At 35.3% G+C, this 57671-nt stretch carries 69 protein-coding genes and 1 pseudogene (2 of these 70 cut by a window edge); 49 read left to right on the top strand and 21 right to left on the bottom strand.

Features of this window, described 5'->3' with window-relative positions; all coding sequences use genetic code 11:
- The 5 genes from OCL94_RS08030 to OCL94_RS08050 all read left to right on the top strand — a co-directional run.
- A protein-coding gene (locus OCL94_RS08030) for a helix-turn-helix domain-containing protein (RefSeq protein ID WP_262996330.1) crosses the window boundary here: on the top strand, positions 1 to 652 show its 3' portion. Its footprint begins 446 nt before the window's first position; 652 of the gene's 1098 nt are visible here — the last part of the coding sequence; the start codon falls outside the window, past its left edge; it ends in the stop codon at positions 650 to 652.
- Positions 649 to 861 carry a PLDc N-terminal domain-containing protein gene (locus OCL94_RS08035; protein ID WP_262996332.1) on the top strand — a complete coding sequence of 71 codons (213 nt, stop codon included), beginning with the start codon at positions 649 to 651 and terminating at the stop codon, positions 859 to 861. The genes OCL94_RS08030 and OCL94_RS08035 overlap by 4 nt, the downstream gene beginning before the upstream one ends.
- Positions 858 to 1742: an ABC transporter ATP-binding protein gene (locus OCL94_RS08040; protein ID WP_262996335.1), complete on the top strand. Its 885-nt coding sequence runs from the start codon at positions 858 to 860 to the stop codon at positions 1740 to 1742. The genes OCL94_RS08035 and OCL94_RS08040 overlap by 4 nt, the downstream gene beginning before the upstream one ends.
- Positions 1739 to 2509, top strand: a complete 771-nt coding sequence (locus OCL94_RS08045) for an ABC transporter permease (protein ID WP_262996337.1) — start codon at positions 1739 to 1741, stop codon at positions 2507 to 2509. Before OCL94_RS08040 ends, OCL94_RS08045 begins: the two co-directional genes overlap by 4 nt.
- 106 nt (positions 2510 to 2615) lie before the next feature.
- The gene (locus OCL94_RS08050) at positions 2616 to 2978 is read left to right on the top strand and encodes a YbaN family protein (protein WP_262996339.1); all 363 of its coding nucleotides are present in this window, start codon (positions 2616 to 2618) and stop codon (positions 2976 to 2978) included.
- A gap of 26 nt (positions 2979 to 3004) precedes the next feature.
- Here the strand turns inward: OCL94_RS08050 and OCL94_RS08055 are convergent, their stop codons facing one another.
- The gene (locus OCL94_RS08055) at positions 3005 to 4018 is read right to left on the bottom strand and encodes a LacI family DNA-binding transcriptional regulator (RefSeq protein ID WP_262996341.1); all 1014 of its coding nucleotides are present in this window, start codon (positions 4016 to 4018) and stop codon (positions 3005 to 3007) included.
- Between the two features lie 198 nt (positions 4019 to 4216).
- Between OCL94_RS08055 and OCL94_RS08060 the strand changes: the two are divergent.
- From OCL94_RS08060 to OCL94_RS08075, 4 genes and pseudogenes are all read left to right on the top strand, one after another.
- Positions 4217 to 5845, top strand: a pseudogene (locus tag OCL94_RS08060) (PTS transporter subunit IIBC); the annotation flags it as partial.
- A gap of 15 nt (positions 5846 to 5860) precedes the next feature.
- Positions 5861 to 6388 carry a PTS sugar transporter subunit IIA gene (locus OCL94_RS08065; protein ID WP_262996469.1) on the top strand — a complete coding sequence of 176 codons (528 nt, stop codon included), beginning with the start codon at positions 5861 to 5863 and terminating at the stop codon, positions 6386 to 6388.
- A 51-nt stretch (positions 6389 to 6439) separates the two neighbouring features.
- Positions 6440 to 7258, top strand: coding sequence for an endonuclease/exonuclease/phosphatase family protein (locus OCL94_RS08070; RefSeq protein ID WP_262996343.1), 819 nt, complete (start codon positions 6440 to 6442; stop codon positions 7256 to 7258).
- A 64-nt stretch (positions 7259 to 7322) separates the two neighbouring features.
- Positions 7323 to 7682, top strand: a complete 360-nt coding sequence (locus OCL94_RS08075) for a cytochrome b5 domain-containing protein (protein ID WP_262996345.1) — start codon at positions 7323 to 7325, stop codon at positions 7680 to 7682.
- A gap of 267 nt (positions 7683 to 7949) precedes the next feature.
- Here OCL94_RS08075 and OCL94_RS08080 read toward each other — a convergent pair whose 3' ends face one another.
- A complete protein-coding gene (locus tag OCL94_RS08080; RefSeq protein ID WP_262996347.1) occupies positions 7950 to 8522 on the bottom strand; it encodes a TetR/AcrR family transcriptional regulator in 573 nt (190 codons plus the stop codon).
- Between the two features lie 130 nt (positions 8523 to 8652).
- Here OCL94_RS08080 and OCL94_RS08085 point away from each other — a divergent pair, with 130 nt between their 5' ends.
- The 7 genes from OCL94_RS08085 to OCL94_RS08115 all read left to right on the top strand — a co-directional run bounded on the left by OCL94_RS08085 (position 8653) and on the right by OCL94_RS08115 (position 16695).
- Positions 8653 to 10425, top strand: a complete 1773-nt coding sequence (locus OCL94_RS08085; protein ID WP_262996349.1) for an oleate hydratase — start codon at positions 8653 to 8655, stop codon at positions 10423 to 10425.
- Positions 10426 to 10545: 120 nt separating this feature from the next.
- Positions 10546 to 11073: a sigma-70 family RNA polymerase sigma factor gene (locus tag OCL94_RS08090; protein ID WP_262996351.1), complete on the top strand. Its 528-nt coding sequence runs from the start codon at positions 10546 to 10548 to the stop codon at positions 11071 to 11073.
- The gene (locus OCL94_RS08095) at positions 11070 to 12089 is read left to right on the top strand and encodes a hypothetical protein (protein ID WP_262996353.1); all 1020 of its coding nucleotides are present in this window, start codon (positions 11070 to 11072) and stop codon (positions 12087 to 12089) included. Before OCL94_RS08090 ends, OCL94_RS08095 begins: the two co-directional genes overlap by 4 nt.
- Positions 12090 to 12308: 219 nt before the next feature.
- Positions 12309 to 12983 carry a response regulator transcription factor gene (locus tag OCL94_RS08100; RefSeq protein ID WP_262996355.1) on the top strand — a complete coding sequence of 225 codons (675 nt, stop codon included), beginning with the start codon at positions 12309 to 12311 and terminating at the stop codon, positions 12981 to 12983.
- The gene (locus OCL94_RS08105; protein ID WP_262996357.1) at positions 12980 to 13861 is read left to right on the top strand and encodes a sensor histidine kinase; all 882 of its coding nucleotides are present in this window, start codon (positions 12980 to 12982) and stop codon (positions 13859 to 13861) included. Before OCL94_RS08100 ends, OCL94_RS08105 begins: the two co-directional genes overlap by 4 nt.
- A 112-nt stretch (positions 13862 to 13973) precedes the next feature.
- On the top strand, positions 13974 to 14723 hold the full coding sequence (locus OCL94_RS08110) for an ABC transporter ATP-binding protein (protein WP_262996359.1): 750 nt from the start codon (positions 13974 to 13976) through the stop codon (positions 14721 to 14723).
- Position 14724: 1 nt separating this feature from the next.
- Positions 14725 to 16695 (top strand): ABC transporter permease, encoded by a 1971-nt coding sequence (locus tag OCL94_RS08115; RefSeq protein ID WP_262996361.1) that lies wholly within the window; start codon positions 14725 to 14727, stop codon positions 16693 to 16695.
- A gap of 58 nt (positions 16696 to 16753) precedes the next feature.
- Here the strand turns inward: OCL94_RS08115 and OCL94_RS08120 are convergent, their stop codons facing one another.
- On the bottom strand, positions 16754 to 17293 hold the full coding sequence (locus tag OCL94_RS08120; RefSeq protein ID WP_262996363.1) for a hypothetical protein: 540 nt from the start codon (positions 17291 to 17293) through the stop codon (positions 16754 to 16756).
- Between the two features lie 270 nt (positions 17294 to 17563).
- On the opposite strand from OCL94_RS08120, the gene ppdK reads away from it, so the two are divergent.
- The 3 genes from ppdK to OCL94_RS08135 all read left to right on the top strand — a co-directional run bounded on the left by ppdK (position 17564) and on the right by OCL94_RS08135 (position 22448).
- Positions 17564 to 20182, top strand: coding sequence for a pyruvate, phosphate dikinase (ppdK, locus tag OCL94_RS08125; RefSeq protein WP_262996470.1), 2619 nt, complete (start codon positions 17564 to 17566; stop codon positions 20180 to 20182).
- Positions 20183 to 20195: 13 nt separating this feature from the next.
- Complete coding sequence (locus tag OCL94_RS08130; RefSeq protein ID WP_262996365.1) at positions 20196 to 21020, top strand: pyruvate, water dikinase regulatory protein; 825 nt, start codon at positions 20196 to 20198, stop codon at positions 21018 to 21020.
- Between the two features lie 111 nt (positions 21021 to 21131).
- Positions 21132 to 22448: an APC family permease gene (locus OCL94_RS08135; RefSeq protein WP_262996367.1), complete on the top strand. Its 1317-nt coding sequence runs from the start codon at positions 21132 to 21134 to the stop codon at positions 22446 to 22448.
- Positions 22449 to 22496: 48 nt separating this feature from the next.
- On the opposite strand, the gene OCL94_RS08140 is transcribed toward OCL94_RS08135, so the two are convergent.
- Positions 22497 to 23603 carry an NAD(P)H-dependent flavin oxidoreductase gene (locus OCL94_RS08140; protein ID WP_262996471.1) on the bottom strand — a complete coding sequence of 369 codons (1107 nt, stop codon included), beginning with the start codon at positions 23601 to 23603 and terminating at the stop codon, positions 22497 to 22499.
- Positions 23604 to 23714: 111 nt separating this feature from the next.
- Here OCL94_RS08140 and OCL94_RS08145 point away from each other — a divergent pair, with 111 nt between their 5' ends.
- From OCL94_RS08145 to OCL94_RS08155, 3 genes are all read left to right on the top strand, one after another.
- Positions 23715 to 24143, top strand: coding sequence for a VOC family protein (locus OCL94_RS08145; protein ID WP_262996369.1), 429 nt, complete (start codon positions 23715 to 23717; stop codon positions 24141 to 24143).
- Positions 24144 to 24238: 95 nt separating this feature from the next.
- Complete coding sequence (gene corA / locus OCL94_RS08150; protein WP_262996371.1) at positions 24239 to 25192, top strand: magnesium/cobalt transporter CorA; 954 nt, start codon at positions 24239 to 24241, stop codon at positions 25190 to 25192.
- Position 25193: 1 nt separating this feature from the next.
- Entirely contained in the window at positions 25194 to 26018 is an 825-nt protein-coding gene (locus OCL94_RS08155) for a hypothetical protein (protein WP_262996373.1), read from the top strand.
- Positions 26019 to 26125: 107 nt separating this feature from the next.
- On the opposite strand, the gene OCL94_RS08160 is transcribed toward OCL94_RS08155, so the two are convergent.
- The 7 genes from OCL94_RS08160 to OCL94_RS08190 form a co-directional block, all read right to left on the bottom strand.
- Complete coding sequence (locus tag OCL94_RS08160) at positions 26126 to 26326, bottom strand: cold-shock protein (protein ID WP_086041794.1); 201 nt, start codon at positions 26324 to 26326, stop codon at positions 26126 to 26128.
- Between the two features lie 385 nt (positions 26327 to 26711).
- Positions 26712 to 26912, bottom strand: coding sequence for a cold-shock protein (locus OCL94_RS08165; RefSeq protein ID WP_101141384.1), 201 nt, complete (start codon positions 26910 to 26912; stop codon positions 26712 to 26714).
- 310 nt (positions 26913 to 27222) lie between these two features.
- Positions 27223 to 27423, bottom strand: coding sequence for a cold-shock protein (locus OCL94_RS08170; protein ID WP_096077387.1), 201 nt, complete (start codon positions 27421 to 27423; stop codon positions 27223 to 27225).
- Positions 27424 to 27699: 276 nt separating this feature from the next.
- Positions 27700 to 27966: a zinc ribbon domain-containing protein gene (locus OCL94_RS08175; RefSeq protein WP_262996384.1), complete on the bottom strand. Its 267-nt coding sequence runs from the start codon at positions 27964 to 27966 to the stop codon at positions 27700 to 27702.
- Positions 27967 to 27977: 11 nt separating this feature from the next.
- Complete coding sequence (locus OCL94_RS08180) at positions 27978 to 28349, bottom strand: VOC family protein (protein ID WP_262996386.1); 372 nt, start codon at positions 28347 to 28349, stop codon at positions 27978 to 27980.
- A gap of 12 nt (positions 28350 to 28361) precedes the next feature.
- Positions 28362 to 28742, bottom strand: coding sequence for a DUF1761 domain-containing protein (locus OCL94_RS08185; RefSeq protein ID WP_262996388.1), 381 nt, complete (start codon positions 28740 to 28742; stop codon positions 28362 to 28364).
- On the bottom strand, positions 28742 to 29200 hold the full coding sequence (locus tag OCL94_RS08190; RefSeq protein ID WP_262996390.1) for an SRPBCC family protein: 459 nt from the start codon (positions 29198 to 29200) through the stop codon (positions 28742 to 28744). Before OCL94_RS08190 ends, OCL94_RS08185 begins: the two co-directional genes overlap by 1 nt.
- Before the next feature lie 185 nt (positions 29201 to 29385).
- Here OCL94_RS08190 and OCL94_RS08195 point away from each other — a divergent pair, with 185 nt between their 5' ends.
- The 9 genes from OCL94_RS08195 to OCL94_RS08235 all read left to right on the top strand — a co-directional run bounded on the left by OCL94_RS08195 (position 29386) and on the right by OCL94_RS08235 (position 35850).
- On the top strand, positions 29386 to 29823 hold the full coding sequence (locus OCL94_RS08195; RefSeq protein WP_262996392.1) for a VOC family protein: 438 nt from the start codon (positions 29386 to 29388) through the stop codon (positions 29821 to 29823).
- 411 nt (positions 29824 to 30234) lie between these two features.
- Entirely contained in the window at positions 30235 to 31110 is an 876-nt protein-coding gene (locus OCL94_RS08200) for an ABC transporter ATP-binding protein (protein ID WP_262996394.1), read from the top strand.
- Entirely contained in the window at positions 31097 to 31834 is a 738-nt protein-coding gene (locus tag OCL94_RS08205) for an ABC transporter permease (protein ID WP_262996396.1), read from the top strand. The genes OCL94_RS08200 and OCL94_RS08205 overlap by 14 nt, the downstream gene beginning before the upstream one ends.
- Complete coding sequence (locus OCL94_RS08210; protein WP_262996398.1) at positions 31835 to 32905, top strand: sensor histidine kinase; 1071 nt, start codon at positions 31835 to 31837, stop codon at positions 32903 to 32905. It abuts the gene before it with no gap.
- Positions 32899 to 33498, top strand: coding sequence for a response regulator transcription factor (locus OCL94_RS08215; RefSeq protein ID WP_262996472.1), 600 nt, complete (start codon positions 32899 to 32901; stop codon positions 33496 to 33498). The genes OCL94_RS08210 and OCL94_RS08215 overlap by 7 nt, the downstream gene beginning before the upstream one ends.
- A 138-nt stretch (positions 33499 to 33636) precedes the next feature.
- A complete protein-coding gene (locus OCL94_RS08220) occupies positions 33637 to 33942 on the top strand; it encodes an ArsR/SmtB family transcription factor (protein WP_262996400.1) in 306 nt (101 codons plus the stop codon).
- Between the two features lie 10 nt (positions 33943 to 33952).
- Positions 33953 to 35245, top strand: a complete 1293-nt coding sequence (locus tag OCL94_RS08225) for an arsenic transporter (protein ID WP_317618552.1) — start codon at positions 33953 to 33955, stop codon at positions 35243 to 35245.
- 13 nt (positions 35246 to 35258) lie between these two features.
- Positions 35259 to 35660 (top strand): arsenate reductase (thioredoxin), encoded by a 402-nt coding sequence (gene arsC, locus OCL94_RS08230; protein ID WP_262996402.1) that lies wholly within the window; start codon positions 35259 to 35261, stop codon positions 35658 to 35660.
- Between the two features lies 1 nt (position 35661).
- Complete coding sequence (locus OCL94_RS08235; protein ID WP_262996404.1) at positions 35662 to 35850, top strand: helix-hairpin-helix domain-containing protein; 189 nt, start codon at positions 35662 to 35664, stop codon at positions 35848 to 35850.
- A gap of 85 nt (positions 35851 to 35935) precedes the next feature.
- Here the strand turns inward: OCL94_RS08235 and OCL94_RS08240 are convergent, their stop codons facing one another.
- Positions 35936 to 37060, bottom strand: a complete 1125-nt coding sequence (locus tag OCL94_RS08240; protein ID WP_262996406.1) for a low temperature requirement protein A — start codon at positions 37058 to 37060, stop codon at positions 35936 to 35938.
- A gap of 162 nt (positions 37061 to 37222) precedes the next feature.
- Here OCL94_RS08240 and OCL94_RS08245 point away from each other — a divergent pair, with 162 nt between their 5' ends.
- Both OCL94_RS08245 and OCL94_RS08250 read left to right on the top strand, forming a co-directional pair.
- Entirely contained in the window at positions 37223 to 37633 is a 411-nt protein-coding gene (locus tag OCL94_RS08245) for a hypothetical protein (protein WP_262996408.1), read from the top strand.
- Positions 37634 to 37725: 92 nt separating this feature from the next.
- The gene (locus tag OCL94_RS08250; RefSeq protein ID WP_262996410.1) at positions 37726 to 38445 is read left to right on the top strand and encodes an AAA family ATPase; all 720 of its coding nucleotides are present in this window, start codon (positions 37726 to 37728) and stop codon (positions 38443 to 38445) included.
- A 47-nt stretch (positions 38446 to 38492) separates the two neighbouring features.
- Here OCL94_RS08250 and OCL94_RS08255 read toward each other — a convergent pair whose 3' ends face one another.
- A complete protein-coding gene (locus OCL94_RS08255) occupies positions 38493 to 39005 on the bottom strand; it encodes a DUF402 domain-containing protein (RefSeq protein WP_262996412.1) in 513 nt (170 codons plus the stop codon).
- 205 nt (positions 39006 to 39210) lie between these two features.
- Between OCL94_RS08255 and chrA the strand changes: the two genes are divergently transcribed.
- From chrA to OCL94_RS08275, 4 genes are all read left to right on the top strand, one after another.
- Positions 39211 to 40365: a chromate efflux transporter gene (gene chrA, locus OCL94_RS08260; RefSeq protein ID WP_262996414.1), complete on the top strand. Its 1155-nt coding sequence runs from the start codon at positions 39211 to 39213 to the stop codon at positions 40363 to 40365.
- Positions 40366 to 40461: 96 nt separating this feature from the next.
- Positions 40462 to 40992 carry a DNA-3-methyladenine glycosylase I gene (locus OCL94_RS08265; RefSeq protein WP_262996416.1) on the top strand — a complete coding sequence of 177 codons (531 nt, stop codon included), beginning with the start codon at positions 40462 to 40464 and terminating at the stop codon, positions 40990 to 40992.
- Between the two features lie 11 nt (positions 40993 to 41003).
- Positions 41004 to 41762, top strand: a complete 759-nt coding sequence (locus OCL94_RS08270; RefSeq protein WP_262996418.1) for a class I SAM-dependent methyltransferase — start codon at positions 41004 to 41006, stop codon at positions 41760 to 41762.
- Positions 41763 to 41897: 135 nt separating this feature from the next.
- Positions 41898 to 42452, top strand: a complete 555-nt coding sequence (locus tag OCL94_RS08275) for a hypothetical protein (protein WP_262996420.1) — start codon at positions 41898 to 41900, stop codon at positions 42450 to 42452.
- 144 nt (positions 42453 to 42596) lie between these two features.
- Here OCL94_RS08275 and OCL94_RS08280 read toward each other — a convergent pair whose 3' ends face one another.
- Positions 42597 to 43730, bottom strand: coding sequence for an MFS transporter (locus OCL94_RS08280; RefSeq protein WP_262996422.1), 1134 nt, complete (start codon positions 43728 to 43730; stop codon positions 42597 to 42599).
- Between the two features lie 158 nt (positions 43731 to 43888).
- Here OCL94_RS08280 and OCL94_RS08285 point away from each other — a divergent pair, with 158 nt between their 5' ends.
- Positions 43889 to 44518 carry a tetratricopeptide repeat protein gene (locus OCL94_RS08285; protein WP_262996424.1) on the top strand — a complete coding sequence of 210 codons (630 nt, stop codon included), beginning with the start codon at positions 43889 to 43891 and terminating at the stop codon, positions 44516 to 44518.
- Between the two features lie 80 nt (positions 44519 to 44598).
- Complete coding sequence (locus OCL94_RS08290) at positions 44599 to 45099, top strand: hypothetical protein (protein WP_262996426.1); 501 nt, start codon at positions 44599 to 44601, stop codon at positions 45097 to 45099.
- A 167-nt stretch (positions 45100 to 45266) separates the two neighbouring features.
- Here OCL94_RS08290 and OCL94_RS08295 read toward each other — a convergent pair whose 3' ends face one another.
- The 3 genes from OCL94_RS08295 to OCL94_RS08305 form a co-directional block, all read right to left on the bottom strand.
- Entirely contained in the window at positions 45267 to 45566 is a 300-nt protein-coding gene (locus OCL94_RS08295) for a hypothetical protein (protein WP_262996428.1), read from the bottom strand.
- Positions 45563 to 45889 (bottom strand): heme oxygenase, encoded by a 327-nt coding sequence (locus tag OCL94_RS08300; protein WP_262996430.1) that lies wholly within the window; start codon positions 45887 to 45889, stop codon positions 45563 to 45565. The genes OCL94_RS08295 and OCL94_RS08300 overlap by 4 nt, the downstream gene beginning before the upstream one ends.
- A gap of 205 nt (positions 45890 to 46094) precedes the next feature.
- Complete coding sequence (locus tag OCL94_RS08305; protein WP_262996432.1) at positions 46095 to 46358, bottom strand: SunI/YnzG family protein; 264 nt, start codon at positions 46356 to 46358, stop codon at positions 46095 to 46097.
- Between the two features lie 162 nt (positions 46359 to 46520).
- Between OCL94_RS08305 and OCL94_RS08310 the strand changes: the two genes are divergently transcribed.
- Positions 46521 to 47684, top strand: a complete 1164-nt coding sequence (locus OCL94_RS08310; RefSeq protein ID WP_262996434.1) for a CynX/NimT family MFS transporter — start codon at positions 46521 to 46523, stop codon at positions 47682 to 47684.
- Between the two features lie 20 nt (positions 47685 to 47704).
- Here OCL94_RS08310 and rarD read toward each other — a convergent pair whose 3' ends face one another.
- A complete protein-coding gene (gene rarD, locus OCL94_RS08315) occupies positions 47705 to 48613 on the bottom strand; it encodes an EamA family transporter RarD (RefSeq protein WP_262996436.1) in 909 nt (302 codons plus the stop codon).
- A gap of 166 nt (positions 48614 to 48779) precedes the next feature.
- On the opposite strand from rarD, the gene OCL94_RS08320 reads away from it, so the two are divergent.
- Both OCL94_RS08320 and OCL94_RS08325 read left to right on the top strand, forming a co-directional pair.
- Positions 48780 to 49430, top strand: coding sequence for a hypothetical protein (locus OCL94_RS08320; protein WP_262996438.1), 651 nt, complete (start codon positions 48780 to 48782; stop codon positions 49428 to 49430).
- Positions 49431 to 49487: 57 nt separating this feature from the next.
- Positions 49488 to 50159 carry a DNA alkylation repair protein gene (locus OCL94_RS08325; RefSeq protein ID WP_262996440.1) on the top strand — a complete coding sequence of 224 codons (672 nt, stop codon included), beginning with the start codon at positions 49488 to 49490 and terminating at the stop codon, positions 50157 to 50159.
- Between the two features lie 55 nt (positions 50160 to 50214).
- On the opposite strand, the gene OCL94_RS08330 is transcribed toward OCL94_RS08325, so the two are convergent.
- The 3 genes from OCL94_RS08330 to OCL94_RS08340 all read right to left on the bottom strand — a co-directional run bounded on the left by OCL94_RS08330 (position 50215) and on the right by OCL94_RS08340 (position 51832).
- A complete protein-coding gene (locus OCL94_RS08330) occupies positions 50215 to 50643 on the bottom strand; it encodes a DUF1433 domain-containing protein (protein ID WP_262996442.1) in 429 nt (142 codons plus the stop codon).
- Positions 50644 to 50814: 171 nt separating this feature from the next.
- Positions 50815 to 51234: a DUF1433 domain-containing protein gene (locus OCL94_RS08335; RefSeq protein ID WP_262996444.1), complete on the bottom strand. Its 420-nt coding sequence runs from the start codon at positions 51232 to 51234 to the stop codon at positions 50815 to 50817.
- Between the two features lie 178 nt (positions 51235 to 51412).
- The gene (locus OCL94_RS08340) at positions 51413 to 51832 is read right to left on the bottom strand and encodes a DUF1433 domain-containing protein (RefSeq protein WP_262996446.1); all 420 of its coding nucleotides are present in this window, start codon (positions 51830 to 51832) and stop codon (positions 51413 to 51415) included.
- 366 nt (positions 51833 to 52198) lie between these two features.
- Between OCL94_RS08340 and OCL94_RS08345 the strand changes: the two genes are divergently transcribed.
- The 7 genes from OCL94_RS08345 to OCL94_RS08375 form a co-directional block, all read left to right on the top strand.
- Positions 52199 to 52702, top strand: a complete 504-nt coding sequence (locus tag OCL94_RS08345; protein WP_262996448.1) for a metal-dependent hydrolase — start codon at positions 52199 to 52201, stop codon at positions 52700 to 52702.
- A 20-nt stretch (positions 52703 to 52722) separates the two neighbouring features.
- Positions 52723 to 53931, top strand: coding sequence for a UTP--glucose-1-phosphate uridylyltransferase (locus OCL94_RS08350; RefSeq protein WP_411268493.1), 1209 nt, complete (start codon positions 52723 to 52725; stop codon positions 53929 to 53931).
- A gap of 10 nt (positions 53932 to 53941) precedes the next feature.
- Entirely contained in the window at positions 53942 to 54190 is a 249-nt protein-coding gene (locus OCL94_RS08355; protein WP_262996452.1) for a hypothetical protein, read from the top strand.
- 206 nt (positions 54191 to 54396) lie between these two features.
- Positions 54397 to 55494: an HlyD family efflux transporter periplasmic adaptor subunit gene (locus OCL94_RS08360; RefSeq protein ID WP_262996454.1), complete on the top strand. Its 1098-nt coding sequence runs from the start codon at positions 54397 to 54399 to the stop codon at positions 55492 to 55494.
- A gap of 86 nt (positions 55495 to 55580) precedes the next feature.
- On the top strand, positions 55581 to 56540 hold the full coding sequence (ypfJ, locus tag OCL94_RS08365; RefSeq protein WP_262996456.1) for a KPN_02809 family neutral zinc metallopeptidase: 960 nt from the start codon (positions 55581 to 55583) through the stop codon (positions 56538 to 56540).
- A 237-nt stretch (positions 56541 to 56777) separates the two neighbouring features.
- Positions 56778 to 57248: a SepA family multidrug efflux transporter gene (locus tag OCL94_RS08370; protein ID WP_262996458.1), complete on the top strand. Its 471-nt coding sequence runs from the start codon at positions 56778 to 56780 to the stop codon at positions 57246 to 57248.
- Positions 57249 to 57254: 6 nt separating this feature from the next.
- Positions 57255 to 57671: the beginning of a VOC family protein gene (locus tag OCL94_RS08375; RefSeq protein ID WP_262996459.1), read on the top strand. The gene runs 561 nt beyond the window's last position; 417 of the gene's 978 nt are visible here — the first part of the coding sequence; the start codon lies at positions 57255 to 57257; the stop codon falls past the right edge of the window.

Consider the following 57671-nt stretch of genomic DNA (forward strand, 5'->3'; position numbering starts at 1 on the left):
TCCTAATAAGTTGCAGCGTGCTATATATTTAAAGGCAACGTGTTTCACGATGCTAAAAAAACATGATGAAATCATCGAACTCCTTGGAGATAGACCATATAAACTTGGAGAAGAGATTCTTTTAGCTAATAGTTACATTAATATAGGAAATTTGAATGATGCTAGAAAAGTATTACAAGCTGAGATATATCAGCAACTGCTAATACTAATCACGCATTTGAATATGATTATTCAATATAATTTATCTGAAGATATTAAAGAGACGATAAAAAGAGCAGAATGTATAATCGATACATTCAAAGTAAATGAATTACATCCAAATACTGCGCTGAACTTTAATTTACTTTCTGCAATATATTATGTTGAAATTGATAAGAAAAAAGCAATTTCTTATTTGAAGAAGTATTCTTGGAACTGTAAATCTCTTATGAAGGATTATTATCTTCATGGTGATGAATTCTTTAACTTAATAGACGATTGGTTGAATGACACACCTACGGGAATTGTGGCACCTGTTGACAAGGAAAATATAAAAAATACGATGCTTAATATATTATTTCAAATACCTCAATTTAAAATTTTAGAGAAAGATCAAGATTTTAAAAATATTTGTTATCAATTAAAGAAGTTGATTGAGGAGGAATCAATATGAATACAGATGTAACAGTTCTTAAAGATTATTTGCCGTTTTTAATCCCCCTTATTAGTTTACAGTTCTTACTAATGATTTTTACATTAGTAAAAGTTATTAGAAGAAAACAATTTAAAAATTTAAATAAGACGAGCTGGATTTTTATTATTATATTTGTAAATATAATTGGACCAATTTCTTACTTGGTAAGTGAGGAATACTCAGGATGACAGTACTTAGTTTGAAACAAGTAACTAAATCATTTGGCGAAAGGAAAATAATTGATAATGTGTCTTTAGACTTTGAACAAGGGAAAATATATGGTTTTATTGGACCAAATGGTTCTGGGAAAACAACAACAATTCGTATGATTCTTGGACTGTTACCGTTAGATTCAGGAACAATTAAAGTACATAATGAGGATGTTAATTATGGTGAAACGAAAACGAATCGCTTTATTGGATACTTACCTGATGTTCCTGAATATTATCATTATATGAATGCCCGTGAGTATCTAACGTTATGTGCAAGAATTACTCAAGTGTCTAAGCATGAATTTGAAAGTAGAATTAGTGAGTTAATCTCTCAAGTCGGACTTACCGACGATAATAAAAGAATTTCAAAATACTCTAGAGGTATGAAGCAACGACTAGGAATTGCACAAGCTTTAATTCATAATCCAGACATATTAATTTGTGATGAACCTACAAGTGCATTAGATCCTAAGGGTAGACAAGAAATTCTCTCTATTCTTGAAAAAATCAAATCTAGAACTACTGTGATATTTTCAACACATATATTAAGTGATGTTGAACGAATTTGTGATGAAGTGATTGTATTAACACGACATCAGATAATAAACCTGAAAACACTGAATGCATCAAGGCCTAAGAAAAACATCCATGTTAGACTGCATGTAAAAGATTCAGATAAGTTAAAGATTGCACAGGCATATAAAATAAAAGAAGATAGTCAGTTTTCAATTGTAGAATTAGAAAATGATAATCTAGAAGGGTTGTATCGATCACTAAATGATTTACAAATCTATCCCCAATTAATTGAGGTTATTGATGATTCACTTGAATCCATTTATATGGAGGTGACAACTTGAGAATTTTAAAAGTAATGCTTTCAAAAGAATGGACAGAGAATGTAAGAACTTATAAAGTAATCTCTCTCATTATTGTATTAATGATTATGGGAATTATGAGCCCTTTCACAGCAATAATAATGCCAGATATCATAAAAGGTGCACTACCTGAAGAGATGAAGGATATGTTTATTCCAAAACCAACTTATATTGATGCTTATATTCAATTTTTTAAGAATGTGAATCAAATTGGATTAATTGTTCTAGTGATAATGTATAGTGGAATGTTGGTCAACGAACTAAATAAAGGCACATTGATGAATTTAGTAACAAAAGGACTGAGCAGAAAATATATTATTATATCAAAATGGATAATGAGTGTAATGGTATGGAGCATCGCCTATGTAATTGGTGCGTTTGTGCATTATGGGTATACATTATATTACTTTAGCAGTGAAGGTCACAATAAAATACTGGCTTATTTAATGACATGGTTATTTGGGGTAATGCTACTGAGCCTTATTCTATTATTCTCGACACTTTTGAAAAATAATATCGGTATAATGCTAGGTATTATTGTAGTTATAATATGCTTATTTATCGGGAATATGAAAAAAAGATTTAGTGAGATATCTCCACTGTATTTAATTCAAAATAATACGCAATTAATGTTAAATAAAATTGAAATTCTGGATGTTGTTTACCCTGCTGTTAGTGCAATCACAGTAGTTATGTTGAGTATTATTTTAAGTATTTATCGATTTAATAAAATTGAGATCAAGAATTAATATTGTGGGACTTCACTCCTTTCACAAAACTGCCAAACGAATTTCAAATCATCCCAATGAATTTCTAGTATAATATGGATATATTCATTATCTAGGAGGATTTCGTTTGAGGTTATTATTGTTATCTGTTGGTGTAATTGCCACAATCCTCGGATTTGTCGGAGCGTTTATGCCGCTTCTGCCAACAACACCATTCTTACTCCTCGCTGTCTTCTGTTTTGCGAGAAGTTCGGATACGTTCCACAACTGGCTCATCAAAACAAAAGTTTATCAATCTTACGTTCAGGAGTTTTATGAACGTGGTGGCTATACATTAAAGAAAAAGTTTCAGTTATTATTCAGTGTCGTGATTGTCGTAGGGTTATCCATTTACTTTGTAGATCATTTATACTTAAAAATCGGTCTTGCAGTCATGCTCTTAATGCAGACGATAGTTTTGTTTACTTTTGTGAAGACGTTAGACGAATAACCACGTGTGCCAAAAGACACACGTGGTTATTTTTTATATTCAATAACTGTCTCACGTTCAATCAATTCATGCGGTACGACAATCTTTGTAATGGATGTGTTCTCTCCGTTAAGTTGACGGATAAGCATTCTGACTGCTTCGTGTCCTAACTGACTGGCATCGATATCTATTGTTGTAAGGTATGGATGCGTGAGTGTTGAAAGTATAGAGTTATTAAAGCTTATCACTGAAATATCATCCGGCACTTGATATCCATACATTTGCACGAGTTGCATCACACGTAGCGCAAATATGTCATCGAGTACGACGATTGCTGAAGCTTTTGAGGTGATTAATGTATCCTCAAAATCAGCGTAATCGGTATGCTCGATAATTGAAACACTATCATATGGCTTTAACTGATTAATCATCATTGCTTTCTGATATCCGAAATATCGTTCGAAATAGATTCCTTCTTTAATGCTGTTTGTCACAAATAATATATTGCGATGGCCCTTCTCGATTAAATATTCCGTCGCATGTTGACCTAACAGTTGATTGTCATTGTCGATATAACTAATTGTTTCATGTTGCGTATAAGGTTGTCCAATCAAAGTAAAAGGAATATGATTCTCTGTTAAGTACGCAATCACTGGATCTCCTTGATGAGCATATGCAAGTATAAAGCCGCTCACTTGTTTCTGCGTATGCATTACTTTCACATCTTCTAGTAAATCGTTTAAACTTTTAGCGACGGCAACAGCTGTTGTCATATTATTATTTCGTGATTCATCGGTAATAGCTTCAATAATTTCTAAAAAGAATGGGTTCGCCATACGCTCTTTTGAGTTAAGAGGTGGCAGTATTATACCAATCGCATTCGATGTGCGTTTACCTAAGTTTCGCGCTGCAATATTAGGTACATACCCGAGTTCATCCATGACTTTTTGAACTTTCTTTTTCGTTGCTTCTGAAATAGAAGGGTGATTATTTACAACACGTGATACTGTGGATGTTGCAACTCCTGCTTTTTTTGCTACGTCTTTCACTGTAATGGCCATAATAATTCCCTCCTACTATAATTAACCTCATCATATATGCAATCGTTTGCGTTGTCAACGATGTGTTTTGCGTAATTTTTTTATGTTGATATAGACGGAATAATTATATTTTTAACATTTTATATTTACTTTTTAGTATTATGGTGATATATTTGTCTCAAAGTAATGCAACCGATTGCATAAAAAGGAGAAAATATTATGAAACAGTTATTAAGCTTTGAGTTTTGGCAAAAGTTCGGTAAAGCACTGATGGTTGTCGTTGCAGTTATGCCTGCAGCAGGTCTTATGATTAGTATCGGTAAATCGATTCCATTGATTAGTCCTGAAATGCAGATGTTAATCACAATCGGTAGTGTGATTGAAAGTATTGGTTGGGCGATTATCGGAAACTTACATCTACTCTTTGCATTAGCCATTGGGGGAAGCTGGGCGAAAGAAAGAGCTGGTGGTGCGTTTGCAGCGGGTATCGCATTCGTATTAATTAACCGTATTACAGGCGCAATCTTTGGTGTCAATGCTGCGATGCTTGCAGATGATAAAGCATTTACACACACGTTATTCGGCACAAAAATTATGGTTAAAGGTTTCTTCACAAGTGTATTAGAAGCACCGGCATTAAACATGGGGGTATTCGTTGGTATCATCGCAGGTTTCGTTGGTGCGAACGCATATAACAAATACTATAACTATAGAAAGTTACCAGATGCATTATCATTCTTTAATGGTAAACGTTTCGTACCATTCGTCGTTATTCTTTGGTCAACAATCGTAGCATTAGTGTTAGCAGTGATTTGGCCATACATTCAAGCAGGGATTAACAACTTTGGTTTATGGATTGCATCAAGTAAAGACACAGCACCAATTTTAGCGCCATTCTTATTCGGATTTTTAGAGCGTTTATTATTACCATTTGGTCTTCACCATATGTTAACGATTCCGATTAACTATACACAACTTGGTGGAACTTATGAAATTCTTTCTGGGCCACAAGCAGGTACGAAAGTATTCGGTCAAGATCCATTATGGTTAGCTTGGGCGACTGACTTAGTGAATTTAAATCATGCTGGCGATACAAGTCAGTATAATCATTTACTAAATACGATTACACCTGCACGTTTCAAAGTAGGTCAGATGATTGGTTCTTCAGGTATTTTAATGGGGCTTGCACTTGCAATGTACCGTAACGTTGATAAAGATAAATTACCAAAATATAAATCAATGTATTTCTCAGCAGCATTAGCAGTATTTTTAACAGGTGTAACAGAGCCGATTGAATTCATGTTCATGTTCGTTGCAGCACCATTATATGTGATCTATGCAGTAATTCAAGGTGCGGCTTTTGCGATGGCAGATATTATTAATTTACGTGTGCATTCATTCGGTACAATTGAGTTATTGACGAGAACGCCACTTGCGATTAAAGCAGGTTTAGGTGGAGATTTAATCAACTTTGTGTTAACAACTTTAGGATTTGCAGTATTTACGTACTTCTTAACGAATTTCTTAATTAAGAAATTCAACTTTGCAACACCAGGTCGTAACGGTAACTATGAAGCGGATATGGTGGATGAAGTAGGAGCATCAGATGTTAAAGCAGATGATCAAGTCATTCAAATCGTCCACTTATTAGGTGGTAAGCAAAATATTAAAGATGTTGATGCTTGTATGACACGTCTTCGTGTAAGTGTTAACGATAAATCTTTAGTAGGCAATGAAGCAGCCTGGAAGAAAGCTGGCGCGATGGGCTTAATCGTGAAAGATAACGGTGTTCAGGCAGTGTATGGTCCAAAAGCGGATGTATTAAAGTCAGATATCGAAGACTTATTACAATCAGGTGCGGATATTCCTGTACCGAAACAAGCAGTTGTACAACCGACTGTATTAGATGACACGGACACAAAAGGATTCAGTGGTACTAAGAAAAACTTATTTTCAGTAGCTGATGGTGAAGTTGTCAGCATCGAACAAGTGAACGATCCAGTATTCTCTCAAAAAATGATGGGTGAAGGATTTGCGGTGAAACCTACTAATGAAACAGTTGTTGCACCGGTTGATGGAGAAATCGTAAGCATCTTCCCGACGAAGCATGCAATCGGTATTAAAACAACTGACGGCATTGAAGTGCTTGTACACATGGGGATTGAAACAGTAAGTATGACGAAACCAGCATCACGTGTAGTAGTGAACGATGGACAAAAAGTTAAAATCGGTGATACGCTAGCGATTATGGATATCGAAGCCATTCAATCCGAAGGTAAAGATACGACGATTATCGTAGTGATTACAAACAGTGAACGCGTTGAGTCATTAACTTTAGAAAAATTAGGTCAAGTAACGAAAGCTGAAAAAATCGGGCATATTGAAATATAATAAAAGGGTAGCTTCGGCTGCCTTTTTATTTTGACTAAAGGAGAGATTGAGATGAAGTTACTTACATTGAATGCACATAGTTGGCTGGAAGATCATCAAGATGAGAAGATAGATCAAATTGTAGCACAAATCATTAAAGGTGATTACGATATTATTGCCCTGCAGGAAGTGAATCAGTTAATAGAGAATGACGATATCGTGAATGATCAATATTATTGTCTGGGTAATGACAGTATTCAGATAAAAGGGGATAACTTTGCATATGTGCTTGTTCAAAAATTACATGCACAAGGCTATGACTACTATTTCAGTTATGCGATGAGTCACATCGGTTATGATCGATATGAAGAAGGTAGTGCCATTTTATCAAAGACACCTATTAAATCTTCCGCTGAATTTGTTTCAATTGATCAGTCACCAGAAAATTATAAGTCACGAAAAATATTATTTGGAGAGACTGAAGTAAATGGAGAAGCAGTAGTTGTAGCAAGCTGTCACTTCTCCTGGTGGATTAATGAAGTTGAAGGTTTTAGTTATGAGTGGTTAAATACGAAACGCATTTTAGAGCAATATAACAAACCACTTATCGTGATGGGCGACTTTAATAATCCGGAAGGCACGGATGGTTATGATTTCGTATTACAACATAGTAATTTACAAGATACGTATGTTACAGCAGATGTTAAACATGGACATCATACGATTGAGAAGAACATCGCCGGATGGGAGAGTAATGGAGGAAAGTTGCGTATCGACTTTATCTTTGCGAGTCCTGAATTTGAAGTACAATCCAGTAAAACAGTATTTGATGGTGTGAATGGTTCGGTTGTTAGTGACCATTTCGGTGTAGAAGTTGAAATAAAGTCATAAATACAATGTAGATTTATGTATTTTATCGTATATGCTTAAATAAAAAGACACGGAGGCATAACAGATGAAAAAACTAATGTTAGCGACAGGAGCAATTGTAATAATTGCATTTATGGCATTTGCATTTTTCATGAATCAAGGAACGGAAGATAAGTTAAAGCGAGACTTTACACCAGCAGAAGAGAAAGTTATGAAAGAGCATGTATTTGATGCTGAAAAATTAAAAGCATTTGATGGAAAAGATGGTCACAAAGCATATGTTGCAGTGAATGGTGCAGTTTATGACGTCAGTGACGTTGAAATGTGGAAAGGCGGTAAACATAACGGTCTTGAAGCAGGGAAAGATTTAACAGACGGATTTAAATCGTCACCACACGGCGGAGGATTTCTTAAAAAGTTGAAAGTCGTAGGGTCATATAAATAGTTTTGAACACCTCAAGTTTGAGGTGTTTTTGTTTTGTTGTGATATTAATTGTCACGCGTCGTGAGTGGTGCGTGCCAAAACAAAAGAAATGTCACGCGTCGCGAGTGGTGCGTGCCAAAACAAAAGAATTGTCACGCGTCGTGAATGGTGCGTGACAAAACAAAAGAAATGTCACGCGTCGTGAATGGTGCGTGCCAAAACAAAAGAAATGTCACGCGTCGCGAGTGGTGCGTGACATAACAAAAGAAATGTCACAAATCAAAATGATTAAAAATGTATGAACTGGTTAATCATATTATTAATTGATGTGCATAGACTGTCTTTGGATTCTTGTTGTCCACTTCTGAGCCAATTATAGAGCACACGTAATATACCACCGGATAAAAACTCGGCTAAGCGTTTCTCTTCTGTATAAAGTTTTTTTGGATATACTTGTTGTTTTACAAGATGCGCATAGATTGTATCGTAAATTTGTTCATACAACATTTGAGTGATAAGCTCATGATACTCACTCATCATTACTGTTCGTGATAGATTTTTATGTTCCAGTAAAAAATCCATCATATCATTGATAACTGCTGTATAGAAAAGTGTAGGTTGTAATTCATCATATTTATCTTGATGATGTGCATTAAAAGATTGAAACATTCTACAGATAAGACAGCGCATAAAATCAAATTTATCTTCATAATGACGATAAAATGTTGAACGTCTAACCATAGCTTTATCGCATAACTCCTGAACAGAAATTTTGTCGAAAGTTGTATGTTTACTGAGTTCTAAAAAAGCTTGTTCTAATGCAAGTTCTGTCTTGATGACTCTCAAATCACGTTCTCCCATTTTATTCACCCCTAATTATGAGACAATTATACGTCAATTGTTGCATATGTTACAAATAAGATTGGTTGTAGCTGTAATTTATAATGTAGAGGTTTTACACTATTAATATAGAAGAAAAGGAGTGATAAGCATGTATTATTCAAATGGAAATTATGAAGCATTCGCAAGACCAAGAAAGCCAGAGGGTGTTGATCAAAAATCAGCCTATCTAGTAGGTTCTGGACTAGCTTCATTAGCTGCTGCTTGTTTCTTAGTTCGTGACGGCCAAATGAAAGGTGAAAACATTCATATCTTAGAAGAATTATCTTTGCCAGGTGGTAGCTTAGATGGTATTCACAAACCGAATGAAGGTTTTATTTTAAGAGGTGGTCGTGAAATGGAAGATCATTTCGAATGTTTATGGGATTTATTCAGATCAATACCTTCACTTGAAACGGAAAATGCATCCGTTTTAGATGAATTCTACTGGCTAAATAAAGATGATCCAAATTTCTCACGTTGCCGAATTATTCATAAACAAGGTGAGAGAGTGCCGACAGATGGCAAGTTTACTTTAACGGATAAAGCCAATAAAGAAATCATAAAGCTCTGTTTAATGCAGGAAGATGATTTAGATGATGTAACCATTCAGGATGTCTTTTCAGAAGACTTCTTAAACTCAAACTTCTGGATGTACTGGAAAACGATGTTTGCATTTGAACCTTGGCATTCTGCAATGGAAATGCGACGCTACCTACTTCGCTTTGTTCATCATATTGGTGGTCTTGCAGACTTTTCAGCATTAAAGTTTACAAAGTATAATCAGTACGAATCACTTGTAATGCCAATGGTGAAATATTTAGAAAATCATGACGTAAAATTTGAATATGAAGTACAGGTCAATAATATAGTGGTCGATGCATCAAATGATAAAAAAGTAGCGAAAGCAATAGAAATCATTAGAAGCGGTAATAATGAAGTTATTCAACTTACTGAAAATGATTTAATATTCGTTACGAATGGTAGTATTACTGAAAGTTCTACGAAAGGTGATAATCATACACCAGCCCCTATTCCTGAAGACATCGGTGGAGCATGGAAACTATGGCGCAATTTAGCAGCACAAGATCAGTCATTTGGTAAGCCGGAGAAGTTTTATGAAAATATACCGAAAAAATCTTGGTTTATTTCAGCAACAACGACTACATTAGATGATAAAATCCCACCGTATATCGAGCGACTATGTAAACGTGATCCGTTCTCAGGAAAAACAGTAACTGGCGGAATAATCACAGTTACAGATTCAAATTGGCAATTAAGTTTTACGCTAAACCGTCAACCTCAATTTAAAACGCAACCGAAAGATCAACTCGTTGTATGGATATATGCATTATATTCTGATGTGCCAGGTGATTTCATTAAGAAACCAATCGTAGAATGTACTGGATCTGAAATTGCGCAGGAGTGGTTGTATCATATTGGTGTGCCAGTAGAGCAAATTGAGGAACTAGCAAATCATTCAGCAAATACAATTCCGACAAATATGCCATTTATCACTTCTTACTTTATGCCAAGATCAAAAGGCGATCGTCCGCTAGTCGTACCAAAAGGTTCTAAAAACTTAGCGTTTATAGGTAATTTTGCTGAGACTGAGCGTGATACTGTATTTACAACTGAATATTCTGTACGTACAGCAATGGAAGCGGTATATCAGTTATTACACGTTGACCGTGGTGTGCCGGAAGTTTTTGCATCAAGTTATGATATTCGTGTGTTACTGGATGCAATGTATTATTTATCAGACAAACAAAAATTAACAGACAAAAAATTACCACTTCATAAAAAAATAGTTGGTAAAAAAGCATTGGATAAAATTGAAGGCACATTTATCGAGGAATTATTAAAACAAAGTAATTTAATATAAAGAAAAAATAAAACTATATTTAGGTGTCATACACATTTTGTGTATGGCATCTTTTTTTTATATTGATGATAGAATTTAAACAACAGTTACGAATATATAAGTAGTACTGGAGGGAGAGACATGAACGCGTGTGACTCAAAAATAATTCAATTGATTCAATCACGGGACGAACAAGGGATTCAGCTACTTTTAGAGCACTATGGTGGATTGATAAAGGCGGTGTGTAAGAAAAATTTATATCATCTAGATAGTCATCTGGATGAATGCATGAACGATTGTTTGTTTGGGATTTGGAATAATATCGATAAGTATGATGCGGGTAAAAATAGTTTTAAAAACTGGATTTGTGTTATCGCGAAATATCAATCGATAGACATGTTGCGTAAATATCAGAAAGATATTGAGACAACCGTCTTAGATAAAAATGTTGTGTATTTGGATCAAGGATTAAAACTGCATGAACAAGTATGGTTTGATTTAATTAAAGATTTATCTGAAATCGATCAACAGATGCTAACGATGATTTATCTGGAAGGATATAAGCCGGAGGAAGTTGCAAATATATTAGGTCACAAAACAAGTAATATTTATAATCGTATGTCCCGTGCTAAAGAAAAAATGAGACTTTCTAAGGAGGAATCGCAATGACAGATATCTATGAAAAATTAAATGAAATTCAATTTGATGACCCCATTGAAGAAGTAACAATAACTAAAATAGAAAAAGAAAAATATCTTAATCAATTTAAAAAGTCATTCAACAAAAAGAAATCACCAAAGATTAAGAAAAGAACAATTCAAATTGTAGCAGCGGCAATGTTGTTAATGGGTGGTTTACCATTTATGAATCACGATATTCAAGCCAATACCGTTAAAATGATTGAAAATATTACATACTCATTTAAAGATATTATTACGCCACAAGCTAGTAAATACGCTACACATATCAATGAGACGGTAAGTGTCGATAAATTAGATGCCAAGCTTACAGACGTGTTTATTAATGATAAGTTTCTGACATACAACTTACTGATTGATACGAAAGAAAAAGATACGCTGCATCTAGCAGATATTATTTCAGTAAAGATCAATGGCAGAGAAATGATGGAAGGCTTATCAGGTAGCAGTGAGTATTTGAAAGATAAAAAAGTATATAGTGATATCGGGCTAGTGCATCTGAGAGAAGTGCCGCCGAAAGGAATTTTAGATGTTGAAATGACGTTTGGTAGTTTTGAAGGAAATGGTGAAACATTCGGCTTCAAATTTAAAGTAGATACAACTGAATTGAGCAAATCAGTAAAAACAAAATCAATTAATAAAGCTATTTTAGTTGGAAAAGAACATGTGAAAATTGAAGCAATCGCACTAAATCCGTTATCTGGTGAAATTAAAATTGAAGCAGAAAATGAGCATAACTATGATATCAATTTATATGATGAGCACGGTAAAAAGTATTTCTTTAATACGATAAAATCAAACAGAGCAGCAGAGAAATCTAGCTCAATTCTAGTATTTAATCAAGATGTTGGTTCTACCGGTAAAATTGATGATCTATTTAAAGCGAAAGCACTCGATGTTGAAATTATCGATACAGGCAAAGACCATAATGGACAAGTAAAAATAGAAAATAAAACAGATAAAAAAGCATTACATGTTGAATTCTAAAGTGAAGCACCTCGGATTGAGGTGTTTTTTGTTTTGTGAAATTGAGTGGCACGATAATTTTGAATATCGTGCCAAACTGAATAAAATGGCACGATATAGAGCAAAATCGTGCCAAATCTGCTCGTTTGGCACGGTTTAAACCAAAACCGTGCCAGAAATATTTCTTATCTTTCCATCATTTATGTCATAATAATAAAAAACAACTGTGGTGGTGAAACGATGAAAGTATTAATCGTAGAGGATGACTTAGTTATCGGAAAAATGCTTGCCGAAGAACTGAAAAAGTGGCAGCTGGAGCCGATTATAATAGAGGATTTCAATCATGTGATGGATACCTTCAACACGAATAGACCGGAACTCGTGTTACTCGATATTAATTTACCGGCATTTAATGGATATCACTGGTGTCAGGAAATTCGTAAAGTTTCTACTGTGCCCATCATCTTCATTAGTTCACGTAACGATAGTATGGATCAAGTGATGGCGATGCAGATGGGGGCAGATGATTTTATTGAAAAGCCGTTTAATATGACGGTCACGATTACTAAAATCCAGGCGCTCTTGCGCAGGACATATGATTTCACCACTCAAGTTAATAATTTAACTGTTGGTAATTGTGAACTCCTTCCTGAGGCAGCGAAACTAAAATATAACGGTCATACTATTGATCTTACACATACAGAATTACAAATTATGCATAGCTTATTTCAGAACAAAGGTAAGTTTGTCAGTAGAAATACATTAATCGAAAAATGCTGGGAATCGGAGCATTTCATTGATGATAATACGCTTGCAGTTAATATGACACGTTTACGTAAGAAGATACAAAAGCTTGGCCTTACAGATTTCATTGAAACGAAGAAAAACGTCGGATATCGCGTAGGTGACTTATGAATTTCTTAAGAACAATCCAACGTGAAATTGTTATCGCTATACTCATTTGTACTTTATTTTTCTTTATGTTATTCATGTATAATGTGCCGGTTCAAGCGTATGCAATCGGAATATCGATTGTAATATTTATAATGCTTATTTACTGGGCTGTACGATTCACAAGTTATAAACAGGAGCAATCGCTACAGGAACAGAATGAAAGTTTAAAGATAGAGAATCAACGGCTACGTAATGACTTTATTCATTATCAAAGCGAAGTAGAATCGTATTTCTTAATGTGGGTACATCAGATGAAGACGCCAATTACAGCATCTAAGTTACTACTTGAGGAACCTGATGCGCATGCCATTTCAAACGTACGTAATGAAATTCTTCAGATCGATAACTACACAAATCTTGCGCTGAACTATTTAAAGCTTATGAACCAGAAGACGGATATGGTATTTATGGAAGTTGGTATTGATGAATTATTACGCCCACTGATTAAGCGCTATGCGATTCAGTTTATTCATCATCACACAAGATTACATTATGACAAAAGCGAAGCAATCATCTTAACAGACGCTAAATGGGCGTCCATTATGATAGAGCAAATATTAAACAATGCGTTAAAATATGCACGTGGTAAAGATGTGTGGATTTCGTTTGATGAATCGTCCAAAATATTATCAATCCGAGATAATGGTGTCGGAATCAATGCCAGTGATTTACCGAAAATATTTGATAAAGGTTTCTCTGGCTATAACGGTAGACTAAGTGAGAAATCAAGTGGTATTGGTTTATATATTGTGAGCACAATCTCGAGGCGTTTAGGTCATAAAGTTAATGCCACATCAACTTTAAACGAAGGATCAACTTTTACCATTCAATTTAAATAACTCCAATCTTTCATTTTTGTAAGATTAACGGCTGTCTTTGTAAGAATAAATAAAGGCAGCCGTTTCTTATAGCGCGTAAGATAAAGGTAACAACAAATAAGGAGTGAATGACATGCTACTCAATATAAAAAACGTGAAAAAGGTATTCGGTAGAGGTGCGAACCAAACGGTTGCATTAAAAGATATGAATTTTTCGATTAATGAAGGTGAGTTTGTCGCGATTATGGGTGAGTCAGGTTCAGGTAAATCAACATTACTGAATATTATCGCAACATTCGATACACCAACTGAAGGGTCAGTGATTATCGATGGACAAGATTTAAGTATGTTAAAGAATAAACAAGTGGCAAAGTTTCGTCGTGACACTTTAGGATTTGTGTTCCAGGATTTTAATGTATTACACACGATGAGTAATGAAGATAACATCTTAATGCCTTTAGTGCTTGCTAATATGAAACCTAAAGCAATGCAGGAACGCCTATCACGCTTAGCACCAAAATTAGGGATTACGGATCATTTGAAAAAGTTCCCGAATCAAATTTCAGGTGGGCAACAGCAACGTGTCGCGATTGCGAGAGCACTCATTTCAAATCCAAGTCTACTACTTGCAGATGAACCAACAGGTGCATTAGATTCTAAGACATCAACAGATATTATGCATTTATTCCAGGATATAAATAGAGATAACCAAACGATTCTCATGGTAACGCACTCAGCCATTGATGCCTCATATGCAAGTCGCGTCGTATTCATTAAGGATGGTATTTTATATCATGAAATATACCGAGGAGATGAATCGCAAAACGCATTCCAAAAACGTATCTCAGATAGTCTTTCAATGCTCGCGGAAAGAGGTGAGTAGAGTGGGGAAGTTACTGTTTAAGATTGTGTTGAAAAACTTTGCAGCTTTGAGAAAAATATTTATTCCATTTATTTTAGCAACAAGTGTAATGCTTGGTTTACAGTATATTGTGCTCTCTATGATTGATAATGATTATATTCAGAAACGACATGAAGATCTTCCTCAAATCTTAATGTATGCCAATATATTGATAGGTATTCTTACGATAGTCTTTATAATATATGCCAATCGATTTGTAATGAAACAAAGGAAACAGGAGTTTGCATTGCATATGGTTCTTGGCCTAGAGAAAAAACACTTAAGATTTATATTATTATTAGAATCTGTTATTCAAACGATTGTAGTTAGTATATTAAGTATTCTGGGAGGATATCTTTTTGGTAATCTTTTGTTTCTTATGATGAATCGACTTGTTCAATCAAAAGGAATGTCTTTGATGGATTATCCTTTTGATTATAATGCAGCATATACGACTATTATCTTACTTGTCATCATCATGTTCCTATTATTTATTTTAAATAACATTATAATCACTATGCAAAGTCCGGTACAACTTATGCGTTCAAAATTTGCTGGGGAGAAAAAAACACCAAACTGGTTACTTTCAATATTATTTCTCATCGGTGGAGTTGCTTTAACTTATGGTTATTATTTAGCTTTAAATGTCAAAGGGATATTAGATTCACTGCAAACAATATTTTTAGCCATTTTACTCGTCTTGATAGGAACTTATTGCCTATTCATGTCACTTACAATCATTGTATTGAAATTGTTAAAAAATAATAAGAAAATTTACTATCGACCGAGTCAATTCTTTTCGATTTCAGGATTATTATCTCGCATGAAAGCAAATGCAGTAAGTCTTGCAAGTATCACAATGTTGATGACTTTTTTGATTGTAACACTGGGTATGTCACTTACAGCATATCGTGGTATCGAAGCACAGGTTGCTGGAAGCATGAAACAGCAGTATGAAATAAATATATTTGAGACTCAGAAAAAACAGTTAAGCAATATAAAACGAGATATTAAAAATATCGTTGACGTAGATAAATTTAGATATAGTGAAAATATTATGTTTCCTGTAATTAAAGAAGAAAATAAATTGTTGCCATTGTTAAAGATGACAGGCTCTGAACTAAGAGGAAAAGAAATGACCTATGTAGTGATGACTACCGCAGAGAGTCATAATGAAGCTAATGATACGGCCGTAAAATTAAATGATGGTGAAGTCATCGTGAGTACAAATACGCCGAGACTCAATCAGCAGGATAGTTTGAAAGTTATGGATGAAAATATAAAAGTTCATAGAGTAAAAGAGAATTATTTAGGAAATCAGCTGGCAATAGATGCAATGTATATCGTTGTAAAAGATGAAGCACAGCTAGATAAATATCGTAATTATTTTAAATCTTTAAATAGTTCAACAAGAGAAATGGAAAAGCCTACTGTATCAGGTATAATTGCGTTCAATGTTATAAATCATGAAAAAGAATTTAAAAAAGTAATATCGAAAATCGAGAAAAAGTATGATATTCAGATTAATTCTAAAGACGATGTTCAGAAAATGGTATATGACTTAAATGGAGGCCTCATATTCATCGGAATTGTAGTATCTATTACACTATTGACTGGTGTATTTTTAATTTTATACTATAAACAACTATCTGAAGGACATGAGGATCGAAGGAATTATGAAATTATGCAAAAAGTAGGTTTAACGCAACAATTAATTAAGAAAACGATAAATAAACAAATTATCTGGATATTCGGATTACCGCTATTAATTACTATTATTCACACATTATTTGCTTCGAATATAATATTTAATTTGTTAGGGATTTTAGGTATACGTGATAAGGCGATGTTTTTAACAAGTTACGGTATCGTCATTCTTGCGATTATGTTGGTATACGGCATTATGTATCTGATTACATCGAGAACATATTATAAGATTATTAATGAAAAATAAAAAAATGGCCCGGTTCTATAATAGAACCGGGTCGTTTTTATGTTTCATGTCTTACTTTCTATTCAAACGTCTTCACAAACGCCTCTATACTTTCTGCTTTTTCCCACGCATCGACGTTAATAGGATCGATATGAATAATCGGTCCGCCTTCAGTCGTGATGTATTCGCCGTCTTCCGTTCCTAAACCATCAACGAATACTGTCTTACCGTGTAATGTGTAGTAATCCTTTAATTCATCTTTCATCTTGTTACGTACAGCGATGTATTCTTCAACATCACTATTCTCGTACATGTAACCTTCGATCAAAGTATAACCTGGAACAATTCCTTCATGGTCTTTAATTGTTGCAACGTATGACCAGTCAATAACGATAACGTGATCACCAGAGAATGAGTGACGTGTAATCGGTACGATACTACCGCGCCATTCGATTTCTGCGTAATCCGGAATATTCTTATATTCCATCGTATATTCTTCCTCAGATTCATACGCTGTAATGAATGGCACTTGTGCTAACCATTCTTTAATCTCTTCAACTGTACTGAACATTCCTACTGTATGATGTTTTTTACCATCAATAAACTCTAGTTGATACATATGAATCTCCCCTTACAAAAGTTTTCTTAAAGCTAAACTTTAAGTTACTTCGATTATAATAAAGCGTTTTCTAATTTACTATATGCAAGGCACATGTTTTCAAAGTTTTTTGTGAAATGTTCACAATCCCTTCATATTTACCATTGTTTTTCTGGCAATTTCATATTTAATGATTGTCATCTTATATTTAATGTGACATACTAATTGACATATTAGTATAACCTAATGGATAATTGGTATAACACATTAAAAAATATGAGGTGACGAATGTTGAGTAAATTTGTATATGCATTTGAAGAAGGTAGTCAATCAATGAAAGATTTACTAGGCGGTAAAGGTGCCAACCTATCAGAGATGATGCGCCTTGGTTTACCTGTTCCAAACGGGTTCACAATTACAACTGAAGCGTGTATTACATATTTAAATCAAGGTGAACGTTTATCAGATGAATTATTAGCACAATTAGATGACAAATTAAAAGAACTGGAAAATAAAACAAACAAAGCATTCTCTTCAGATGACAATTTATTATTAGTCTCTGTTCGTAGTGGTGCTAAAATTTCTATGCCAGGTATGATGGACACAATTTTAAACTTAGGTTTAAATGATGAAAATGTTGAGAAACTTGCTGCTAAAACAAATGATGCACGTTTTGCGTATGATTGTTATCGTCGTTTATTACAAATGTTTGGTAGTGTCGTATATAACATTCCAATGCCTGCATTTGAAGAGTACTTTGAAGCATTTAAGAAAGATAAAGGTCACGTAACAGATGCCGATATTCCTGCTGAAGATTTAAAAGTAATCGTTGAACAATATAAAGAAATTTATATCGAAGAAGCGCACAAACCTTTCCCTCAAGATCCGAAAAAGCAATTAACAGAAGCAATCGAAGCGGTATTTAAATCATGGAACAATGATCGAGCACGTATTTATCGTGATTTAAACGAAATTCCGCATGATATCGGGACTGCAGTCAACGTTCAGGAAATGGTATTCGGTAATAGTGGTGACCGTTCAGGTACTGGTGTAGCATTCACACGTAATCCTGCAACAGGGGAACACAAATTATATGGTGAATACTTGCTGAATGCGCAAGGTGAAGACGTTGTTGCAGGTATTCGTACGCCGAAAGCAATTGAAACATTAAATGAGCAAATGCCACATGTATATGAAGCCTTTGTTGATGTAACAAAGAAACTAGAATCACATTATAAAGATATGCAGGATATCGAATTTACGATTGAGAATGAAAAGTTATTCATCTTACAAACACGTAACGGTAAACGTACAGCGAAAGCAGCAATTAATATTGCAGTTGATATGGTACGTGAAGGTGTTATTTCAAAAGCAGATGCTGTTAGTATGGTCGATGTGAAATCAATTGATCAATTATTACATCCAACATTTAAAGAAAAAGCGTTAGCATCTGCAGAACTTGTTTCTGATAAAGGTCTTCCTGCGTCACCTGGTGCGGCAACAGGCCAGATTGTATTCTCAGCACTAGATGCGAAAGCAAAAGCTGAAGCAGGTGAGAAGGTAATCTTAGTCCGTCCTGAAACGTCTCCTGAAGATATTGAAGGTATGATTGCAGCAGAAGCTATTGTAACGACACATGGTGGTATGACAAGTCATGCTGCAGTAGTTGCACGTGGTATGGGTAAATGCTGTGTTACAGGATGCTCAGATTTAGAAATTAATACGAAAGAGAAATATGTGAAATACGCAGGTAAGACGTTATCTGAAGGGGATACGATTTCAGTTAATGGTTCGACAGGTGCTGTGTATATTGGTGCAGTAGAAACGACGAAAGCAGAAGCAAGTGATGTCTTTGAAGAGTTCATGGGCTGGGCAGAAGAAATTGCACGTCTTTCTGTAAGAATGAATGCTGAAACGGATTTAGATATAAAAGCGGGTTATTCATTTAACGCTAAAGGTATCGGTTTAGTACGTACTGAGCACATGTTCTTTGGTGAAGAGCGCTTAATCGAAATGCGTCGTTTCATCTTAGCTTCAACATATGAAGAGCGTATCGAAGCATTAAATAAAATTAAAGTCTACCAAACAGAGGACTTTGAAGGTATATTCAATTTATCGTTGGATCGTCCATCAATCGTACGCTTGCTTGATCCACCGTTACATGAATTCTTACCAAAAGCAGGTGAGGAAGTTCGCATTGTTGCAGATCAATTAGGGGTTACAACAGACTTCCTGGATAAACGTATTGCTGAATTACATGAGTTTAATCCAATGCTTGGACACCGTGGCTGTCGTTTAGCGATTACTTATCCTGAATTATACGAAATGCAAACGGAAGCTATCATTACAGCAGTAATCAATTTAAAACTACGTGGTATTGAAACGCAACCTGAAATTATGATTCCACTCGTTTCAACAAGCGAAGAATTTGTGATTCTAAAAGAAGTTGTAAAACGTAAAGCACAAGAAATCATGGATGCAAAAGGTGTGCAAGTAAACTATCTCATTGGTACAATGATTGAAACACCACGTGCATGTTTAGTTGCAGGCGAACTCGCTAAACACTCTGAATTCTTTAGTTTTGGTACAAACGATTTGGCGCAATTAACGTATGGTTTCTCGCGTGATGATGCGGGTAAATTTATCAATGAATATATGAATCGTGATATTCTGAAAGTAGATCCATTCCAGACATTAGATGTAAGTGGTATGGGACAACTGATTAAGATTGCAGTAGAAAGTGCCAAACATGCAAATCCTGATATTAAAATCGGTGTTTGTGGAGAACTTGGGGGCGATCCAAAGTCAATTCACTTCTTTAATGATCTTGATATTGATTATGTTTCATGTTCACCGTTCCGTGTACCAGGAGCAATACTTGCGACTGCACAAAGCCAGGTGAATAAATAGTAGGAGGATCAGTTTGAGTAAATATGAGTCAAAAGATTTATTAATCTATATTATTTCAGATTCTATCGGTGAAACGGCCGATAGAATGTTACATGCGACATTATCTCAATTTCCGAAACTCACATCTGTTAGTGTTAAGAAATTCTCTTTTATTAAAGGAGAAGAAGAATTTAAGCACATATTAGAACTGGCAAAACAAAAGGAAGCCGTCGTTGTTACAACACTGGTCAATCCAGAATTTAATCGCTTAGGTAAGGCATTTGCGAAAGAAACGGGTCTATCTTATATTGATTATATGACAGGACTCATTCAAGTTATTCAACATCACACGGATATGGAACCCATCGGTGAGAGTGGCGCATTACGCAAAATGGATGAAGAATATTTCAAACGAATTGAAGCCATTGAGTATTCGGTTAAATATGATGATGGGAAGAACTTTCATAACTTAGCAGAAGCTGACGCGGTCATTGTTGGTGTTTCAAGGACTTCTAAGACGCCGCTAAGCATGTATTTAGCGAATAAAGGTTACAAAGTAGCTAATATTCCGTTAGTCCCGGAATCACCCATTCCTGAAGAAGTATTTCAGCAGAAGAATTTAAAGGTATTTGGTTTAACGGCAAGTCCGACGTATATTATGAATATTAGAACGGAACGTATTAAAGTGCTTGGTTTATCTGGTCCAGGGCAATATAATGACTTAAAGCGTATTAAACAAGAACTAAGTTATGCTGAGGAAGTATTTAACAGACTTAATGCAACGGTAATTAATACTGAGTATAAATCGATAGAAGAATCTGCTTTCTATATTGAGAAGCATTTAAGAAAAAAGAAATAATATTACACCTTCCGGGACTTGATCCGGAAGGTTTTTTTGATGAATGTGAATCGACGTGTCACATCAATCATTAAATATGCTATTATAGTTGGAGGTTAAAAGGAGGTAATTATGAAACAAACAACAAATAAAGGCATCGGTTTCTTTCCAGCGCTCGCGCTCGTTATGGGAACGGTGATTGGATCGGGCGTTTTCTTTAAAATATCAAATACAACAGAGGTAACTGGTACTTCAGGTATGACGCTATTTGTCTGGTTACTAGGCGGTTTAATTACAATTTGTGCAGGCCTTACAGTAGCTGAGCTTGCTGCAGCGATTCCACGTAATGGTGGACTAACGACTTACATCGATTATACATATGGCAAGTTTAGCGGATTTTTAGCAGGATGGGCACAAAGCTTTATTTACTTTCCGGCGATGCTTGCAGCACAATCAATCGTATTTGCTGAACAAGTAAAGAATTTATTACATTTAGCACAAGGATGGTTATTCCCGGTTGCAGTATTAGCAATTATTTCGATATTGCTGATTAACTGCTTAGGTTCAAAAGCTGGAGGTATTCTTCAATCTGTAACGTTAGTGGTGAAATTAATACCAATTATTGCGATTGTCATCTTCGGATTGATGCATAAAGGAGATGTTGAAGTATCGTTTATTCCGACGACAGGGGATACAGGCATTAACTTCTTCACAGCACTTGGAGCAGGGTTACTTGCTACGATGTTCGCCTATGATGGATGGATTCATGTAGGGAATATTGCCGGGGAAATGAAAAATCCAAAAAGAGATTTACCGTTAGCTATTACACTCGGGTTAGGATTAGTGACAGTGATTTACTTATTAATCAACGCAGCGTTTTTATTTACGCATCCAATTGATGAGTTGAAAGGTAATTTAAATGCAGCAACACAAACTGCACAATTATTATTTGGTGCGTCAGGTGGTAAATTAATTACAATCGGTATTATGGTATCGGTATATGGTGCATTAAACGGTTATATGATGACAGGCATGCGTTTACCTGAAGCAATGGCAAAGCAAGGTTTATTGCCATTTAAAGAGACGTTTATGAAATTAACTCGCAGTGGTGCACCGTGGATGAGTGGTGTGATTCAAGTTGTTATTGCAGTTGTGATGGTATCACTCGGTGCGTTTGATTCAATCACTAATATGCTCGTATTTGTGATTTGGGCATTTTATTGTATGGCATTTTATGCTGTATTTGTATTACGTAAACGAGAGAAAGAATTGGTACGACCTTATAAAGTACCGTTATATCCAATTATTCCGCTTATTGCGATACTTGCCGGGATATTTGTTATGATTAATACATTATTCACGCAGTTTGGGCTGGCGTTAACAGGGATTGTTATTACTTTATTAGGTATTCCGATTTATTTATATCAAACTAAAAATACGCAATTATAAAATGTGCGCTCCCGCTTATAGGGGGCGCATTTTTATGGTGTGATGTGTTTATAACGTCGTATTTTTCGAAACGAAACCTAAAATCAAATGATCAACTTGAGTAACAATAGCGCTCAGCAGTTCATTTGCATGATTTCTTTTGGCAAGCATTGGTGCCTGGCCACACCACATATGAAGATTGTTAGTGTCACCCTGTTGCGCAGCTTGCTTTCGGATAGGCGTAGTTAAATCATTTTGTAGTGGATAAGGCAATGGAGTGCCAGTGGCTTCAATATGACGAATAAAGTCGTTTTCAATACCTCGTGCTGCTTTACCACTAAATACTTTAGTAATAGTTGTATCATCAGGCTTTGCCTTTAATATCGCGTCTTTATGCACAACAGGGGCTTTACTTTCATGTGATGTCAGAAATGCAGTTCCCATTTGTACGCCACTTGCACCTAAAGTAAGGGCAGCAAGAACACCACGTGCATCCATAATACCACCTGCAGCAACTACAGGAATCGTTAGGCTATCAGCAATTTGAGGAATGAGCGCCATGGAACCAATGCCACGTGCGTTTGTATATGTCCCTTTATGTCCACCAGCTTCATGGCCTTGGGCGACGACAATATCAATGCCTGCTTGCTCAATTGCTTGTGCTTCACGAACAGAACCCGCTGTTGCAATTGTTTTGATACCGTTTGATTTAAGGAGATTAATTATATCGGTAGATGGTAAACCGAAAGTAAAGCTAACAACAGGGACCTTCTTACGAATCAATAACTGAATTGCATCAATGAAGTGTTGTTTGGGATGATCTTTCACTTCGGCTGTCGTAATATTGTATTGTTGATAATAAGGCTCAAGCAATGTCTGCATTGCTTCAATCGCTGTATTGTCATAGTTAAATGGCTCAGGTACAAATAAATTGACGGCATAAGGTTTGTCGGTCAAGTGCTGCACTATATTTACTTCTTGCTCAAGCGTTTCTAAAGACATATAACCAGCACCAATCGTACCAAGCCCGCCTTCATTACATACTGATGCAACAAGTTCAGGCGTTGTACTGCCTGCCATGCCTGCTTGAATAATGGGGTAACGTATATTTAAATGTTCGGTTAGCTTTGTATGTTGCCACATATTCTTCACCTCGACGTTTACTTTAAATACAATATAACATAGTAGCAGTATTTTGTAAGAAAGACACACGCTTTTAAATTAGGCATTATTATTATATCGTGGTATATTTAATTTGAATAAACTATAAAAATTTGGAGGTCTATCATGACACAATTAATTCCTTACTTAGCGTTTGAAAGTGCAAAAGAAGCTTTAGCATATTACGAAGAGGTATTTGGTGCAACAGACGTAAATCGTTTACCAGTAGGAAAAGAGCAAGCAGGACAATTCGGAGTAGACCCAGAACAAGCAGATGAAATGACAATGCATTCAGAATTTAAAGTAGCTGGACACACACTTTATGCTGCAGATCGTTTTGGCAAAGCAGGAGATTTCAATAACAGTATTTCACTATCTATCAACTGGGATAAATCAAATGCTGAAGATACTGAGAAAATGACTGAGTTATTCAATAAAGTAGCAGCACATGCGGATACGAAAGTACACATGCCAATCGAAGAACAATTCTGGGGCGGCGTAATGGGTGCGTTAGACGACAAGTACGGTGTACACTGGATGTTTAACGGGAACTAAGCAATAGCATATAATTTCTAAAGATCAGGACAATGATATTGTCTTGGTCTTTTTCTATGTAAATAACGTATAATATGCATAGGTGAGGTGAGGAAATGGCATTAAGTATAATGTATCAACACGAGAATAAATTAGAACGCGCAGCAACGATTGAAGATCTACCAAAAGATGCGAGTTTTATTTGGTTTGACTTTGAAGGGGCGGACAAGGAAGAAAGTGCATTATTCAAGCAACACTTCAATATTAATGGACTTACAATAGAAGATGTTATTCATAGTAATTCAAGACCGAAATATAAGAATTATTCGGATTATGAGTATTTAGTGTATCAGAAGATAGAACCTGATACATTTGAAGCGGAAACTATTAATGTCCTTTTGAAAGATAACGTCTTTATTACTTATCATGCCGAAGATATAGAGGCAACGGATGAGATTGATGCACTAGCGAAAGAACTTGAAGAAAAGACACCAGATAATTTAACGCCACGTGTAGCTGCAATGATGTTACTGGATAAGATTGTTGATTTCTATACGGAAACAGTTGAAACAATAGAGAGTAAAGTAATTAGCTTTGAGAAGCGACATGCGAAAGATAAGCATCAGCACACGATAATGGATGATATATTTGATTTGAGGTCAAAGTTGATTCGAATTAAAGGGATTATTATACCGATGTCAGAACTTGTGGATGAACTGGAACGCAATAAGCCGCTTATTCAAACAGATGATGATCGTCATTATATCCATCACATTCAGGATCATATGATAAAGCAGAAGAATTTGATTCGAAATGCACAGGAATTAACGGACGAAATCAGAAGTAACTATGAATCGTATAATAATTATAAGATGAATCGTGTTATGCAAATTCTGACACTCGTTTCAACGGTATTCTTACCTTTAACACTGATTGCCGGGATTTACGGTATGAACTTTGAGTATATGCCAGAGTTGAAATGGAAATATGGCTATTTCACCGTGTTGATTGTTATGGCAATGATGCTTGTCGTGAGTTTAGTGTATTTTAAAAAGAAGAAGTGGTACTAATATGTTCCAATTATTTAAAAAGAAAAAAGAGCAACCATCTGTCGATGAATCAAGGATTGATTTAAGTGTACGAAAAGAACTTGAAAAAACATTCATCAAAAAACATGTGATGAATGAAAAAGCAGTGAACGCGATTGTTGAGATTTTTAGGAAGTATCCGCAAGAGATTATTTTAGTGACTAGCTTCTCAGATGCACCAACACATAATAAAGAAAACTTTATTATTAAAGTTGAAGATATTATTAATTTATCCTTTGTACAGCAAATTGAGTATATAGACTCATTATTATTAATTTATGACTGTGATTATCAACCTTTAATTTACTGGAAAATAATAAGTGGAGACCTATTTATTCATCCAAAATTTAAAGACATTGAAATTATAGAAGATAAATTTGAACTCACTGAAAACTATATGTGGGATGCATTCGACGTAGATGCCAAAGAGATCATTTATTTCGTAGATACTAAAATTAGGGGATATAAAACTATCAGTTGGTCAGCTTCATGGAATTCTCTTGAATTCTTTGACCTTATAGAAACATTTAATATTACAGGCGCAATATTAAATGAAGGGTATGAAGAAACAAATGAAATATTAGAAGAATATAATGTAGAATATGAAAAATATGATAGATTCATACTTATCAATAGAAATATTGATCCTGAATTCTTAATGAAATATTATAATATTAACGGAAATCAGGGGACAATTTGTGAAATGGCGCTGTTCGTTGACATGGAGGAGCCAGTTACAAAGGATATGATTAGTGGGAAGTATGTAGATATAAAAAATCATAAAACCATATTACCAATAGATGATTGAAGTGATATGCTTTGTTTCTTTAATTTTTAACACATCCAACGAGGTGTGTTATTTATTTTAGTCAAAAAAAATAAGCCCCTTGAGGGCTTATTTCTCAACATTAAATATTATAATTTAACGATGTTAGCAGCTTGAGGGCCACGTTGACCTTCTTCGATGTTGAATTCAACTGCTTGACCTTCTTCTAAAGTTTTGTAACCGTCTCCTTCGATAGCACTGAAGTGAGCGAATACGTCGTCTCCACCTTCAACTTCGATGAATCCAAAACCTTTTTCTGCGTTAAACCATTTAACTGTACCTTGTGTCATAATAATGACCTCCAAAAAATTATTAAATAATATCTAATGTTTTACATAAAGAAAACTTCACACATTACAAAAAGTATCGACTAAACACGATTACTCTTTGTAATATGTGAAGTACTTACGTTTGTTGCATATGTTCGATATATTTGTACTAAGTATATAATGGATATCTATTATTGTCAAACGATTATATTTTAGTGCATGGATCAATCACAATATAAAGACTGTAGGTATCACGTTTATAACTATAAAAATAATTATAAATTTATTTTATTATAATGAATATTGCAAGATTAATACATAATAATTTGGCGCTTATGAATAATGATAACTGAAAGATATACAAAAAAATAAGCCCCAAAAGGGACTTATCTTTCAACATTAAATATTATAATTTAACGATGTTAGCAGCTTGAGGTCCACGTTGACCTTCTTCGATGTTGAATTCAACTGCTTGACCTTCTTCTAAAGATTTGTAGCCTTCACCTTCGATAGCGCTGAAGTGAGCGAATACGTCGTCTCCACCTTCAACTTCGATGAAACCGAAACCTTTTTCTGCGTTAAACCATTTAACTGTACCTTGTGTCATAATAATGACCTCCAATAAATTATTAAATAATATCTAATGTTTCTTCTACAAAGAAAAATTCACATATTACAAAAAGTCTCGACTTAACACGATTACTTTTTGTAATATGTGAAGAAGCTTTGTTTGTTGCATATGTCCGATATATTTGACTTAATTATATAATGGATATTCCAATAAGTCAAACGCCTGTTCGGATATTATGATCACATTCTCATAATAAATCGCGTAGGTATCACTTATAAACAGAATAAAAAATATTTTTTATCAAAAAAAATAAGCCCCTTGAGGGCTTATTTTCCAACATTAAATATTATAATTTAACGATGTTAGCAGCTTGAGGTCCACGTTGACCTTCTTCGATATCGAATTCAACTGCTTGACCTTCTTCTAAAGTTTTGTAACCTTCACCTTGAATAGCGCTGAAGTGAGCGAATACGTCGTCTCCGCCTTCAACTTCGATGAATCCAAAACCTTTTTCTGCGTTAAACCATTTAACTGTACCTTGTGCCATTATGAATGACCTCCAAAAAATTATTAAATAATATCTAATGTTTTACTTAGAAAACACTTCCCATATTACAAAAGTGTTGTCTTACATTATTACGTTTTGTAAAAATGTGAAGAGCCTTAATAACTTGAATATGAACGATAATATTTGAATCAATTATATAATGTATCAACACGATTGTCTAGTATTTATAGTCAATTAGATACAAAATGAGTAAAAAAACGTCTTTTTTCATATGCAACGAGGCATAAAATGGGAGAATATATTGCTTGAAAGTACTTATTTCCAACGTTCTAATTTTTTAAGTTGCATCGGGTAGAAAGCTTTCATCATAAATTTAGCAACTGGATTGCCTTTTCCTTCAGTAATACCTTTCTTACCGCGTTCAAGCATTTCTTCTATCGTAATATCTGGATCGATATACTTTCCGTCTTTATAGCAATAACTACAGAACTTTAAGCTTTTGCTACCGTCAGCTTCAGTTCCTCTAACATCTTCTCCGTGTAAGTTCAGTGGCATCCCACAACTTTGACAAAACTTCTCCATATCCATTCTCCTTATACGTGCTGATCAAATAATAATGTATTACCGTCTAAATCTTTCACCATGAAATAACCAGGCCCTTCTGCGTTTTCAGCAGTAAGTGGTGTGATGAATTCATATCCTGCTGCTTCTAATTTCGCAGCAATTTCACGTACATCGGTACCTGGTACTTCTTCGCCTTTATTATTCCATTTCGGATTGAACGTCATCATAAATTCTTCGAACATCCCTTGGAATAAACCAATACGTGCTGCACCGTTGCTTAGTACAATCCAGTTTTGTGTGATGTCCCCACTAACTTGTTCAAATCCTAACGTTTCATAAAACTTTAAAGATGCATGAATATCTTTAACTGGTAGACTTACTGAGAAATTACCTAATTCCATATATATCGCTCCTTATCCAAAAAAGTATGCTGCAAGTGTCATAATCATAATACAAATCAATTTGTAACTTTCGTTGATTGCAATCAGTTTAAATGACTTCATTTCAAAGAAATAATTTTTAAGTGCTGAGAAGATTGAAATCAGAGCAATCGTGAATCCAGCACAGAAAATATTTAAATCAGTGTGTGATAATAAGAAAAATACAAGGAATGCTACGACAATTTCTAATAGGAATGTATAAATCATTTCTTTCATTCCATTGTTGGAATCATTAATTTGTTCTTCTGTGATACCGACTTCTTTTATCCAGGCATCTTTGAAAATAAAACCATACCATGCACCACCTATCATAAATGCGATAACGCCTGCAATAACTGCTGCTAATATACTCATTAATTTTTCTCCTTTAACGCTTCGTGTTTAACGCGTTCCATAAATTCGTTCACTACTTTTTGATTTTGCTTTTTAGGCATAACTTTTAACATTGCTTTACCAATTAAGTTGAGCCCTTTGTTTGAGCCGCTATAAATGAAGCGTGTTTCATACTCAGAAATCTTTTCTAGTAAATAATCTGCTTCGATATCAAACATGTTAGCCAGTTGAAAGCCGGATTTGTTATGTTTACGCGTAGGTGTATCTTCATGTTCTAAATCGGTTACGATATATTTCATGACTTTATTACCTTCTTTATATGATTGCTCATATGTTGAACCAACTACACCAGGTTTCTTTTCCAGCACTTTCATTTCAACGACTTGAGGCATGATGCGTTGAATATTCTCTAAATCGAATAAAGACCAGACTTTCTCGATATTCACAGGTAATATCATTTCTTCTTTCCAGGTTATCATAAAGACCTCCAAATAATGTGTTCAACTTAATCTTAAACGATATTGTGAAAATTAGCGAAAGAAAAGTGGAGAATTACATGTATAGGAATGGTTACGGTGGGTTAAATTTTACTAATAGAGTGTATCTGATTATACTAAAGATGTATTTTAAGTTGTGCAAAATTCAATTAAAAGGGGACGAAATCATGATTAAAGCGGTACAGTATTTTAATTTCCACAATGCTTTAGAGGTATTAAATTTTTACGAGCAACATTTAGGTGCGAAGATTATCAATAAAACAATGGGCGATGACGAAATGTTTAAAGATATGCCTGAAGAATACAAAATGCCAGAAGAAATCGCAAAGCAGTTTGTAATGAATGCTGAGTTTGAGATTTTAGGTGAACGTTTCATGGTAAGTGATACGATGGGACAACGTGAAGTGAATAATGAAGGTGCATCGGTTTGCTTTACTTTTGATGGTAGTAATGATGAAGACGTTAAACTTGCAACAGATTTCTTCAACAATGCAGTTGCTGCAGGTTGTAAAGTTGCGATGCCATTAGGTCCAACAGAATGGTCTAAATTATATGGTTACTTCAATGATCCGTTCGGCGTCACTTGGATGATTAATGCTTGTTAATTATGAATGTTATCCTTCTCCAAATTGGAGGAGGATTTTTATTCGGCCAAAAATCGCTGAATTTTAAGTTTTTTGAGTGAATGATTGCCGGTAAATCGAAAATACCGGCAAAGAAATCTGGAAATCAGCCCCGAATCCAAAATGATTGCCGGTAAATCGAAAATACCGGCAAAGAAATCTGGAAATCAGCTTCGAATCCAAAATGATTGCCGGTAAATCGAAAATACCGGCAAAGAAATCTAGAAAACAGCCCCGAATCCAAAATGATTGCCGGTAAATCGAAAATACCGGCAAAGAATATAAACTAAAGCATGCTCTAAATAAATGACAATTGTCATACCAAACTTATGACGTTTGTGAATTATAATTCCTCCTGAACTTCTGTTTAATATAGATAAGGAGGAGATAGAGATGATAACGATAAACAACTTAAATAAAGTTATAGGTAAGAAACATATTTTAACGGATATCAATATGCAGATTAACAAAGGTGATGTAATTGCATTAGTTGGTCCTAATGGAGCGGGTAAGTCGACGTTAATTGATTGTTTGTTAGGCAATAAGAAATTAACTTCAGGTGATATTGATGGGCAGGATTTGATACTGGATCATACAAAAACTAGTGTATTATATCAACAAACATACTTTACACCGAATATGAAGGTTTATCAGATCATTGAACTATTTCAGAATCTTTATCCGAATGTTTTGAATAAAGAAGAAATAAAAGCCATAACATTATTTGATGATGCATTATTAAACACTGAAGCGGATAAAGTTTCAGGTGGTCAAAAACGTATTTTAGATGTAGCTCTAACGTTGATTGGTCGTCCGGAATTTATTATTTTAGATGAACCAACAGTTGGTATGGATACTACGACGCGTAGACGTTTCTATGAACTGATTAAAGAATTAAAAGAAGCTGGTCGAACAATTCTATTCACATCTCATTATATTGAAGAGGTTGAAAGTTTGTCAGATCGTATAGTTGTATTACATAAAGGTGAAATCGTGCGTGATTCAACACCTCTTGCACTGCGCGAAGAATCAAGTCAGAAGCAAATTGTATTACCTAGGAAATATGATTATATTACGAAAGAACTTGCGGGTAAGGCTGAAGTAAAACTTGATGGTGAATATTTAATGATTCATACAGCCAATATTGATGTTGTTGTGGAATTATTGATGAAACATCAAATTAGCTTTGAACACGTAGAAATTACAAATGAATCATTACTTGACCGAGTATTTAAAGTTGTGGAGGAGGATCAACATGAAACAGTTTAAAGCAATGTTGAAGTACGAGATGATTGATATGAGCCAACGCAAAAGTGTATTTATCATGTCAGTACTGTTACCTGTTATTTTCTTTTTAGTCTTTGCAGCTTTAATGAAAACGCCGAAACCTGAGCAGTTAGATTTTTATATTCGTGACTACATGCTTTCAATGACGACGTTTAGTTTAACGAGCTTTGCAATATTCACGTTCCCAGTAGAAATGATTAATGACAAGAATAATGGATGGAGTCGTTCACTTTTTAGAACACCGCTTAATCCAATCATCTATTACTTATGCAAAGTGATTAAGATTGTTATTATGTTTATGATTTCAATTGTCATTGTATTTTTAGTAGGTCATTTTGTAAAAGATGTAGATATGAGTGCGCAAGAATGGATTATTAGTTATTTCGGTTTATTATTCGGTGGTATTATCTTTTTAACATTAGGCATTCTTCTATCTCAATTTAAGGATGCACAAAAGGTCAGCACACTCGGCAATATTTTATACCTTGGATTAGCAATGCTTGGTGGACTTTGGTTCCCGGTCGTGACATTCCCAGAATGGTTACAACCCATCGCAAAACTAACACCAACATATAATTTCAAAAATATTGCTGCAGGACAATTTGAAGAAAATTATCCATGGCACTCTATTGGGATTTTACTTATCTATGCGGTCATCTTTATAATGGTAAGTGTATGGATGAGAAGGAGATCGGAAGTGATTTAGTTGAAGTGGACCCATATCAATTTGATGCAATACGGCACATCATTGATATTTTTAATTTTTCCTATTACGAATATGATGCAAACAGCATCACTTGAATGGAAATTGTTAAAGCTCTTATGTATTATTCTGTATCTAGTATCGGTCATCTATATGATGAATAATAATAAAAATAAAAGGATATTCATTGCGTTTTGTATTGTGATATTAAGTATTACGGTATTTATTCATTTTTGCAATCCTGGTAATATTTTATTCTATCTGTTTCCAATTTCATATGTTCCGTATGCCTTAGGAAAGAATATCAATTCTTTATACGGTAGAATAACGCTGATTACATTGTTATTAAACTACGCTATAATATTTATTCAAAGTCCTTCATATGGCGTCGATTTATCACCACATATCCTATTCATCATCATGATGATGTTCTCGATGGATTACTTCGCAGAGCAATCACGCAAGCAATATGAGATGAATATTAAGAATGAAAAGCTTGCATTACTTTCATCACAAATTGAACGTAATCGAATCTCACAAGATTTGCATGACTCACTCGGACAAGTGTTTAGTACGCTTTCCGTGAAATCTGAGCTTGCGATGAAATTGGTGGAGAAACATCCTGATATGGCAAAAGATGAATTAAAAGAAATTCAATCATTATCACAGACCTCTTTATATAAAGTGAGAAGTATTATAGAAGATATTAAGTCTACAACGATTGATGATGAAGTGAATCATGTTGGCAAGATTTTGAACGATGCAGGTATTGCTTTCAAGCATAATGTTCAATATCAGGACGTAGGAGTATTGCAACAACATGAAATAAGTATGTTAATTAAAGAACTTATTAATAATGTTGTGAAGCATAGTAGTGCAACACAAGTGAAATTATCGGTGACACAGGTTAATCGTATGCTAAAGTTATCTGTAGAGGATAATGGACTTGGTTTATCAGCAAATGTTAGCTTAAAAAGTATTGAAGCACGTGTAAAAACGATGAATGGTTTTGTAGAAACAAGGAGTAAGGAACCAGGACTCGGTGTGTATGTCACAATTGAGGTGAAATCGTGAAGTTATTGCATGCAGAAGATCAAAGTATGTTACGTGAAGCAATGAAAAAGTTACTCATGATCAGTGGTGATTTTGATGAGATTGTCAGTGTTTCAAATGGTAGAGAGGCAATTGAAGTTATAGATAATACGTTTGATGTGGCTTTACTTGATATTGAAATGCCTGAAAAGAGTGGGTTAGAAGTTTTAGAATATATCAGGGAACAAAAGTTGAACATTAAAGTCATTATCGTGACCACTTTTAAACGACCAGGATACTTTGAACGCGCGATTAATTTAGATGTTGATGCATATGTATTGAAAGAACGTTCGGTGGATGAGTTGATTGAGACGATTGTATCAGTGATGAAGGGGAAGAAAGAGTATAGCCCAGAACTGATGCCGATGATGCTTTCGAAGAATCCTTTAACCGATAAAGAACAAGAAATTTTATCTTTAATTGGCGATGGATTAACGAGTAAAGAAATTAGTCAGAAGTTATTTTTGAGTGACGGTACTGTTCGTAATTATACGAGTATCATTCTAGAGAAACTTGGTGCAGACAATCGTGTACTCGCATGGAAGATGGCGAAAGAATTAGGTTTTATTGATTAAAGATCACAGAGGTGTGGTCTTTTTTTGAAGTAATTTGAGTTATTATAACTCGCTATAAACTAAATATAGACATCCATCTATATTCACGATATACTAAACACGAAATATAGATAACCATCTATGTAAAGGAGTGAAGCGATGGATTATGAACATTTAGCAAAGTTGCTGAAAGTATTGTCAGACAAGAATCGGTTAGAAATATTAGACTTACTGAGCTGTGGACCGTTATGTGCGTGTGATATTCTTACACATTTCGAATTCTCTCAACCGACGTTATCGCATCACATGAAACAATTGAAACAAAGCGGAATCGTCACAAGTTGGAAAGAAGGTACAAACGTTATGTACGCCAACAATTTAGAAGTCATCGAGCAATTCGTCAAACTACAAAATCAAATCTTTGTACCGCATCAACAATGTGTGTGCAAATCAAATAAGGAATAGGTGAATTATGATTACAGGCATTGCAATCGCAATATTTTTATTAACATTAACTTTAGTCATCTGGCAGCCGAAGAACTTATCAATCGGTTATTCAGCTGTAGGTGGCGCAATTCTTGCATTAATCTTTGGTGTCGTTGATTTCAATGACGTCATCGATGTAACAAACATCGTCTGGAATGCAACATTTACATTTATCGCAGTCATATTAATCTCGCTCATACTTGATGAAATTGGCTTCTTTGAATGGGCCGCATTACATATGACGCATCTTGCTAAAGGTAATACGTTTAAGATGTTCATTTATGTATGTATATTAGGTGCGATCGTTGCAGCATTTTTCGCAAATGATGGTGCGGCATTGATTTTGACACCGATCGTGCTTGCGATGGTACGAAACTTAAACTTTAATGAAAAGATGGTCTTCCCGTTTATTATCGCTTCAGGATTTATCGCAGATACGACGAGTTTACCATTAGTCGTAAGTAATTTAGTGAACATCGTTTCTGCAGATTATTTTGATTTATCATTTATGGAATACGCGCAACATATGTTTTTACCAAACATATTCAGTTTAATTGCGAGTATCACAGTGCTCTGGTTATACTTTAAGCGTAACGTGCCGAAGTCATATGATGAAAGTGCATTACGTGATCCGAAGTCAGCGATTAAAGACATGAGATTATTTAAGATGTCATGGGTTGTACTCGCTATTTTATTAGTAGGATATTTAGTGAGTGACTTTATTAACTTCCCGGTAAGTATCATTGCAGCGATTATCGCATTCATATTTATAATGTTTGCGAGACAGTCACCAGCAGTGAATACAGGAAAAGTGATTAAAGGCGCACCATGGGCGATTGTATTCTTCTCGATTGGGATGTATGTTGTCGTTTATGGATTGAAAAATGTAGGATTAACAAGTTTACTTGCAGGTGTGATTGATCACATCACACAGATGAATTTATTTGGTTCAATTATGGGGATGGGATTCTTATCTGCGATACTATCGTCAATTATGAATAACATGCCTACAGTATTAATCGACTCAATCGCGATTAAACAAAGCGCAGCAACTGGTATGATCCAGGATGCGTTAGTGTACGCAAATGTTATCGGATGTGACTTAGGACCAAAGATTACACCAATCGGAAGCTTAGCAACGTTGCTATGGTTACACGTATTAAGTGGTAAAGGTGTTAAGATTTCGTGGGGGACTTACTTTAAGACAGGGATTATCATTACAATCCCAGTATTATTTGCAACACTCGTAGGACTATACTTATCAATGATGATATTTGGATAAAAGGAGAATGATTATGACTAAAACTAAAACAATTTATTTCTTATGTACAGGGAACTCTTGCCGTTCACAAATCGCGGAAGGATTCGGTAAAAAATATTTACCGGAATGGAATGTATATTCTGCAGGGATTGAAACACACGGTGTGAATCCAAAAGCAATTGAAGCAATGAAAGAGGTTGGAATCGATATTTCTAATCATACGTCAGATTTAATTGATAAAGACATTTTAAATAACGCAGATTTAGTGGTTACATTATGTGATCATGCAAAAGATGTATGCCCTGTGACACCGAAACATGTACGTACTGAACACTGGGGCCTTGAAGATCCTGCTGGACAAGACTGGTCAGTATTCCAACGTGTGCGTGATGAAATCGGGGCACGTATTAAGCGCTTTGCGGAAACAGGAGAATAAGATGGAACTACCAAAGATCAGTCAACCAGCACACCGTGCACTGGCAAGCGTGAACATTAAAACATTAGAAGATGTAACGAAATTCAGTGAAGCAGAGTTACTCGCGCTACACGGATTCGGTCCGAAAGGGATACGTATTTTACGTGAAGTGATGGATAAACATGGAATGAAATTTAAAGTTGAGCAATAGTATATAGAGTAGCGCCCGGCTTGAGTGTGAACCAGGCGTAAACATAGGTAAACTGCACGGTTCAGCGACGAACCGTGCAGTTTACCTATATATTTGATTGCAGTTTCTGTTGACGTACAAGTAAAAAGATAACAATCATAACGATAGTTGTAATAATCGTTAAACTATGTGGTACTAGACGGAGCACAACCGCTACAATAAAGCCTACGATTAAAATCATCATGATTGATATGATCAATTGTCTATTTTTATGATGGTCATGGAAATACGGAAAATTAACGAAATAACCAATGAAATACAGTGTTAAACTTCCATACATAAGAACGATTTTAAACCAATCATTGATGTCGGGATTTTCACTTAATACCATCCCAGCATTAAACATACCAAGCGCTAGAAATATAATGATGTGCGAATGATATAATAAAAAACCTCGCGTCATTTGATGGTGATTCATGAATTGTTCTGTCTTTATCCAATACGTCCAGAATAGTAATACCACTATGGTGAACTGAAGTATTGTCATCGGATCAAAGTGGTGAATACTAAAGATAGAAGCAAGACCAATCATTACTTCACCGAACATAATAATTGTGAGTAAGCCATAGCGTTCAACAAGATGCGGCATATTAACGGGTGAAGCAGATAAGTGACGGTAGCCAGCGAGTGGACCAATCATACTAATACCGATTGCTAAGAAATAAACATAATAATGGATAGATAACGGTAAACATAACGCGATCAAACTCAGTATTCCAGCTGTAAGTGTTGTGATACTAAATACGTTACATACATTTTTATCTTCAATGTCTTCAGATGAGACGTTACGAATAAAATATTGAAGGCTAATGCTTAAAAATAATATGCCGGTACTTAGAACGAACGGGAAAAATGTTTTCTCGAAATCAGGGTATAAACTATTCGATAAATAAATGACAACAAACATATTGAACATCGTAAAACCTATATCACGAAGCGCCAATGTACCGAAGCGGTTTGTAAAGAATGTTTGATAAGACCATATTGTCGTGAAAATGAGCGTCATGATTAAATATTTTAAAAATAATTCAATCGATACACTTCCATGATGGACATGGAGAATGGTGTGAGCGATTTTAGAAATAGCGTACACAAATATTAAATCAAAAAATAATTCATTCAATTCGACTTTACGATCTGCCAAGTAACGCTGTTTTGTTAAATTTGACATGAGTCACCTCTTATACTGTTTGTTAGTATTTTATATGAAATATTTAAGTTGTGCATTATATATTTCATCGGAAGACGTCTATTTATTTATCGCGTGGCATATCAAATGTATTATCGTCACAAATAATATATAATAAATATAATGTTGAATGGAGGAATTACGATGAACAAATGGATTAAAAGAGGATTAGTTGTAGGCGCTTTAACAGTTGGTGCGGTACAAGGTGCGAAATATCTTGAACAGAATGAACAAGTGAAACGTCGTCTCAACGATTTAAAGAATATTAAAGAATATAATGATTTACGCAAAGCGATTATGGAAGTGATTCATGCTTTTAATAACAATAATACACCACGTTTAGAGCAACAGTTTCAAGAGAATGACTTTGTGACGGATCAAACTGGTGCCACAAATAATGTACAGGAAGAAACAATTGGCGAAGCGGTGAAACGTGTATTAGATACGCCTGTCGTAACGAATTTAATTGGTGACAAAGCAGATATCGATATGATGAAGCAGTTAATTGATGAAACGGCTGAAGTTGAGAAGTTAATTCGAGGTTGGTTTAAATAACAATGTAAGATTGGGGCGTATAAGTCTCAATCTTTTTTAGTATATTGGTTTCATACTAAAGCGTAATATCAGCAATTTTCGGGGGTGAACACATGTTTATCAAAAGTATTTCATCAAACTTTAAACAGCATCAAGGGACACCATATTACATGAAAATACCCGCTATAAAAGCATTAGAGCGCATTGATTTACATAAACCGGTAACAATTATCGTAGGTGAAAACGGTACTGGTAAATCAACTTTAATTGAAGCGATTGCGGTCAATTACGGGTTAAATCCTGAAGGTGGCGGTAAAAACTTTAACTTTGCGACAAAGCATTCACATGCGGGACTGTATGAAGAAATTAGACTTGGAAAGATAGGTGTTCCGAAAGATACTTTTTTCTTACGTGCGGAAGGATTTTATAATGTAGCGACTGAAATTGAACGACTCAATGAAGATGACGGGCTGTTACTTAACAGTTACGGTGGCAAAAGTTTGCACGACCAGTCTCATGGGGAATCATTTCTCGCATTGCTTAAATATCGTTTCAGAGCGAAAGGATTATATATATTAGACGAGCCGGAAAGTGCATTATCGCCAATGCGTCAAATGTCGATGATTGTAAGAATTAATGATTTAGTGAAACGTGGTGCGCAGTTCATCATTGCGACGCATTCACCGATTATAATGGCATACCCTGATGCAGATATTATTCAATTGAATGATCAAGGATATGAACGTATTGATTATAGAGAAACTGAACACTATATCGTGACGAAAGCATTTATCGATAAACCAGAAAAGATGATTGAGACTTTATTAGAGTAGTCTCAATCATCTTTTTTATTGTGAATCACGTTGCGAAATTGAACCACTTATTTCAACGGGCCATCTACATCTTTAAAGTTCTCAATGCCGAAAGGGAACACATTATCTTTAATATTGTTTTTCAGTTCTTGTAACGAAACTAAAGCGAAGTTTGTCAGCTGTAATGGGTATTGATATTTTTTAGAGCTTTCTAAAAATAAATCATTGTTTCGTAAAAACCATTGTCCGGTATTAGATTTGACGTAATCCATATCTAAATCAATATACGTGATATTACCATCCGCGTCTTTATGGCATGGCGTCGATATGTTACAGAAAATACTGACGGGTTTATCTTGTTCATCGATTGAAATTGATACGGTATAACCATGATATTTAGAAAGGAAATGCAGCGTTTTATAATCAATTTTATAGGCTTCATTTTTAATGTGATGCTTTAATAAAGTATTTTTATCGCATGCTATGAAATAGTAATGCGGCGTTTCAGAAAGTAAGGTCCCTTGTACTTCAACGTGAGGTCTGTCTGGATATTTATATGATTTAATATTAATAGCTTGCAATATCTTGACCTCCTTAAGTATTGTAGATTTATTATAATATGAAATCGTTTTCTATGCATTGATTTCAACAAATTCTTAAAAATAATGTCACAAACGCAAGCAATTTTACTATTATTTTATTTCCTTACATAATCTTTATAATGTTGTAACATGGTTGTACTGCTAATTCGATATGATAGAGATAATCATGTGAATGAGGTGAACTATGAAACGATTAATGGAAATATTTTTAGTCGCATTAAAGCTTGGCATAACAAGTTTTGGAGGACCTGTTGCACATTTAGGATACTTTCGTGCTGAATATGTAGAGAAACGCAATTGGTTAAGCGATAAAGTATATCAGGATTTAGTCAGTCTATGTCAATTCTTACCTGGACCTGCTTCGAGTCAAGTCGGCATCGGTATTGGGTTAATGCGTGGTGGTATATTAGGTGCGATTTGTGCATTTCTAGGATTTACTTTGCCTTCTGTGCTTGTGTTAATCAGTGCGGTCTATTTCATGAATGCGTTACAGATGAACTTAGATTTCTTAAAGGGACTGCTTATTGTGGCCATTGCAGTCGTGCTTCATGCACTTGTGGGTATGGGTAAGAACACATTGAACAATATCGCAGCATGGTGCATATTCATTGTCAGTTTCGTGATTGCACTTGTTATCCCTCAAGCTTACACTCAAATATTAATCATTTTATTATCTGGCATTGCAGGTATCTTCCTGTACAAAGTTGAAACTGAAAAAGCACACGCGATGCAAGTGAATGTATCAAAGCGACAAAGTATTGCTTCGCTCACATTATTGGTGATATTGACGGTATCGTTACCGGTTATTGCGCAAGCGTCTAATAATCATTGGTTACATATGATTGATAAATTATTCCGTGGCGGTTTGCTCGTATTTGGTGGTGGCCATGTCGTACTCCCATTACTACAAAGTGCGTTCGTACCAGAAATGATTGATTTAAAGACATTTTTAGCGGGATACGGATTGACGCAAGCGATGCCAGGACCCTTATTTACGTTTGGCTCATTTATCGGTGCAAGTTTATTTGGTATTACTGGTGGTATTGTCGCGATGATCGCTATCTTTTTACCGGCATTTTTACTGGTCATTGGAACGTTACCTTTTTTGGCGACTTTACGAGAGCATCGATTAATGAAACAAGCGTTGAAAGGTATAAATGCTGGTGTATTGGGCATACTCGCAGCAGCATGGGTTAATCCGATTATTATGCATACGGTGACACATTGGATGGATGTATTCTTAAGTGGCATACTATTCTGTTTGCTCTATTACTTTAAATGTCCGCCGTGGATAATCGTTTTATTAGGGTTATTGATTGGCGTATTATTTTACAGTTAAGCATGCAATTTAAATTGTGTGCTTCTTTTTTGTCATAGTAGTGAATTGAATAAAATGGTACAATGAACAAGTAATTGATACAGAAAAGGTGATGACATGCGATTTACCTGGGCTGACAGCCATCCATTAATGGCTGCATATTATGACAATGAGTGGGGTATTGAATCTCATGATGAAACATATCTCTTTGAAATGCTTGTACTTGAAGGTATGCAGGCAGGTTTGTCATGGTTAACGATATTAAAGCGAAGAGAAGGTATGCGTCAAGCGCTGGATCAATTTGATTATAAAAAGATTGCGCAATATGATGAGACAGCTTTCAATCGTTTAATGCAAACGGACGATATGATTAAAAATAAATTAAAGATTAATAGTATTATTTCAAATGCTCAGAAATTCATTGAAGTACAAAAAGAATTTGGTACTTTCGATCGATATATCTGGTCATTTACGAATAATGAACCCGTCGTTACATATTATGATGCAGAATCCGATGTACCGACAGATAATGCATTATCACAACGTATTAGTAAAGATTTGAAAAGCCGTGGATTTAAATTTGTAGGACCAGTCATTATATATGGTTATCTTGGTGCTATAGGTGTGATTCAAGACCGATTAAAGTAATGAGGTGAGTTATGGATAGCAAAGCGCTATTTAGTGAAAAAGTAGAACGATATCGTAATTCGAGGCCGAAATATGCATGTGGTTTAATGAATTATATGAAAGAAACATTTGATATTAATGAAACAACAACGATTGCAGATATTGGAGCAGGTACTGGGATATTTACGGAACTGTTATTAGATTTAGGTGCGAAAGTGATTGCGGTTGAACCGAATGCAGCAATGGTTGAGCAGTTACGTTTAGCGCTCTATTGTAAAGAGCTTGAAATACATGAACGCCCTGCGGAAAGTACTGAAATTGAGTCAAATACAGTAGATATTATTACTGCCGCACAAAGCTTTCATTGGTTCGATAAAGCGTTGTTTAAAGCTGAATGTAAGCGACTGTTAAACGGAAATGGACCAGTGTGTCTCATCTGGAATACGCGTGTTGTTGATGAACCTATCAATGTGAAGACAGCAGAAATATATACTGCGTTTTGTCCGGACTTTAAAGGCAGTGTAAGTTTTGCGGGTGGGGCCAATCATTCTGAGGAAGATATCGCTGAATTTTTTGAAGGCGAGTTTGAGAAGAAAGTTTATGAGTTTCCATTAACATATGATAAGCAAGGGTTTGTAGATCGTGCATTATCTGCATCGTATGCATTAGTTGAAGGGGATAAACATTTCGAAACGATGACGAAAGCATTTGAAGCATTATTTGATCGTTATGCAGAAGATGGCAAAGTCGTCGTTCCAAACAAATCAGTATTGTACTATGGGAATATTTAGTGAGAGATGAAGAAACACACCTAATATTGATGTTAGGTGTGTTTTTATGTTCGGTTGAAAAGAGCACGCGGCTGTAAAAAGAAAATACAACCGTATGCTATTTCCTATTTTTGATGTCGAGTGAGCTGCAAACTGTTGTTGCGGCTCAGTCACCCCTTTTTGTGTCCGAGTGAGCTGCAAACTGTTGTTGCGGCTCAGTCACCTCTATTTTGGATGTCGAGTGAGCTGCAAGCTGTTGTTGCGGCTCAGTCCCCCCTTTTTTTGTGTCCGAGTGAGCTGCAAACTGTTGTTGCGGCTCAGTCACCTCTATTTTGGATGTCGAGTGAGCTGCAAGCTGTTGTTGCGGCTCAGTCACCCCTTTTTTTGTGTCCGAGTGAGCTGCAAACCACTTTTGCAGCTCACTCACAAAAAAGAAGATATGAAAATAATCATATCTCCTTAAAGTCGACTAACCGCTTTGTCGATAGCCTCAAACGGCGTTTTCAATGCAGGACCTCGTCAAATTTCAGCAACACCATCGAAATCAAAGAAAGATTTCTCTGTGTTGCTTCCAATTTGTTCGGTCCTAAACGCATCGAAAACAGCCTCTCAAACGGCATCTCCAAAGCAGTCGCCTCGAAAACTGGAGAAAACCCATCTGAAATTAAAAAGCAATTTCTGATGGGTTTTCTCCAGTTTTTCTGCGACTAACCGCTTTGTCGATAGCCTCAAACGGCGTTTTCAATGCAGGACCTCGTCAAATTTCAGCAACACCATCGAAATCAAAGAACGATTTCTCTGTGTTGCTTCCAATTTGTTCGGTCCTAAACGCATCGAAAACAGCCTCTCCTAAGACTACCCACGTTTGATCGATAGTGCCAATACTAAACAAATCACTGCAAAGACGGTTGATAAATATGGGGCGATAGCTGGAGAGAATGCTTCTACAACGACACCACCGATTAATGCACCGAATCCAATACCAGCATTTAATGCTGACATGTTCCATGCCATAATACTGCTTGAATCTCCTTCAACTTGCTTAATAATCCCAATTTGAATAGCAGGGTTCGTTCCCCATTCAAAGATGTTCCATGCAAGCATAACAATCAATAACGCCGCATAAAATGGCAATGATATATTAAACAGTAATAACGATAACGTAAATATCGATAACGCAACAATTAACCATTTCTTACTTCCAAATCTATCTGCCATCATGCCTCCAAGACTTGTCCCTGCAATACTACCTAATCCGCAGACAAACAATAGTATTGAAACGTGTTGTAAAGTATACCCTTCATTAATCATCATCGGGCTAATATACGTAAAGACAATATAATTTGAAGCAAGGATAAAGAAAGTGATCCCAATATATTTTGCAGCTTCTTTCGGATAAAGTAATTTAGAATGTTTGTTTTTATTATCATCCGTTACTTTAATTTTATTTGGCAGTTGGAACATTAACATTGTCGTCGCAATAATACTTACAACTACGATCATACCGAAAGTAGCACGCCAGCCGAAAAGTTCACCAATTTTTGTGGCAAGTGGAACGCCAAAGACGTTTGCGCCACTAAATCCAATGTATACAAGGCCGAGCATTTTCCCGCGTTCTTCTGGCTTGCTTAATACTACGGTTAAAGCGAGTAATTTCACAACGATAATACTTGATGCAGCAGATGCGATAATACGTCCAATCACGATAATCGTAAAAGTATCGCCTAACGCATTAATCGTATTTCCGATAATAAAGATAATCATACTCGTTAACAGTACCCATTTTGGATTATATTTCTCAGTGAGTTTCACGAGGATAGGGCCGCAGATAGCAACCGTAAACGCATAAATAGTTACGAGTTGTCCTGTAAGCGATTGTTTTATATGAAGATCATCACTCATCAGTGTTAATATACCAGCTACAACAAGTTCAACCATCCCAACGACAAAGATACTAAGAATAAATGTAAATAATTTAAGACGTGTCATATGAAGTCCTTTCTTGTTATTAGTGTATTGAAATGATAACAGAAAAAATAAAAATGTACATTACAATGTTTAAAGGTGAATATTTATTATAAACCATATACAATAAAGTTGAGAGATAAATCTATTACAAATTTATAAACAACAAAAGGGGAATCATTATGGATTATAACGAAAAGATTGATAACGTATTTATGCTGTTTGAAGAGGATAATAAAGACGAGGCAATTAAATTATTACAGGAGATTGGTAATACAGTAAAGCAAGGTGATGCGCATTATTCTGATTACTTATTAAACGCTGCTTATATTTACGCTGCAGATAATCACTTTGATAAAGCGCGCGAAACTTTAAAGTCATTGCTTGAATCAGATGATGCTGAAGATCGTCAAATGGCGCATCATCAACTTGGCTTAGTAGAGCGAATGGATGCAGAATTTGACCAATCTATCGAACACTTTAAAGCAGAACAAGCGCTAATTAATGAACACTTTGCTGATGATACGATTAAACAATCGGTGAACTTATATGAGTTAGGTTACGTTCAATTATTAAATAGTCAATATGATGAAGGAAAAGCATCATTAGAAAGCTCTTTGAAACTGGCTGAACTATCAGAAGATGATTTAAGTATCGCTATTTCAAATCGTGCATTAGGTGAGTTATATGCTGCGCAGGAAGAAATGGATAAAGCGAAACAGTACTTTAATGAAGCGAAGCGCTATTTCCGTAAAGATGGCGATGAAATTGGCGTTGCAGAAATTGAAGCATTAGAAGCGGCAATATTCTAAAAATAGATTGTCAAAACATTAATAAAAGTACATAATGAGGATGAAATAGTTTTCATTTAGTGTTATAAGGAGTGATTGGCATGATTCAGGAACTAACAAAAGAAGAACTACAAGATGCAGTGGATCGTATTGCCGAGATTTACTTAACAAATTTCGATGATGCAAGAAGCCACAAAGAAATGGTTTCAAATATATTAAAGTATAGTGAAACACCTGGCTTTAAAGCGTTAATTAGTCATCAATTTGGTAATATTAATGGCTATTTATACGGCTATACGAGTGAAAGTAAACAATTTTACCGTGAATTATTAGACCGTTATTTAACAGCTGATGAAAAAGAGAAATTAAACGGTGCATTTGAAATTCTTTCAATTGCAGTGGATAAACGCAGCAAACATAGTGGCGTAGGTAGTAAGTTGTTAGAGGCTTTACCACCAGGAAAGTATTATTTAACAAGTGATGTGCACGATATTGTTGCAAACACATTCTACTATAAGACAGACTGGCAATTATTAAAAGGCAACTTGCATTTACACCCAAGTATTCCGAATAAGAACTTGTACTATAAAGAAGTGAAATAGGAAAAGGCTGGAGTGTTCTGGCACAAGCAACAACCGAACAAAACGTATAAATCGCTCGTTGATTTATAGTTTTTGTTCGGTTGTTGTCGTAGTGGCGACTTCTGTACCGCCGTATATTCTGTTAAACGTATGAGGGATAAAACATATGCCTTAACCTCACTTTTTTTCTATAAACATTCAAACACTTCTACAGATTGCAATGTATGTTTAATATCATCAGCAAACCATATACGATTCCAGTCATCCTGACTACGTTCGAATTGTGTACGGGTTTCGTAATCTTCGATGCTATTATAGAAGATATCAAGTGCAATCGTTGTCGTTGTTGCATCGGATTTTTTGTACATTTTAATACCGGTATTAGATACTTCTGAATTAAATTTAGAATCAGCAGACGCCTGGAATTTAGCCATTAATTCTGGAAGATATTCATTCGGTGTCGTGTAAGTAAAGACGACTTTTATCATTTGCCTACCTCAGTTTCTAGCTTCGCAATAACGATTTCTGAACCAAGCATCGGTGATTCCTGCTTTTCAGCATCAGATTTATTAGCACGTTGTTGGTGCGCTTTTTTGAAAGCATCACTTGTTTTCCACGCTTCGAAATCTTCTAATGTTTCCCACCATGTATTAACATGAAGTTCATCGTATTCTTCGAGGTTTTGAATAGACCATGTTTCAATTTTAGTGAAACCTTTTAATTTCGTAATATCGCCACCTTTAGTAAACATCGGTGCCATTTTTTCAGCGAATCCTTTTTTCATTTTTATTCTGTTTGTTACGATATACATCTTAACGCCCTCCTTTGTAGTTATCATTATAGTAACAAATTAAAGAATCAATGCGTTAGTGAAAGTACTTTTGTATATAGTGGATCCTGATAGGATTCAGATATATCGAGTGAGCGACAACCAATCAATATCGCTCACCCACAAACGAAACATAAACTACGAAACAAAAAAACCACACGCGTAAGCATGTGGTCGTCATATCAGATTACTTATTTAATTCGTTAATGATTTTTTTATCGTTGTGAGTGTAGATGATGTATTTTTTATCTTTAGTTTCTAAAAGGATACGGTTTGTTTTCCCGAAAGTTGATCCGATACGTACTACTTTCTCATCGTTGTTTTCGTCCGCACCAGCGTAAATGTTTGTATCTTCTTTCACGCTTAAAATATCTTCGTTCGGAATTGTGATGTCAGCAACACGCCATTTGATGTTTACTTCTTTGTCGTTCTTAGTAATTCTCATTGCCATTTTTAATACACATCCTTATCTATTTGATACCCTAAATATACCCCTTTTTTTCTCTACTTACAATTAAACAGATGTTATTTCACGAAAAAAAATGAATTTTACGTGATATGATTGAATTAACAAAAAACGCGCACCATATCCACACAATAAAGGAGAATTAATTTGAGTAAAAAATTTCAACTATACATTCTATTACTTGGCGTTATCGTTGTCGCATCAACATTGCGTGCACCTTTAACCGCAATCGGTCCGATGATTACTGAAATAGGTCAGGCATTGAACATTCCGAAATCTATGCTTGGTATGTTAACGACGATTCCACTCATCATGTTTGGTATCATCTCACCATTTGTGGCACGTCTTTCACGACGCCTCGGCATGAGTGTCGCATTAATGTTAGGTATGATTATTTTATTACTGGGGCTTGTGATTCGTATTATCCCAAATGTTTCAATGTTACTGGTGGGAACGATTTGTATTGGTATCGGCATTGCAATAGGTAATGTAATTCTGCCGAGTTTTGTAAAATGGCGTTTCCCGATGCAAATGGGACTCATGACTGGCGTATTTACTGCCACGATGAATTTAACAGCAGGTATTGGCGGAGGTGCAAGTGTACCATTAAGTAAGATTAATAATGGAGGCTATCAGTATTCATTAGGTTTCTGGATAATATTCAGTATTGCCGGCATATTATTATGGATGCCACAACTGAGATATAATCCGAAGCTACAAATTACCGAGGCGCGACGTCCGATTTATCGATCGAAACTTGCAATTGCCATCGCCTTAATGATGGGATTTCAATCCATGACTTTTTATTCAACAGTGACGTGGTTTCCGGATATTCTGATGTCGTATGGTATTAAACAGGAAGCAGCGGGTTATTATTTAATGTTGAATCAATTTGCACAGCTGCCGATGACGTTTATCATGCCTATTGTTGCAATGAAGATGAAAAGTCAACGACCACTTGTCTTCTTATTTACCGGGTTATATTTAATTGGCTTTACGGCGTTTCTATTGAATCACACATTATCGATTATTGTTGCCATGATTGCAACGGGCCTTGCTGGAGGTGCTGCATTTAGTTTATGTATGTTATTCTTTTCATTACGCGCAAAGACGACACAAGATGCGATTGAATTATCGGGTTTTAGCCAATCCGTTGGGTATTTTGTTGCAGCAATCGGTCCAATCTTAATGGGCTATTTACATGGTGTATTCAATAGTCATCTTCCAAGCTTTATTCTGTTCTTTATGATGACGATGACGATGTCTATATTTGCATTCATTTCTAGTAAGCATCAATATATTTTCGATTAATAAAAACTGCTCAATGCCTATTATGGCTTGAGCAGTTGCTTTCTTTTCATCGCTTTAAATTGTATATATTTACTGTAACTATATAGAATTAAGCCTGACCAGATACATAAGAACGTTATAAAGTCAGTTGCACTAAAGTGTTCACCAAATAAAAAGACACCTTGCAATAAGATTAACGTCGGTGAAATATATTGTAAAAACCCAATTAATGAAAGAGGGATTCTTTTAGCACCTGCTGTAAATAAAATAAGGGGGACAGCTGTTGCAACACCAGCAAATAAGATTAAGAAACTTGTATGATTTGCTCCGAAGTGGTTCTCACCAAGTTGTGCTAAGTAACCTATCCCGATTAAAGCTAATGGTAGTGTAATGATTGTTTCTAATGCGATGCTGTAAATGGCGTCAATATTGACATATTTCTTCATTAGGCCGTAAAGCGCAAAACTTGCAGCTAATACAATCGAAATGAAAGGGAATGTACCACTGCTTAACGTCATAAATAATACACCGATCGCTGCAAGAACAATTGCCAGAATTTCTAAAGTATTAAAGCGTTCTTTCATAAAGATAAAGCCAAGCGCAATACTCATCAGCGGGTTGATATAATAACCAAGACTTGCCTGAAGCACATGGTGGTTATTGATGGCCCAAATAAAGATACCCCAGTTTACCATAATGACGAGACTTGCTGCGATTAATGCAATTAATTCTTTCTTACGCCCGATTAAATATCGTGTATCGGCTATAAACTGTGGCCATTTCTTTAATAAGACAATTAGCACAACCATAAAGATGGCAGACCATAAGACGCGATGAAATAGTATTTCGTAAGGGTTAAATGTATTGACTGAACGCCAGTAAGTTGGCAGTATGCCCCACAGGAAATACGCACCGCCAGCATATAATATACCTTTTGAATTCTCCTGCATAACGTCACTCCTTCAATAAAGTAGTTATATCATACCAAATGACTATGTTATTTTGATAATGGGATGCTCAAGGTGTGACTTTTGATAAACGATACATATTGTACAAGCATGTGGTATAATATGTGCGATGTATGTATCGTATTTCATACATGTTAGGAGCGAAATAATGAAAAAATGGATATGTTTATTGCTAATGGCAATCGTTCTTATTGGATGTAGTAAAAGTGAAGAAGAAAAGCCAATCAAAAAAGACAAACAACCACAAGTTGAAGTAAAAGTGAAAACGAAAAAAGATGAAAAAACGAAAAAGAAGCAACAGACGAAAAGTACAGAAGATACAACACAACAAGCAACGACTGAACAAGCGAGTGTACCAACATCTGAGCAGGCAGTGAAGCATTATAATACAGATAATTATAATTTGGCGAGAAACTGTTTAGTAACGCCAGGGAAAGAAAAGACTGCGGAGTGCGAAGATATTATTCACACGCCGGAATATTCAAAAGCATGGAATAATTTAACGAGTGAAGGTTATATTTGTCAAAGCGGTCAATGTGATATGAAAGTACAACCGAAGACACAAGAACACTATAATCAACCAGTGAAGCCAGCAACAAATGAACAGAAAAGTGATGTGCCAATTGCAACGGAAGTGATTCCGGCTAATCCTGATAAATCGGTAGAGCATAAGACGCAGGTGACGACGGAACAACCACAGACGACTGAAGCGGTTGATCAGGCGACTACAAGCGCACCTGCGTTAAAGTCGACAGAGCAAAATGCGAAACAAGTGAATACTACAGAAGAGCAGCAGTAAGTGGTTAAGAAGAGTTGAACATGGTCACATTAAATGAAACAGTAAAGGACAGACCCGATGCTTACAATTAATGATATAAAAGCAGCATACGAACCACTTAAAAATAAATCTAACCAAAAGACAATGGAAAGTTATATGAAAAATAACTTTCCATTTTTAGGTATAAAGAAAAGCGAAACTGCGCCGATTATGAAAGTACTATTTAAATTAGGGTTACCTAAGACGAAAGATGAAACGAAAGCATTAGTTGATGATTGTTTTGAACAACCGGAACGTGAATATCATTATATCGGTATGATCATCTTAAATAAGAACGAAAAACAGTTTGATGTTACCGATTTAGATTATCTTAAACAGTTGATATTAACACATAGCTGGTGGGATTCAATTGATACGATTGCACCGAATATAGTTGGGCGAATCGTGTTAAGGGAACGTGAAGCGGGGGAAGCCGTGATGCGTCAATGGAATCAATCGGATAATTTCTGGTTACAGCGTGCGAGTTTGTTACATCAGTTAAAGTACAAAGCGCAGATGAATGAAGCGTTGCTTACTGAAATGATATTGCATACGAAAGATGAGCAGGAATTCTTTATACGTAAAGCAATCGGGTGGGTATTGCGTGAGTATTCAAAGACAAATGCTGAGTTTGTTACAACTTTTGTTGATACACACGCGTTATCACCGTTATCACAGAGAGAAGCGTTGAAATGGTTGGAAAGACAGTAGCGCTAGTGTATACACGAAGTGAAATAAGTATCCTAAACGAAAATTACTCAAAGCTTTAATGCTGAGTATTTTTCGTTTTTTGATTTAATTCTTTTTTGATTTCTTCAGGTGATTTTAATTCATGTGCGGGTTTTAATAAATTTGATATAGATTCTGCTTTCATAATTGTACCGTGAAACTGAAAATTATCTTCAGGTGAGGAAAAAGCAGAGAACTCAGCATCTTTGTTGCCATTTATATATCCATCAAATACATAATCACCCATAGGCCCCATCTCAACTTTAGTAAAGTCTACAGTCTTAATTGTATTAGGTTCTTTTGTGTTATGTTTAAGGTATAGAGTAATCAGTTCTTTTTGTCCTTTAATATAATCTTCTTTGTCTTTTTCTCGCTCATCGTATTTCATTTTGAAATAGACACCACCAGCAATAATACAAGCGCTTAAAATGACAATTATCAAAGCTAAAATTTTCTTTTTGGTCATTGTAACTACTCCTGAGAAAATGTGTTAGTTATTAAACCATTATATAACAAATAATACTAGTATTGTGAGTAGAAAAGCTTGAAACTTTGTGATTAAAAAATACTATTTGATAATATATCAAAAAAAACAAACTCAATTTTACTGAGTTTGGCTTTAACAGAAAGCTTTATATTAATGATCTTTCTTATTTTCTAATTCTTTTTTGATCTCTTCAAGTGATTTTAATTCATGAGCGGGTTTTAGTAGATTAGTTATTTTTTTATTTACTGACATAACTCCATCAAATTGATAATTTTTTTCTGGCGTAGAATATGCAACAAAGTCATAATTTTTGTTATCATTTATATATCCTTCAAAAACAACACTTCCCATCGGAGTATTTGAAACGTTAATGAACTTTACGGACTTAATAGTATTAGGTTCTTTGGTATTGTATTTAAGATAAAGTGTAATGCATTCTTGTTGTTCCTTATAGAAAATAGATTTTTGTTTTTCACTTTCATCGTATTTCATTTTGAAATAGACACCACCAGCAATAATACAAGCGCTTAAAATGACAATTATCAAAGCTAAAATTTTCTTTTTGGTCATTGTAACTACTCCTAATTGAATGTGCTAGTTTTGAGACTATTATATAACAAAAGAGGTTAGTATTGTGAGTGAAAGCTAGAAATCTTGTGATGCGTTTTTTATATGGAATTCTTTGTTACATTATATTAAAAAGCCAAACTCAACTTTACTGAGTTTGGCTTAGACTGATGGATCGATTTTAATGATTTTTCTTATTTTCTAATTCTTTCTTGATTTCTTCAGGGGTTTTCAATTCATGTGCAGGTTTTAATAACTTTTCTACACCATCAGTTGTCACCATTCCTCCATAAAATTGAAATTTATCTTCTGGTGAGGAAAAAGCAGAGAAGTCATCTTTTTTGTTACCATTTATATACCCATCAAATATAACATCACCCATGGGTCCTACTTCTACTTTGGTGAAATCTACATTCTTAATAGTATCTGGTTCTTTTGTATTATACTTAAGATAAAGGGTAATACGTTCTTTTTGTTCTTTATAATATACTTCTTTTTCCTTTTCTTGTACGTCATGTTTCATTTTGAAATAGACACCTCCTATAATTAAGAATATACTAAGAATAATACTAAAAATGACTAAAAAATTTCTTTTTATCAAAGTTACAACTCCTATTCGAGGTGGAATATGAATAATATATATAATAAGGATACTACATACGAATGAGTGTGTTAATGATGCAGTACGTAGTTGTAAAGTATCTGGACATTGGTACTGGTAATATTAGAATAAAAAATAAGAACACCACTTTAATTATAATGTAAAAGTGGTGTTCTTGTTATTTTAGAGACTAATGATTCTTTAGTCTCTATGATTTGAATGAGTTCATAGGGCGAAATAAAGGGGGTTATTTCATTTATTTAATACTCATTGACTTACATTGTTAGTATAATAACATGTGAAGCAGATTTCAATCTTTTTGTGATTGATTTCACAAAAACGTCAAATATGAAGGAGGTGTGGCAAATGACAGGGAAAACACATATTGCCCTCGGTGTATTAATTGGAACATCATACGGTATGTCACATGCATACGACATTAGTTCATTTGCAGGCATATTAGGAACAACTGCACTCTTTAGCATCGTGCCGGATATTTGCCATGCTGGCAGTAAACTCGGAAAGAAGATATGGCCCATTAGCACGTTAATTGCATTAATATTCGGGCATCGTACATTAACACATTCAATATTTTTTATGGCAATAACAAGCATCATATTAATCATATTAGATGTGAACCCGATATATATTACATGTGCGATATTGGGTATACTCAGCCATTTATTATTAGATATGTTAACGCCAAGAGGTGTGACTTTATTCTTTCCGATCGACAAGAAGGTTGTCTTTCCATTTACATTCAAGACAGGCGGCGTCATCGATATGTCACTAGCAACAACGTTTAGTGCATTAACGATGTATTTATTTTATATCGAAATGTTTCACAGAACATTAGTATGGCTCCACTAATCATGATAAAATATGAATAAATAATACATAAGAGGAGAATTTCACGCATGAAAGATAAATTAACACAATACGGTCATACAACTTTAGTATCACAACTCGAACAATTAGATGAAGCAGCACAATCGTTCGTACACAAAGCTTTAGCGTCACAAGATTTAGCAGCGATTAAGAAGTTATATGAGGATGTATACGTTAACCGTGAAGTGAAGTTACCACAAGGTCAAATTAAAGATGTTGAGACAATCATTAAGAGTGAAATGTCAGACGCAATGTTAAATACATATCGAGAACAAGGGTTAGCAGCAATCAAACAATTAAAAGTAGCACCTGTACTTATGGCAGGTGGTCAAGGGACACGTTTAGAACACCCAGGTCCTAAAGGGACTTTTGAGTTTGACGGAAAAAGTTTATTTGCGCTTCAAGCTGAGCAAATCATTGCGTACAATAAATTATTTGATATCAATATACCGTGGACAATCATGACAAGTGACATTAATCATGAAGAAACATTGGCTTATTTTGAAGCGAATGATTATTTTGGAATGCCGAAAGAGAATGTAACATTCTTTAAACAACCGAATATTGTCGCACTGAGTGAATCAGGTGAATTATTATTAAATGACGCACAACAGTTATTAACGACGCCTAATGGTAATGGCGGTATCTTTGAAGCGTTACACACATCAGGGATTAACGCACAGTTACAAGCGAAAGGCGTAGAATATTTATATATTAATAATATTGATAACGTCTTAGTGAAAGTGCTAGATCCAATTCTTTGTGGACTTGCGGTTGAAAGTAAATCAGATGTGACAACAAAGACGATTGCAGCGAAAGATAATGAGAGTGTCGGACGTGTAATCGAGGTTGAAGGTGTTAAGCAAGTGATGGAGTATACTGAATTGCCTGCTGGTGAAGAAAATACATATCGCAATGCGAATATCGGTATTCATATTTTCAAATTAGATTACTTAATTGAACATGCACAAAGTGAGTTGCCGTATCATTTAGCGATTAAACAGTTAGCTCAGCTTGATAAAGATTTAAATGTTGTGAAACAACCGACTTTAAAGTTTGAGAAGTTTTATTTCGATATATTCCGTTACGGCAAATCATTCAAAACGCTACAAGTTGAACGTTCAAGTGAATTTAGCCCGCTGAAAAATAAAGTGGGTAAAGATAGTATTGAAACAGCACGTCATGATTTAGAACGTAACAATTTGTTATAGGAGTGGTAACGTGAAATCTAAAACGAATATATATGTCATCGTTATGATGCTTGCTTTAGTAGGGATTAATTTATATTTAACTTATTACTATATTATAGGGCCAGGCCGTGGAGAAGTAAGCTGGATGGGCTTTGTTTCTTTATTTGCTGCGCTGATGCTGGCTGCACTCACATACAAATATTATCAGTCTCAAAAAGAAATCAATATGGATGATTTTAATTCGCATATCAAATCGGATAAAGATAGATTGTTGAAGTAGAGGCAGTTTTCAATGCGTTTAGGACCGAACAAACTGGAAGCAATCTCAAGAAATCGCATTTTGATTTTGAAGGGATTGGTGAAGTTTATCAGGCGTCTGCTCCTGAGGCGCCGTTTAGGCAGTCAAATGAGCGTTCAGACGCAAGTCGGCCTCATTACATAAAAAATATACATATAATTTTGAATTTGGACATAGGGCGTGTGATTATGAAGCAAAAATGGTTTTTACCTATATTTTTATCTTTAATCGTATTAGCACTTATCATCGCGAGTGGCGTTATTTTATACATGCATCAGCAGGATGAGAAAGAAACGATTCATATCGATGAGCGTATTAAGACGCATGTCCTGTCACTAGACGGTAAAGTTAAACAAAATTTAGCGACATATTTCCAAAAAGGAAATCAATCAGAACCTGTTGTGATGCATGTCAAACTAGGGGATAAAGTTCAAAAAGGGGATCCGTTATTTACATACAATGACAAAGTGTTATTCTCTAAAGAAAAGGAAACGGGTTTATCATTAGATAACAAGATGATTGAGAAAGAGCAGGTTGAAGGTCAAATCGCTGCGATGGAAGCGATGAAACAAGATGCAACTTATAATGACAAGGCATCAGAAATTGATGCGCAACTCAACTGGCTGGATTCAGAACTGACGAAAGCGGAGAATAACATCGATATACTGAAAGAAAAGCAGAAGCAAATTTCCGATCAAATTGACGCGTTAACCATTAAAGCGAGTATTGATGGGAAAGTTGCACAGCTGAATCAACAGCAAATCGATAAGTTCTCTCAGAAAGAACAAACAGAGCCGATTCTGGTGTTGTCGGATGATGCGTTTTTCGTAGAAGGAAATGCTAAGCGAGATCAAATTGAATTTCTTGAGACAGGTTTAAAGTTTGATGGGCAGCACAAGTTGAATAAGGAACAGGAGTATAGCGGTGCCATTGATAGCTTCGAACAATTGTCAGCTAATCCGGATGCAAAGACGCAATATTTCAATTACAAAGGTCACCTGGATTCAAGTGAAGGGTTATATGTCGGTGACGATATGTCTGTTAAAGTGCACTTATCTTATAAGAAGCATATATGGTTACCAGAACGCTATGTGAAGAAGAAATTAGTAACACATAAGAATAAACAGAAATTAACGACACCAGAAAAGACATACTACGTTAGAAAAGTATATGGTGATCAGGTGAATGAGGAGAAAGTAACGGTCGAACGTATCGTCAATGGTCAGTATCTCGTTACGGAAGGTTTAACGTCGATTGATGCCATTAAACCATTTAAATCGAAATAATATTAAAATTTATGATTGTTAATACGAATTAATGGGTAATTATTATTAAATATGTATGCAGTGATTACCGATGAGGGGGAACATAAATGAAATGGCAAGGTCGAGAAGGTAGTTCTAACGTCGAAGATGCTAGAGGATCAAGTGGTGGCTCGTTTAGCGGCGGTAGCCCAATGGTTATCGGCGGCGGAGGTATGGGATGCTTAGGTATTATTGTGATGATTATCTTCGTATTAATGGGGGGCAACCCTGCTGATTTAGGTGGTGTACTCGGTGGAGATTCATCACAACAACAAACTCAGGATAGTGGCAAGTCAACGAGCAGTACGCAAGACAATCCGTTTGAAACAGGCAACGTAAAGAAAGAAGCAGAACAAGTTGATACAAAGACTGAGAAATCATTAGATGAACGTGGTCAATTTGCTTCAGTTGTACTGAAAGATACGGAAGATGTATGGCATGAAATCTTTAAGAAATACAATCGTACATACACTGAACCGAAGTTATTATTATATACAGATGGTGTACGTTCAGGGTGTGGACAAGCGAGCAAACAAATGGGACCATTCTACTGTCCGACAGACCAGAAAGTCTATATCGATTTATCATTTATGGATGAGTTAGACAAGAAATTTAACGCACCTGGTGACTTTGCGATGGCTTATGTTATTGCGCATGAGGTAGGACATCATGTACAAAATGAACTCGGCATTTTACCGAAATTCCATCAGTTAAGAAATCAATTATCTGAAACAGAATATAATAAATATTCGGTAGCAGTTGAATTACAAGCCGATTATTTCGCGGGTGTATATGCGAAACATGCACAGGAAATGGGTTATACGGACGAAGGTGACTTAGAAGAAGCGATTAAAGCTGCTCAAGCAGTTGGAGATGATACGCTTCAGGAGAAAGCGCTTGGTCGTGTAAATCCGGATACGTTTACACATGGTTCAAGTGAAGATCGTATGAAATGGTTCAAAAAAGGTTACGAAGCTGGCGACTTTAGCCAAGGCGATACATTTAAAGCAATGGGATTAGAATTATAAGATTTGTAGTAATTCAGGTATACTAATATTGATTAGTATGCCTTTTTTTATAGGAGAGAATAAATCTTGAACTTTACGATAACGGTTTGATTTATACGATGAAGTATGAAGGGGAGCGCGTATTTGCAGTGTTTGTGAATGCACTTTAAAGCAGTTTATTACACGAATTGAAAATACTTTGCTAATCTAGGGGTAATCATATTAATATGAGTATGAGATAGATAAGGAGGCCAGATGATGAAGCCATTTAAATTTAATAAAGGATCGTTATTCACAATATTGTTTGTGTTATCGGTCGTATTAATTTCTGGCGGCGCCTTTATACTGATGCTAATATTCGGTATGTATGGTTTAAGTCGTATCCTTATCTATTTAAACCTTGCAGAGTTTACGTATAACGAGAATGTGATTGATAATAGCTTTTATTATGGGTCTTATATTGCAATGGGGTATTTCCTGCTCGTTGTGATTGAGTATATATTAGACGATGTAAAGCGAATGTATTCAGATAATAAATATTTTCAAGGATGGTATTTCCACATCCTGACCGTAGGATTATCAACGATTGTTTTTTATTTTGGTGTCCATATTAACTATCAACATATCAGAATTAACTTTTTAGTCATATTCATTGTGATTAGTGTGTTGTATTATTTAACGGAAATATTTTATCCAGACAGTAAAGATTTAAATAATGAAGAGGATTAAGGTGATATGATGAGAAAGATTATTGGACAGCATCACGCATCAGGGATTACGAAAGATGCTGCGGCGAACTTAGTGTTTTATACTGAAATTCTCGGTATGCGTTTAGTGAAGAAGACGGTCAATCAAGATGATCCGTCAATGTATCATTTATTTTATGCGGATGGTACAGGAAGTCCTGGTACGGATATGACATTTTTTGAAATTCCGAATGTCGGACAAACATATCGTGGGACGAATAGTATTACGCAAATTGCCTTGCGTGTGAAAAGTGATGAAGCGATTCGCTATTTTGAACAGCGCTTTGAGCAGTTTAATGTACAACATAGCGATGCAGTAGAAATTAACGGCAGATTAACGATTGAATTTGAAGACTTTGAAGGCCAGCGTTTAGCGTTAGTTTCAGATGCTAATAATCACGGTGTT

The sequence above is a fragment of the Macrococcus capreoli genome (assembly GCF_025628935.1).
GTDB classification, from domain to species: domain Bacteria; phylum Bacillota; class Bacilli; order Staphylococcales; family Staphylococcaceae; genus Macrococcoides; species Macrococcoides capreoli.

Excerpts from the sequence above, each read along its gene's own strand:
- OCL94_RS08035 (WP_262996332.1), top strand. The coding sequence starts at position 649 with ATGAATACAGATGTAACAGTTCTTAAAGATTATTTGCCGTTTTTAATC.
- OCL94_RS08040 (WP_262996335.1), top strand. The coding sequence starts at position 858 with ATGACAGTACTTAGTTTGAAACAAGTAACTAAATCATTTGGCGAAAGG.
- OCL94_RS08055 (WP_262996341.1), bottom strand. The coding sequence starts at position 4,018 with ATGGCCATTACAGTGAAAGACGTAGCAAAAAAAGCAGGAGTTGCAACA.
- OCL94_RS08070 (WP_262996343.1), top strand. The coding sequence starts at position 6,440 with ATGAAGTTACTTACATTGAATGCACATAGTTGGCTGGAAGATCATCAA.
- OCL94_RS08075 (WP_262996345.1), top strand. The coding sequence starts at position 7,323 with ATGAAAAAACTAATGTTAGCGACAGGAGCAATTGTAATAATTGCATTT.
- OCL94_RS08080 (WP_262996347.1), bottom strand. The coding sequence starts at position 8,522 with ATGGGAGAACGTGATTTGAGAGTCATCAAGACAGAACTTGCATTAGAA.
- OCL94_RS08085 (WP_262996349.1), top strand. The coding sequence starts at position 8,653 with ATGTATTATTCAAATGGAAATTATGAAGCATTCGCAAGACCAAGAAAG.
- OCL94_RS08090 (WP_262996351.1), top strand. The coding sequence starts at position 10,546 with ATGAACGCGTGTGACTCAAAAATAATTCAATTGATTCAATCACGGGAC.
- OCL94_RS08095 (WP_262996353.1), top strand. The coding sequence starts at position 11,070 with ATGACAGATATCTATGAAAAATTAAATGAAATTCAATTTGATGACCCC.
- OCL94_RS08100 (WP_262996355.1), top strand. The coding sequence starts at position 12,309 with ATGAAAGTATTAATCGTAGAGGATGACTTAGTTATCGGAAAAATGCTT.
- OCL94_RS08105 (WP_262996357.1), top strand. The coding sequence starts at position 12,980 with ATGAATTTCTTAAGAACAATCCAACGTGAAATTGTTATCGCTATACTC.
- OCL94_RS08110 (WP_262996359.1), top strand. The coding sequence starts at position 13,974 with ATGCTACTCAATATAAAAAACGTGAAAAAGGTATTCGGTAGAGGTGCG.
- OCL94_RS08120 (WP_262996363.1), bottom strand. The coding sequence starts at position 17,293 with ATGTATCAACTAGAGTTTATTGATGGTAAAAAACATCATACAGTAGGA.
- OCL94_RS08135 (WP_262996367.1), top strand. The coding sequence starts at position 21,132 with ATGAAACAAACAACAAATAAAGGCATCGGTTTCTTTCCAGCGCTCGCG.
- OCL94_RS08145 (WP_262996369.1), top strand. The coding sequence starts at position 23,715 with ATGACACAATTAATTCCTTACTTAGCGTTTGAAAGTGCAAAAGAAGCT.
- corA (WP_262996371.1), top strand. The coding sequence starts at position 24,239 with ATGGCATTAAGTATAATGTATCAACACGAGAATAAATTAGAACGCGCA.
- OCL94_RS08155 (WP_262996373.1), top strand. The coding sequence starts at position 25,194 with ATGTTCCAATTATTTAAAAAGAAAAAAGAGCAACCATCTGTCGATGAA.
- OCL94_RS08160 (WP_086041794.1), bottom strand. The coding sequence starts at position 26,326 with ATGACACAAGGTACAGTTAAATGGTTTAACGCAGAAAAAGGTTTTGGA.
- OCL94_RS08165 (WP_101141384.1), bottom strand. The coding sequence starts at position 26,912 with ATGACACAAGGTACAGTTAAATGGTTTAACGCAGAAAAAGGTTTCGGT.
- OCL94_RS08170 (WP_096077387.1), bottom strand. The coding sequence starts at position 27,423 with ATGGCACAAGGTACAGTTAAATGGTTTAACGCAGAAAAAGGTTTTGGA.
- OCL94_RS08175 (WP_262996384.1), bottom strand. The coding sequence starts at position 27,966 with ATGGAGAAGTTTTGTCAAAGTTGTGGGATGCCACTGAACTTACACGGA.
- OCL94_RS08180 (WP_262996386.1), bottom strand. The coding sequence starts at position 28,349 with ATGGAATTAGGTAATTTCTCAGTAAGTCTACCAGTTAAAGATATTCAT.
- OCL94_RS08185 (WP_262996388.1), bottom strand. The coding sequence starts at position 28,742 with ATGAGTATATTAGCAGCAGTTATTGCAGGCGTTATCGCATTTATGATA.
- OCL94_RS08190 (WP_262996390.1), bottom strand. The coding sequence starts at position 29,200 with ATGATAACCTGGAAAGAAGAAATGATATTACCTGTGAATATCGAGAAA.
- OCL94_RS08195 (WP_262996392.1), top strand. The coding sequence starts at position 29,386 with ATGATTAAAGCGGTACAGTATTTTAATTTCCACAATGCTTTAGAGGTA.
- OCL94_RS08200 (WP_262996394.1), top strand. The coding sequence starts at position 30,235 with ATGATAACGATAAACAACTTAAATAAAGTTATAGGTAAGAAACATATT.
- OCL94_RS08205 (WP_262996396.1), top strand. The coding sequence starts at position 31,097 with ATGAAACAGTTTAAAGCAATGTTGAAGTACGAGATGATTGATATGAGC.
- OCL94_RS08220 (WP_262996400.1), top strand. The coding sequence starts at position 33,637 with ATGGATTATGAACATTTAGCAAAGTTGCTGAAAGTATTGTCAGACAAG.
- arsC (WP_262996402.1), top strand. The coding sequence starts at position 35,259 with ATGACTAAAACTAAAACAATTTATTTCTTATGTACAGGGAACTCTTGC.
- OCL94_RS08235 (WP_262996404.1), top strand. The coding sequence starts at position 35,662 with ATGGAACTACCAAAGATCAGTCAACCAGCACACCGTGCACTGGCAAGC.
- OCL94_RS08240 (WP_262996406.1), bottom strand. The coding sequence starts at position 37,060 with ATGTCAAATTTAACAAAACAGCGTTACTTGGCAGATCGTAAAGTCGAA.
- OCL94_RS08245 (WP_262996408.1), top strand. The coding sequence starts at position 37,223 with ATGAACAAATGGATTAAAAGAGGATTAGTTGTAGGCGCTTTAACAGTT.
- OCL94_RS08250 (WP_262996410.1), top strand. The coding sequence starts at position 37,726 with ATGTTTATCAAAAGTATTTCATCAAACTTTAAACAGCATCAAGGGACA.
- chrA (WP_262996414.1), top strand. The coding sequence starts at position 39,211 with ATGAAACGATTAATGGAAATATTTTTAGTCGCATTAAAGCTTGGCATA.
- OCL94_RS08265 (WP_262996416.1), top strand. The coding sequence starts at position 40,462 with ATGCGATTTACCTGGGCTGACAGCCATCCATTAATGGCTGCATATTAT.
- OCL94_RS08270 (WP_262996418.1), top strand. The coding sequence starts at position 41,004 with ATGGATAGCAAAGCGCTATTTAGTGAAAAAGTAGAACGATATCGTAAT.
- OCL94_RS08280 (WP_262996422.1), bottom strand. The coding sequence starts at position 43,730 with ATGACACGTCTTAAATTATTTACATTTATTCTTAGTATCTTTGTCGTT.
- OCL94_RS08285 (WP_262996424.1), top strand. The coding sequence starts at position 43,889 with ATGGATTATAACGAAAAGATTGATAACGTATTTATGCTGTTTGAAGAG.
- OCL94_RS08290 (WP_262996426.1), top strand. The coding sequence starts at position 44,599 with ATGATTCAGGAACTAACAAAAGAAGAACTACAAGATGCAGTGGATCGT.
- OCL94_RS08295 (WP_262996428.1), bottom strand. The coding sequence starts at position 45,566 with ATGATAAAAGTCGTCTTTACTTACACGACACCGAATGAATATCTTCCA.
- OCL94_RS08300 (WP_262996430.1), bottom strand. The coding sequence starts at position 45,889 with ATGTATATCGTAACAAACAGAATAAAAATGAAAAAAGGATTCGCTGAA.
- OCL94_RS08305 (WP_262996432.1), bottom strand. The coding sequence starts at position 46,358 with ATGGCAATGAGAATTACTAAGAACGACAAAGAAGTAAACATCAAATGG.
- rarD (WP_262996436.1), bottom strand. The coding sequence starts at position 48,613 with ATGCAGGAGAATTCAAAAGGTATATTATATGCTGGCGGTGCGTATTTC.
- OCL94_RS08320 (WP_262996438.1), top strand. The coding sequence starts at position 48,780 with ATGAAAAAATGGATATGTTTATTGCTAATGGCAATCGTTCTTATTGGA.
- OCL94_RS08325 (WP_262996440.1), top strand. The coding sequence starts at position 49,488 with ATGCTTACAATTAATGATATAAAAGCAGCATACGAACCACTTAAAAAT.
- OCL94_RS08330 (WP_262996442.1), bottom strand. The coding sequence starts at position 50,643 with ATGACCAAAAAGAAAATTTTAGCTTTGATAATTGTCATTTTAAGCGCT.
- OCL94_RS08335 (WP_262996444.1), bottom strand. The coding sequence starts at position 51,234 with ATGACCAAAAAGAAAATTTTAGCTTTGATAATTGTCATTTTAAGCGCT.
- OCL94_RS08345 (WP_262996448.1), top strand. The coding sequence starts at position 52,199 with ATGACAGGGAAAACACATATTGCCCTCGGTGTATTAATTGGAACATCA.
- OCL94_RS08360 (WP_262996454.1), top strand. The coding sequence starts at position 54,397 with ATGAAGCAAAAATGGTTTTTACCTATATTTTTATCTTTAATCGTATTA.
- ypfJ (WP_262996456.1), top strand. The coding sequence starts at position 55,581 with ATGAAATGGCAAGGTCGAGAAGGTAGTTCTAACGTCGAAGATGCTAGA.
- OCL94_RS08370 (WP_262996458.1), top strand. The coding sequence starts at position 56,778 with ATGAAGCCATTTAAATTTAATAAAGGATCGTTATTCACAATATTGTTT.